General features: G+C 48.0%; 48 protein-coding genes and 3 pseudogenes (1 of these 51 only partly in view). 12 read left to right on the top strand and 39 right to left on the bottom strand.

What is annotated here, in order from left to right; translation table 11 throughout:
- Nucleotides 1-82: 82 nt before the first annotated feature.
- From DP091_RS31955 to DP091_RS19530, 9 genes are all read right to left on the bottom strand, one after another.
- Nucleotides 83-796 (bottom strand): ecdysteroid 22-kinase family protein, encoded by a 714-nt coding sequence (locus tag DP091_RS31955; RefSeq protein ID WP_258394619.1) that lies wholly within the window; start codon nucleotides 794-796, stop codon nucleotides 83-85.
- A gap of 363 nt (nucleotides 797-1,159) precedes the next feature.
- Entirely contained in the window at nucleotides 1,160-1,615 is a 456-nt protein-coding gene (locus DP091_RS19565) for a GNAT family N-acetyltransferase (protein WP_113059965.1), read from the bottom strand.
- 110 nt (nucleotides 1,616-1,725) lie between these two features.
- Nucleotides 1,726-3,573 (bottom strand): ABC transporter substrate-binding protein, encoded by a 1,848-nt coding sequence (locus DP091_RS19560; protein ID WP_181469873.1) that lies wholly within the window; start codon nucleotides 3,571-3,573, stop codon nucleotides 1,726-1,728.
- Nucleotides 3,574-3,970: 397 nt separating this feature from the next.
- A complete protein-coding gene (locus DP091_RS19555) occupies nucleotides 3,971-5,347 on the bottom strand; it encodes a UDP-N-acetylmuramoyl-tripeptide--D-alanyl-D-alanine ligase (protein ID WP_258394618.1) in 1,377 nt (458 codons plus the stop codon).
- A 486-nt stretch (nucleotides 5,348-5,833) separates the two neighbouring features.
- Nucleotides 5,834-6,991, bottom strand: coding sequence for an epoxide hydrolase family protein (locus DP091_RS19550; protein WP_113059863.1), 1,158 nt, complete (start codon nucleotides 6,989-6,991; stop codon nucleotides 5,834-5,836).
- 218 nt (nucleotides 6,992-7,209) lie between these two features.
- Entirely contained in the window at nucleotides 7,210-7,539 is a 330-nt protein-coding gene (locus tag DP091_RS19545; RefSeq protein ID WP_113059862.1) for a luciferase domain-containing protein, read from the bottom strand.
- Nucleotides 7,540-7,602: 63 nt separating this feature from the next.
- A complete protein-coding gene (locus DP091_RS19540; protein ID WP_181469872.1) occupies nucleotides 7,603-8,187 on the bottom strand; it encodes a TetR/AcrR family transcriptional regulator in 585 nt (194 codons plus the stop codon).
- A gap of 231 nt (nucleotides 8,188-8,418) precedes the next feature.
- Nucleotides 8,419-9,204: a copper amine oxidase N-terminal domain-containing protein gene (locus DP091_RS19535; RefSeq protein WP_113059861.1), complete on the bottom strand. Its 786-nt coding sequence runs from the start codon at nucleotides 9,202-9,204 to the stop codon at nucleotides 8,419-8,421.
- A 112-nt stretch (nucleotides 9,205-9,316) separates the two neighbouring features.
- Nucleotides 9,317-10,735 (bottom strand): leucine-rich repeat domain-containing protein, encoded by a 1,419-nt coding sequence (locus DP091_RS19530; protein WP_113059860.1) that lies wholly within the window; start codon nucleotides 10,733-10,735, stop codon nucleotides 9,317-9,319.
- A gap of 997 nt (nucleotides 10,736-11,732) precedes the next feature.
- Here DP091_RS19530 and DP091_RS19520 point away from each other — a divergent pair.
- The 3 genes and pseudogenes from DP091_RS19520 to DP091_RS19515 all read left to right on the top strand — a co-directional run bounded on the left by DP091_RS19520 (nucleotide 11,733) and on the right by DP091_RS19515 (nucleotide 12,684).
- The gene (locus DP091_RS19520) at nucleotides 11,733-11,933 is read left to right on the top strand and encodes a hypothetical protein (RefSeq protein ID WP_113059858.1); all 201 of its coding nucleotides are present in this window, start codon (nucleotides 11,733-11,735) and stop codon (nucleotides 11,931-11,933) included.
- Nucleotides 11,934-12,249: 316 nt separating this feature from the next.
- Nucleotides 12,250-12,333, top strand: a pseudogene (locus tag DP091_RS32475) (WYL domain-containing protein); the annotation flags it as partial.
- Nucleotides 12,334-12,684: a hypothetical protein gene (locus DP091_RS19515; RefSeq protein ID WP_483874483.1), complete on the top strand. Its 351-nt coding sequence runs from the start codon at nucleotides 12,334-12,336 to the stop codon at nucleotides 12,682-12,684.
- A gap of 509 nt (nucleotides 12,685-13,193) precedes the next feature.
- On the opposite strand, the gene DP091_RS19510 is transcribed toward DP091_RS19515, so the two are convergent.
- Nucleotides 13,194-13,751 (bottom strand): dihydrofolate reductase family protein, encoded by a 558-nt coding sequence (locus DP091_RS19510; RefSeq protein ID WP_258394617.1) that lies wholly within the window; start codon nucleotides 13,749-13,751, stop codon nucleotides 13,194-13,196.
- Between the two features lie 224 nt (nucleotides 13,752-13,975).
- On the bottom strand, nucleotides 13,976-14,551 hold the full coding sequence (locus tag DP091_RS19505; protein ID WP_113059855.1) for a dihydrofolate reductase family protein: 576 nt from the start codon (nucleotides 14,549-14,551) through the stop codon (nucleotides 13,976-13,978).
- A 354-nt stretch (nucleotides 14,552-14,905) separates the two neighbouring features.
- Between DP091_RS19505 and DP091_RS19495 the strand changes: the two genes are divergently transcribed.
- Complete coding sequence (locus DP091_RS19495; RefSeq protein ID WP_113059854.1) at nucleotides 14,906-16,000, top strand: hypothetical protein; 1,095 nt, start codon at nucleotides 14,906-14,908, stop codon at nucleotides 15,998-16,000.
- Nucleotides 16,001-17,039: 1,039 nt separating this feature from the next.
- On the opposite strand, the gene DP091_RS19480 is transcribed toward DP091_RS19495, so the two are convergent.
- Entirely contained in the window at nucleotides 17,040-17,516 is a 477-nt protein-coding gene (locus tag DP091_RS19480) for an HIT family protein (RefSeq protein ID WP_113059851.1), read from the bottom strand.
- A 196-nt stretch (nucleotides 17,517-17,712) separates the two neighbouring features.
- A complete protein-coding gene (locus DP091_RS19475) occupies nucleotides 17,713-18,303 on the bottom strand; it encodes a TetR/AcrR family transcriptional regulator (RefSeq protein ID WP_113059850.1) in 591 nt (196 codons plus the stop codon).
- 397 nt (nucleotides 18,304-18,700) lie between these two features.
- Between DP091_RS19475 and DP091_RS19470 the strand changes: the two genes are divergently transcribed.
- Nucleotides 18,701-19,888, top strand: a complete 1,188-nt coding sequence (locus tag DP091_RS19470) for an MFS transporter (RefSeq protein ID WP_113059849.1) — start codon at nucleotides 18,701-18,703, stop codon at nucleotides 19,886-19,888.
- A 232-nt stretch (nucleotides 19,889-20,120) separates the two neighbouring features.
- Here DP091_RS19470 and DP091_RS31420 read toward each other — a convergent pair whose 3' ends face one another.
- The 4 genes from DP091_RS31420 to DP091_RS19455 all read right to left on the bottom strand — a co-directional run bounded on the left by DP091_RS31420 (nucleotide 20,121) and on the right by DP091_RS19455 (nucleotide 22,518).
- On the bottom strand, nucleotides 20,121-20,273 hold the full coding sequence (locus DP091_RS31420) for a hypothetical protein (protein WP_181469871.1): 153 nt from the start codon (nucleotides 20,271-20,273) through the stop codon (nucleotides 20,121-20,123).
- Between the two features lie 96 nt (nucleotides 20,274-20,369).
- A complete protein-coding gene (locus DP091_RS19465) occupies nucleotides 20,370-20,645 on the bottom strand; it encodes a hypothetical protein (RefSeq protein WP_258394616.1) in 276 nt (91 codons plus the stop codon).
- A 412-nt stretch (nucleotides 20,646-21,057) separates the two neighbouring features.
- Nucleotides 21,058-21,300, bottom strand: coding sequence for a hypothetical protein (locus tag DP091_RS19460; protein ID WP_113059848.1), 243 nt, complete (start codon nucleotides 21,298-21,300; stop codon nucleotides 21,058-21,060).
- A gap of 360 nt (nucleotides 21,301-21,660) precedes the next feature.
- Nucleotides 21,661-22,518, bottom strand: coding sequence for a S1C family serine protease (locus tag DP091_RS19455; protein ID WP_113059847.1), 858 nt, complete (start codon nucleotides 22,516-22,518; stop codon nucleotides 21,661-21,663).
- 271 nt (nucleotides 22,519-22,789) lie between these two features.
- Between DP091_RS19455 and DP091_RS19445 the strand changes: the two genes are divergently transcribed.
- Nucleotides 22,790-24,766, top strand: a complete 1,977-nt coding sequence (locus DP091_RS19445; RefSeq protein ID WP_113059845.1) for an ATP-dependent DNA helicase — start codon at nucleotides 22,790-22,792, stop codon at nucleotides 24,764-24,766.
- 293 nt (nucleotides 24,767-25,059) lie between these two features.
- Here DP091_RS19445 and DP091_RS19440 read toward each other — a convergent pair whose 3' ends face one another.
- From DP091_RS19440 to DP091_RS19420, 4 genes are all read right to left on the bottom strand, one after another.
- Nucleotides 25,060-25,728, bottom strand: coding sequence for a DUF998 domain-containing protein (locus DP091_RS19440; RefSeq protein WP_113059844.1), 669 nt, complete (start codon nucleotides 25,726-25,728; stop codon nucleotides 25,060-25,062).
- Nucleotides 25,721-26,152 carry a hypothetical protein gene (locus tag DP091_RS19435; RefSeq protein WP_113059843.1) on the bottom strand — a complete coding sequence of 144 codons (432 nt, stop codon included), beginning with the start codon at nucleotides 26,150-26,152 and terminating at the stop codon, nucleotides 25,721-25,723. Before DP091_RS19435 ends, DP091_RS19440 begins: the two co-directional genes overlap by 8 nt.
- A gap of 17 nt (nucleotides 26,153-26,169) precedes the next feature.
- Nucleotides 26,170-27,300, bottom strand: coding sequence for an alpha/beta fold hydrolase (locus DP091_RS19430; protein WP_113059842.1), 1,131 nt, complete (start codon nucleotides 27,298-27,300; stop codon nucleotides 26,170-26,172).
- Nucleotides 27,301-27,602: 302 nt separating this feature from the next.
- Nucleotides 27,603-28,367 carry an ArsR/SmtB family transcription factor gene (locus tag DP091_RS19420; protein WP_113059841.1) on the bottom strand — a complete coding sequence of 255 codons (765 nt, stop codon included), beginning with the start codon at nucleotides 28,365-28,367 and terminating at the stop codon, nucleotides 27,603-27,605.
- 192 nt (nucleotides 28,368-28,559) lie between these two features.
- On the opposite strand from DP091_RS19420, the gene DP091_RS19415 reads away from it, so the two are divergent.
- The 5 genes and pseudogenes from DP091_RS19415 to DP091_RS19395 form a co-directional block, all read left to right on the top strand.
- On the top strand, nucleotides 28,560-29,111 hold the full coding sequence (locus tag DP091_RS19415) for an NADPH-dependent FMN reductase (protein ID WP_181469870.1): 552 nt from the start codon (nucleotides 28,560-28,562) through the stop codon (nucleotides 29,109-29,111).
- Nucleotides 29,112-29,301: 190 nt separating this feature from the next.
- Entirely contained in the window at nucleotides 29,302-30,474 is a 1,173-nt protein-coding gene (locus DP091_RS19410; protein WP_113059963.1) for an SGNH/GDSL hydrolase family protein, read from the top strand.
- A gap of 47 nt (nucleotides 30,475-30,521) precedes the next feature.
- Nucleotides 30,522-30,869, top strand: coding sequence for an ester cyclase (locus DP091_RS19405; protein ID WP_113059839.1), 348 nt, complete (start codon nucleotides 30,522-30,524; stop codon nucleotides 30,867-30,869).
- 70 nt (nucleotides 30,870-30,939) lie between these two features.
- On the top strand, nucleotides 30,940-31,341 hold the full coding sequence (locus DP091_RS19400; protein WP_113059838.1) for an ester cyclase: 402 nt from the start codon (nucleotides 30,940-30,942) through the stop codon (nucleotides 31,339-31,341).
- 103 nt (nucleotides 31,342-31,444) lie between these two features.
- Nucleotides 31,445-31,570, top strand: a pseudogene (locus DP091_RS19395) (SRPBCC family protein); the annotation flags it as partial.
- A 157-nt stretch (nucleotides 31,571-31,727) separates the two neighbouring features.
- Here the strand turns inward: DP091_RS19395 and DP091_RS19390 are convergent.
- The 6 genes from DP091_RS19390 to xynC form a co-directional block, all read right to left on the bottom strand.
- Nucleotides 31,728-32,615 (bottom strand): sugar phosphate isomerase/epimerase family protein, encoded by an 888-nt coding sequence (locus tag DP091_RS19390; protein ID WP_113059837.1) that lies wholly within the window; start codon nucleotides 32,613-32,615, stop codon nucleotides 31,728-31,730.
- Between the two features lie 242 nt (nucleotides 32,616-32,857).
- Complete coding sequence (locus tag DP091_RS19385) at nucleotides 32,858-34,516, bottom strand: ABC transporter substrate-binding protein (protein ID WP_113059836.1); 1,659 nt, start codon at nucleotides 34,514-34,516, stop codon at nucleotides 32,858-32,860.
- 53 nt (nucleotides 34,517-34,569) lie between these two features.
- Nucleotides 34,570-35,490: a carbohydrate ABC transporter permease gene (locus DP091_RS19380; RefSeq protein WP_113059835.1), complete on the bottom strand. Its 921-nt coding sequence runs from the start codon at nucleotides 35,488-35,490 to the stop codon at nucleotides 34,570-34,572.
- 24 nt (nucleotides 35,491-35,514) lie between these two features.
- Nucleotides 35,515-36,489 carry an ABC transporter permease gene (locus DP091_RS19375; RefSeq protein ID WP_181469869.1) on the bottom strand — a complete coding sequence of 325 codons (975 nt, stop codon included), beginning with the start codon at nucleotides 36,487-36,489 and terminating at the stop codon, nucleotides 35,515-35,517.
- A 276-nt stretch (nucleotides 36,490-36,765) separates the two neighbouring features.
- Nucleotides 36,766-39,081, bottom strand: coding sequence for a helix-turn-helix domain-containing protein (locus DP091_RS19370; protein WP_113059834.1), 2,316 nt, complete (start codon nucleotides 39,079-39,081; stop codon nucleotides 36,766-36,768).
- Between the two features lie 375 nt (nucleotides 39,082-39,456).
- Nucleotides 39,457-40,725 (bottom strand): glucuronoarabinoxylan endo-1,4-beta-xylanase XynC, encoded by a 1,269-nt coding sequence (gene xynC / locus DP091_RS19365; protein ID WP_113059833.1) that lies wholly within the window; start codon nucleotides 40,723-40,725, stop codon nucleotides 39,457-39,459.
- 200 nt (nucleotides 40,726-40,925) lie between these two features.
- Here xynC and DP091_RS19360 point away from each other — a divergent pair, with 200 nt between their 5' ends.
- Nucleotides 40,926-41,708, top strand: coding sequence for an AraC family transcriptional regulator (locus DP091_RS19360; protein WP_113059832.1), 783 nt, complete (start codon nucleotides 40,926-40,928; stop codon nucleotides 41,706-41,708).
- Between the two features lie 88 nt (nucleotides 41,709-41,796).
- On the opposite strand, the gene DP091_RS19355 is transcribed toward DP091_RS19360, so the two are convergent.
- The 12 genes and pseudogenes from DP091_RS19355 to DP091_RS19305 all read right to left on the bottom strand — a co-directional run.
- On the bottom strand, nucleotides 41,797-43,176 hold the full coding sequence (locus DP091_RS19355) for an ABC transporter substrate-binding protein (protein ID WP_113059831.1): 1,380 nt from the start codon (nucleotides 43,174-43,176) through the stop codon (nucleotides 41,797-41,799).
- Between the two features lie 358 nt (nucleotides 43,177-43,534).
- Nucleotides 43,535-45,346: a family 43 glycosylhydrolase gene (locus DP091_RS19350; protein ID WP_113059830.1), complete on the bottom strand. Its 1,812-nt coding sequence runs from the start codon at nucleotides 45,344-45,346 to the stop codon at nucleotides 43,535-43,537.
- Nucleotides 45,347-45,448: 102 nt separating this feature from the next.
- On the bottom strand, nucleotides 45,449-47,314 hold the full coding sequence (locus DP091_RS19345) for a beta-L-arabinofuranosidase domain-containing protein (RefSeq protein ID WP_113059829.1): 1,866 nt from the start codon (nucleotides 47,312-47,314) through the stop codon (nucleotides 45,449-45,451).
- Nucleotides 47,295-47,693, bottom strand: coding sequence for a carbohydrate ABC transporter permease (locus DP091_RS19340; RefSeq protein ID WP_258394633.1), 399 nt, complete (start codon nucleotides 47,691-47,693; stop codon nucleotides 47,295-47,297). Before DP091_RS19340 ends, DP091_RS19345 begins: the two co-directional genes overlap by 20 nt.
- Nucleotides 47,694-47,857: 164 nt before the next feature.
- Nucleotides 47,858-48,060: pseudogene (locus DP091_RS32270) on the bottom strand (glycosyl hydrolase family 95 catalytic domain-containing protein).
- 72 nt (nucleotides 48,061-48,132) lie between these two features.
- The gene (locus tag DP091_RS32390) at nucleotides 48,133-48,297 is read right to left on the bottom strand and encodes a glycosyl hydrolase family 95 catalytic domain-containing protein (RefSeq protein WP_373456935.1); all 165 of its coding nucleotides are present in this window, start codon (nucleotides 48,295-48,297) and stop codon (nucleotides 48,133-48,135) included.
- A 140-nt stretch (nucleotides 48,298-48,437) separates the two neighbouring features.
- Complete coding sequence (locus DP091_RS19330; protein ID WP_113059828.1) at nucleotides 48,438-50,651, bottom strand: ABC transporter ATP-binding protein; 2,214 nt, start codon at nucleotides 50,649-50,651, stop codon at nucleotides 48,438-48,440.
- Nucleotides 50,652-50,674: 23 nt separating this feature from the next.
- Nucleotides 50,675-51,202 carry a DUF1854 domain-containing protein gene (locus DP091_RS19325; protein ID WP_113059827.1) on the bottom strand — a complete coding sequence of 176 codons (528 nt, stop codon included), beginning with the start codon at nucleotides 51,200-51,202 and terminating at the stop codon, nucleotides 50,675-50,677.
- The gene (locus tag DP091_RS19320; RefSeq protein WP_113059961.1) at nucleotides 51,199-53,496 is read right to left on the bottom strand and encodes an ABC transporter ATP-binding protein; all 2,298 of its coding nucleotides are present in this window, start codon (nucleotides 53,494-53,496) and stop codon (nucleotides 51,199-51,201) included. The genes DP091_RS19325 and DP091_RS19320 overlap by 4 nt, the downstream gene beginning before the upstream one ends.
- A gap of 69 nt (nucleotides 53,497-53,565) precedes the next feature.
- Complete coding sequence (locus tag DP091_RS19315; protein ID WP_113059826.1) at nucleotides 53,566-54,336, bottom strand: alpha/beta hydrolase; 771 nt, start codon at nucleotides 54,334-54,336, stop codon at nucleotides 53,566-53,568.
- 90 nt (nucleotides 54,337-54,426) lie between these two features.
- Nucleotides 54,427-56,169: an SGNH/GDSL hydrolase family protein gene (locus tag DP091_RS19310; protein ID WP_113059960.1), complete on the bottom strand. Its 1,743-nt coding sequence runs from the start codon at nucleotides 56,167-56,169 to the stop codon at nucleotides 54,427-54,429.
- Nucleotides 56,170-56,216: 47 nt separating this feature from the next.
- A protein-coding gene (locus DP091_RS19305; RefSeq protein ID WP_113059825.1) for an RICIN domain-containing protein crosses the window boundary here: on the bottom strand, nucleotides 56,217-57,671 show its 3' portion. Its footprint extends 249 nt past the window's final position; the window shows 1,455 of its 1,704 coding nt (coding positions 250-1,704); the start codon falls outside the window, past its right edge — the gene reads right to left on this strand; its stop codon occupies nucleotides 56,217-56,219.

The following is a 57,671-nucleotide window of genomic DNA, read 5'->3' as shown; positions in this document are numbered from 1 at the left end:
CCGATCCCTGAAATACTTGCGAATTGCCAATCAATTAAGGTTAGTTTCCCTTCTTGTTATTGAACAGAATTTAACATGATATTCATCTCATAAAAGTCCTGGTGAGCAAATGTTTTGGGAAGCAGTTCGATTCCATATAGCCAATCATTGATCCATTTTCAAGTTGAGTAAATTGGTCCATTATAGCCGCCACTCTTTGATCAGATAACAAAATGCGTTTAGAGTGAATATCAGGCTGATATTGATATGCATAACACTCATTTAACCATGAACGCATCCATTGCCGATTTACCCAGTGGAATTCCGGTAACGGATTTCCAAGTAGGTAAGCTGCTTGAAACTCCCCAAGTTTTTCTGTTGCGAAACCATAATCATCCCACTCCCATTGCCGCTGGTCTTGCTCTATATCCTCAATCCATAGCCAAACGGATCCATTGTCTTTTTCATCAATAGCAAAACACTTAGGAGTAAATATATTTTGGGGTAAATTATTAAGCAATCCAGAACTGTATGCCAAGATCTCTCGCCGCCAATAATTATAATGAGCTGGGTCCTCACGCAAGGGATCGGGATTAATTTCTTTCAGAATAAATGACCAAGATTGTTGCGCCCCACTATCTATTTCGGTTGTCCCAGATATCCGGTAGACCCCTCCTGTCACAAAATTCTTGTCAACCGCACCGATCGAATTGCAGGACCAGTTCGTAACAATTCCTATTTCAGAGTGAAGATAGTTGTTTGATAAGTTACGAAGCCAATCTGTATCTACCATTTCTGAGATACTTTGTATGGCCATACGTTTCTCCTTTCCTTAACTGTTGAACAAATTATTCAGGCTCCTTTTAATATTCCACCAAACATTGTAACTAACCTGCCCGTTAGCTTAATGAAATAGCGATGGGAAGATCATTAAATATATGTATAACCGGTAATTGTAAACATGTTCTTAACCCCTGACAATTGGCTATTGACTCTATTGACAGAAAGTATTTCTCAAACAGAAACGCCGCATAACAGTGTGATTGCTTCGCTTTCAATAGAACTACGTTCTTGACACAGACATTTAGTGTCATACATTACATTCCCCGCAACCGATCACACGGCTGCCTTCTATGTTTTTTGCATGTCCTTTTTTTACATCAAGCTCTCCAAACTCAGGTTACAGCTCTCGGGTCATAAAGGTACTGTAAGGATCGATCCTATAGTCCGCAAATGGCCCGCACTCCTCAAACCCGAAGACTGTGTACAGCCGTCTTGCCGGCTCGAACGACGCCATCGAGCCTGTCTCCAGGCTCAGCCGCCGGTATCCCCGCCGCCGGGCCTCCTCAATCATGTGGGCCAAGATGGATCGGGCAACGCCTTTACGCAAGTGGGCGGATGCTGTCCGCATCGATTTGATCTCGCCGTGGCCAGAATCGAGCTCCTTGAGTGCCCCGCAGCCAAGCAGCTCTCCCTGCTCCCATGCGCTCCAGAACGTCACGTCAGGCCGGCGGAGCCCGTCCAGATCAAGGGCGTGCACGCTTTCCGGCGGCGACACCTCCGCCATACCTTGAAGATGCTCGCGGATCAAAGCGGCAATTTCCGGCCCTCTTAAATCATCCAGTTTAATTTCCATAGGTTCACCTTCGCTCCGTTGGTAAATGTACATCTCATCTGCTGTGATTATTGTACTGCCATACCGATTTGTGAAAAAGGCAATCTTTCCGGGAAACTTTTCCCCTTTCGTCACATGTCATATTTTCCAGTACCACGTCCGCTATAGCTCTCCCGCCATTCCCCTTCTCCTTTAAACCAGATGTCCTTAAAATCTACCCAACCGGCAGCATTCAGCCTTACGCCCTGCTGCGCCGGATGGGACAGCACCCGGGCTTCATTGTAGGTCAGATAGACGGCCGTGACGCGTTTTATCAGCCATGACTGCAATCGCTGAAACGCTTCATTCCGTGCTTCCGGTTCCGCCTTCTGAAGCAGCTGTCCCACAAGCCGATCTATCTCCGCCTGCGCTCCGGAATCCAGCATGCTGCGAATGAAGCTGTACCGGGACAGCAAATATTCGATCTGCCGAAGCAGCCTCTCGCTCAGCAACGCCTCAAAGAGGATCAGGTCCGCCTCCCTGGTCCGCTCTTCCTTCATTAAGTCTGCCCAGGGCACAATATGTACGTCCAGCCGGATCCCGGCCTGTTCATATTGCTGCTGAAGCCAGTAAGCCGCTTGCTCATGACGCCGGTACGCGTACAGCTTCAGCACCTCTCCGTAGTATCCGGACCGTTTCAATTCCCTAGTTGCCTCTTCCGGATCGTACATTGGATCCGCAGAAGCCGGGTTCGGCTCAAGGTGAAAACCGAGGCAAGGTGAGGCGTACGGATATCCCAGCTCCCGAACCATGCGGCTTCGGTCAACCGCAAGTCCAAGTGCCCTGCGGAAAGAATCAGTATGCAGGATGCCCGGCTTCGCGAGGTTTATGGTCAGCATGCTGCATCCGGTAACGAGACGGCTGCACCGCCATGTCTTCAGTTCTTGACGGCGGGCTTCTCCCGTCTCGACGACCAGTACACCCGGATTGGTTTCCAACGACCACTCTCCACCGGTGTCCGGGATGATCATCACTTCAATACGATCAATCTGGCCCCGGGTCGAATAATAATTTGGGAAAACCTCGAGAACGCACATTCCCGGCGTTAAATTAGTGATCCGGTAAGACCCGGCCCCGACGGGCAGGCTGCCGGGAACGCTGCCGGCCCCGTTCTCCCCGCTATCGCGGGAAAGGATCGCAGCCGCGGTATGAGACATATATACCGCGAACAGAACATTGGGCTGACGCAGCTCCATGCGGACGATATAGCGCGATTCCGCGGAGATCTTAACGATGTCCCTGCACAGCCAGGAATGATTTTTGGATTCCTGCTGAACGCGGAGCAGGCTGTATTTGACGTCATCGGCCGTAAGCTCCGTGCCGTTGTGAAACGTCACGCCTTTCCGCAAATAGAAAGTCCAGCTGCAGGCATCCGTACTGGATTCCCAATCAAGTGCGACGCCAGGAATAACCTTGCCGGTCGCCCTATCCTGCTCGACCAGGGTCGCATGAACCTGGCGGATCATATGGGTGTCGAAAGCATACATCGCGTCCGCCGGGTCCATCGTCACGATCGGCCGGTATATCGGCAGGCGAAGCGTCTCCACAATACGGCCCTCCCCGAGCGTTTCCATGCGGTATCCGAAATAACCGGCAAGCCAGTCCATGAACCGCTGCTTTACTTGGGGTTCACCCGCCTTCTCCTTTACCCAGAGCAGCGCGCCTTGCACGTCTCCTTTCCTCACATATTGCTGTGCTTCCCGGATCAAGAGCTCCCGCTTGTCCGCCAGAAACGTCAGCTCCGACCGATGGCCCCTGCCCTGCCCGGCTGCATACCGGATCAGGCCGGCATACGTCATTTTGCGCAAGATCAGCCTAGCGTTACGGGGCGTGCAGAACAGGGCCTCGGCAAGCCCGTCGATCGTCACCTGGAACGGCTCCCCTTCTTTTTTGCCGGAATAAGCGCTTCGCAGCCGAAGATAATCCTCTGCCAATCTCACCGGACACGGCTCCTTTTGCTTAAAAAATGGTATGAATCCAACATACAAATTTTGATGGCGCATTTCAATCCCAGCGGTTAAGCTTTTCTGTAGAGAACATTAAGGCAGCCTTTGGGCCCGCTTCAGCCTTCAGATTGCCTGTCTGTATATTTTGTGATTGTACGCTAATCAGAATAAACCACCAACAATCAACTTCAATGATGATCGCATATGAAAAGAAGATATACATTTCATTGTATTTTTTTTTACTTCAAATCATAAACAAAAATTTTATACAAACTCACATAATTCTAATCCCACCATGTTTCTTTGGGTGCATTCGAAATAAAAAATGAAGCAGTTGCCGTTGGCAAGACTGCTCCTTTTGTTGAACTAAAGTGTTCCGTTAATTTAGTGATTAGTTTATTAAGAATGGGATAATTGAATCAAGCTGTATCCCTCTTGATGCTTTTAACAAAATCACATCATTTTTCTTAATTGCTTGGTTAAGCGCATTTGCCAACCCCATTTTATCTTTAAATGTTTTTACAGCACCAGTTGGATATCTATTTAATGCTTCTGGTGCAATATGGTAACTGAGATCACCGAATGTATAAATATAGTTTATTTTATCCGGATGAAGGTTTCTGCCAATTACTCGGTGGAACTCTTCTTCATGATCACCAAGTTCAAGCATATCACCAATTACTAAATACTTATCACTATAACCCGTCAGTTCTTGCAAAGTCTTAATTGCTGCATTTACTGAATCGGGACTAGCATTCCATGCATCATTAATTATGGTAAATCCCGATGGTGAAGTAATCTTCTCTAATCTCATACCAGGCAATTTCAAATGAAGAAATCCTTCGTTAATTTCTGCAGGGTTTAAACCCAACCTTAGAGCAATGGCTATTGTAGCAAGTGCATTATTAATATTATGGGCACCGAGAAGTGGAAGGTTGTAGATATCGTTTGCAACAGAGAATTGGGAATTATGGGAGTTGGATAAAGCATTCTCGACGCTCACATCATTAAAATCGCGCTGACCAAAACTGATGGTTTCTAATGAGCTGTTTTTTTTAATTTTAAAGATTTCTTTAGTTAATAATGGCTCGTCACCGTTGAACACTAAACAGCCACCACTCTTTAGACCCGTAACGATTTCCAATTTTGCTGCTGCTATTGCTTCTCTAGAGCCGAGGCTTGTTAGATGGGAAACCCCTATCATTGTAATTACAGCTATGTCAGGGTTGGTAATACCAGAAAGTTGCTCAATTTGTCCTCTTTCACTCATTCCCATCTCAATTATTGCAATTTCAGCATCTTTTTTTATCCCTAATATCGTTAATGGAACACCTACTTGACTGTTTAAATTTCCTTCTGTTTTATAAACTCGAAATTTTGTCTGTAAAACAGAATTTAGCATCTCTTTTGTAGTTGTTTTACCATTACTACCCGTAACACCAATAACTTTGACTGGTAATTCTCGTCGATATTGGGCTGCTAATGTTTGTAAAGCTTCTAAGCAATCATCTACATAAATTAAAGGTAGATGATCTGGTGGGTTAGAGTGATCCTTTTGCCAAAAAGAAGCAATTGCTCCTTTAGCTATTGATTCATTAACATAATTATGCCCATCCAACTCCCTTATAATTGGGATAAATAAATTACCTGGCTTTACGGTTCTGGAGTCAATAGACATTCCTTGAATCAAAAGTCTCTCAAACTCTAAAGATAACCCAACACCTTCAGACATTCGTTCAATAACTTTGAGTTCATGAGTAATCATCATTGCACCACCAAATAATTTGAAATTTTAAATCCGTGCTTTTAACTCTAATGCTACCTAATCTAGATTATGCCATGTGTGAGAAGAGATCAAAAGATCCATCACTAAGGCATTTTCTCAAGAGGGTGGTTCTTAAGAGACATCTATACTATGACGTCCATGTATTTAGCAAGGATTCCCAACACTCTTGATTTTCTTACATATAATCTGCTTCGCTAAGCTGCCGTTAGAGTAAGGAAACTCCATGAAACCTAGTTAGATCCTTATCTAATTGGTAATCGCTCATGTTCTTGTCCTTTACGTCCTCAACTCGGACAACAACCTGTACCGATAAAACAAAAAAAGCCGCTAATAGCGACTTTCAAAGGAAAAATCCTATGATGCATGGATGCCCCCCTTAGTGCCCCCAAAATGAAGATTCTTCTGAAAAAAAGCTAGGGAAAGAAATATCCCTAGCAAGTTAGGCTGTAAGAGCTTTTCCATGCTTTATCAACGAAAACGACTAAAGAAATTTCGTATGTCGTTTGTTAACAAATCAGGTACCTCCATTGCGGCGAAGTGCCCTCCATGTTCAAACTCTGTCCAGTGTACGATATCATATTGTTGCTCAGCAAGACGGCGTACGGGCAAAGCCAAATCGTGTGGAAAAACCGCTACGCCTAAGGGTACTGGGCAGCTCACAGGACGCCCCTTTGATTGGGCACTTTCATAATAAAGACGGGCTGATGATCCAGCCGTGCCTGTGATCCAATAAAGCATTACGTTAGTAAGTAGCCGATCGATTCCTATGGGACACGCCGGATCAACCCATTCCATAAACTTCTCTGTGATCCAAGCCAGTTGACCAACAGGTGCGTCGCTCAATGCATAAGAAAGTGTTTGCGGTCGGGTTGATTGAAGCACCATATAACCAGCAGGAGAAGTTACGTAACGTTTCAAATGTGCAATTCTATCCTGATCTTCCTTCGACAGCTCACTAAGCTGATCATCTGGTTTTGGCATAACAAAAAGGTAGTTTAGATGTACACCACGGACATGTTCTTTGTCTACCGCAGCTAAGATACGGGAGATGGCAGAACCAAAATCTCCTCCCTGTGCCCCATAATGGTCATAATCTAATCGTCGCATCAACTCTGCCCAAGCATGAGCAATCCGTTGTCCATTCCAACCACGATCAGGAGTGGGACCGGAAAAACCGAAACCAGGAATCGATGGAATTACCACATGAAAAGCTTTAGCAGGGTCTTCACCATAAGATCGTGGATCGGTTAATGGGCCAATGATATCAAGAAATTCAACGATAGAACCCGGCCAACCATGGGTAAGAATAAGGGGAAATGCGTCCTTTTCGGGAGATCGAACATGCAGGAAATGTATATTTGTTCCATCAATCCTTGTAGTGAATTGAGGAAATTCATTTAACTGAGCTTCATGTTTACGCCAATCATACGAAGTACGCCAATATTCCACTAACTCCTTCATATATCGGAGCGGAACACCGTCATTCCCTTCAACATCAGGTAGCTCAACAGGCCAACGTGTGCGACTTAGCCGTTCTTTCAGATCGTCAAGTTTTTGTTGGGGTATTGCAATCCGAAACGGTTGGATCGAATGATCAGAGTTTGTACGGTTTTGTTTTGAACTCATATCTGATGAGCCTCCTAATTAGAAGAAATTATTTTATTGTTCACCGGGATAAACCCATACAGCGGCCATGTTACAAAGATAAGAATTAAGTTGTACAAAAGAAAGGAAGATCTTTTAGAGTGCAATATAGGAAGACGATTGGTTCACCACTACCTACCTCCATCTCTTATGAAATGTTGAAATCGCTATTTCTCATAGGAGAATGCCGTTAGTTTTAATCATTTTGTCAACTCACCTTTCAATTTTAGTTGATCATATTTCGCACGTGCGATTTCAATGGCATATGCGATATCTTCCTCGGACTTCAAATAAATGGATACCCAGCCTGAATCGGGATACATATGATGCGGGCTTGCTACACCTTCTTTAATCCACCGATCACGTTCGGATTTTGACAGAAGAATATCAAACATGTGGTTGCCATGAAGATGGCCGATTTCCGTTTCGTTTAAGCGAAATTCCACCCCTCCAAACCGATGAGGGTGCTTTGTAACACCAGCCCAATTTAACAGTTCTTCGGTCAAGTTTGTTATCCCATACCTGTTCATCTCTCGTCCCCTCCTTTTGTTGAATGAATGCAAGTACATACTTACATTTGATGTAAGAAAAAACTAGGGAGCCAGCGCCCTAGCAAAAAGATCGACGCTCCGCTCGATAAACATGTCGAGTGTAACGCCCGAGTTCGACGACTCTACCAAGTTGCTGCTGAACGCCCCCAAATTCATCCACATAAACGACATGGCCGTAATCTCTGGATCAATATGAGTAATCTTTCCTTGGGTATGGAGTGTGGAGAAATAGTTCGTCAGCAGTCTCTTCAGGTGGGCCGGATGCTGTGAAGAATGCTTGTGTACTTCCTCGGGGAGCCGGCTGCCACCCCTTTGAACGATAGCGAGCAACTTCCGATTCCGGTTCATAATCGCATGGTACGTCCGAGCGATCATCAACAGATCCATACGTACGTCCCACGTCAGCCGCTCATTAAATAACTTCGTCATTTCGCCGGCATAATGGTAACGTTCGAACGCGGCGACGAGCAGCGCCTGTTTGCTGCCGAAGTGCCGAAAGAGCGTCACTTCATTGACTCCGGCCGCTGCGGCGATCTCCTTAGTCGTCGTCCCATCATACCCTTGTTCCGCGATCAGGTCGATCGCCGCCAATATTAACTTGTCGCTGGTGGTCGTTGCTTGGTTCATCAATCAATCCAGTCCTTTGCCTTTGCAAGTACTTACTTGCATATATTATTTATCAATCGAATCACGTTGTCAAGCCGTTGATCTGTCTTGCATAGGGCGCGCTCGTTATGAACCGGCTCCCTGCTAGTCTTTATTGTGTTAACGTTTCCGTTAGTGTCACAATGATATTAATTCACTCTAAGTTCCATTCGTCAAGCCTTTCCTTGAGCAATGTCAATGCTCTCGTCCGTATTATGGCTCAATAATTTGTCTGCCTACATTCACATCGTCTACCTTCCATTGGTTATCAACAAATTTATAGAATACATAACGGTCAACGAGCTCAAGATTGATAGGACCGTTTTCAAAGTAAGCCGATTGGTGCATTCTCGCCGCTGTGGTGCTACTGTAGGCAATATCGGCCTTTCTTGTTAGTATAGCGTTATTTTTAATGCCATTACTGTGAATAATCTTGTTTATGAATGAGTCCGTGAAATAAGGTCTGAAATGTGCTCGGATTTGCGAATAGCTTGAGAGATCGGTGGCTTCATTTATCTTCTCATTAAGTACGTTTATTCTCTCTTGACTTATTCTCCAAGGCTTCTGCGGCTCTGCATAGATCAATACCTGTTGCAGACCGATTGTAATGGTTGCTTTTCGTTCTTGTTCGGACCACAGCGCTGTTCCGCCAAAGGCTTCAGCAAAAACACGTGCGGGTACATAAGTTGTTCCATTATCGATTTTTGCTGGCACATCAAGGCTGAAAGCGGCGTTATTTAATAACGCTGTTCGAGAATTCACACGCAGCAATAGCTCTCGTTTGCCACGAATAATCATGATGCTTTTTTTTGCCTGGTTCCAAGTTACTTCTGAATTGAATCTCTCTGAAACAGCACGTAATGGAATCAGCATTCGTCCATTGTCAATTTTTCCATTGTCAATCGTGTTCGAAAAATTATTAGCGAAGCTTATCGCTGGATTACCGATTAGTAAGGTGCACACTAAAGAAAGAGTTAGTGCGATTATTGTTTTTTTCATAGATGATTCCTCCTGCGGTTCGATTATATCCTTGACCTAACTCAATCCTTGTTTTTTAAAATAAAACCCTCCAGCAAATGATGCCGGAGGGATCAGGCAGTACGTAATGAAGCTATTTTTGCTCAAATATGATTACCGTTGTGGGATTCGCCATGTATTCTACGGGAGATCCTAACAGCTCGGAGACTAAACGTACGGGTATAAACGAACTATTCTTCTTCAACAGTAACGGCGCATCATATGAAACGGTTTTTCCATTCACGATTGCTTTCTTATCATTCACTTTCCAACGGATCGTTGTGTTGTCTTTGCTGATCGTTACCTCTTGTTTGCTCTGATTCCACCCTATCTTCGAACCCAATCGCTCGGATACAAATCGAATCGGGACATAAGTGCGGCTCGATGCAATAAACGGGGCTTCGCTTAACTTAAAGGGACTCTCTCCTACGTAAGCAGTTCTACTCCCTATCACTAATCGCTGGGCTTTCAGTTGGTGGGATCCATCTCCACCGAGCTTATTGAGAAGTTGATACGTTTTGGTCGTACTTCTTAAATCCAAATAGTTACCGCTTAAATCCAACGCGTATCTAATTGCTCCCGTGTCATAATGAGGAGGATCAAACGTATGATTTCGAATGGGATCCAAATTCCATACACGGTTATCCGCTAGATGTAAATAATGGAGTTCGCTTAGGGATTTCAAAGGCTCAAGATTGTAAACCAAATTAGAATTTAGATTCAAGGAAGACAGGTTAGACATTTTTTTCAGTGGATCTAGTTTCTTGATCTGATTGTTTTCTGCGGAAAGAGCCCTCATTAGCGTCATCCCTTCAAGCGCACGGAGATCCGAAATTCGATTGCTTCCGATGTTAAGGCTCATTAAACTTTTGGATAGCGGCTTAAGTGGACTCAGGTCCGAGAATCGATTGCTCGCTAGTTCCAAGTTCTTTAGCTTGGTTAATCTGCTCAAGGGCTGAATTTTCGCGATCTGGTTCCCGTTCAGTTGTAACCATGTTAGTTCTGTGGCCGACGATAATGCCGTAATATTCGAGATTTGATTCTCGTTCGCTTCGAATGTATGCAGACGCCCAAGCTGCTTGACCACATCAATCGACGAAATTTGGTTCCGGTTTACGATCAACATTTCCAAATCCGTCATGGCGGACAAATCCTGAATTGAAGCGATCTGATTGTCCGCAATATCAAGTTCGCGAATCTTAGTCAATGGCTTGAGTGGCATAATATCGTCAATTTCATTATTGGACAAGTCAAGATATTTCACATTGGAAGCATATTGCAAGCCTTGAATGCTTTTAATTCCTCGATTTGAAAGATCAACCAAGGTTAATGATTGCATATCTTTCTGTGTAACGGCCGCATTTTCATCCTTTTTTAAAATTTCTTTTATTGCTTGCTCCAACTGCTCGTCCTGAAAACTTACTTCCAGGGAAGCCTGCTCCATAGATGCCACGCCCGGTAAGCTGATCATCATTACCAAAACGAATACTAGCCCGGATAAAACCTTATTCATTTAGTTCCTATCCCCTCTTCTACTGGTGTCAAATGATAATTACGCTTATAACGGATAAAAAGTTGCGCTCCCATTTTTTTCTCTGATTACGACTCTAAATGAATAAGTGATACTTCCATGGACCCAGAGTTGCTGAAGAAAATTAATTAGATTTCTGTCTAATCGGCTATCGGACCAAGTGCTTGTCCTTGATTCGGGACAAGCACTTGGTCCGATAAAACAAAAAAAGCCGCTAATGGCGACTTTCAATGAGACTATGTTCTTGTCCCCCGACATCGACGTGTCCTTATTGTAGTGCAAGTTTGATTGGACGTGTGATTGCGAGGTGGTGAAAAAAGAATACATATTTGTTCTTTACTTACAGTAGATACGTAAACCTCCACAGGGAAGAACTCTCATGGGGAGCATGTTCAGAGAGCTAGTCTCTTTGCAAAGAATTTAAAAGATTTCTCAGAGCAAATTTCGGACAATTCTGATTTCAACCGAATCCTCGCATCATCGACGAGCACATCGTCACTTCTTGCCTGCATCGAGCTCAACCATAATTCCGAAGCTTGGTAGCACATGCTAAAATTATTATAGATTATGATAGTGACAACTTCCGTCATAGTTATTATGATACGGAAGATTAATGAGCCTGTAAACGTTATTCCGCCTATCGCCGTGCCGGTACCTGACAACATTATTGCACTTAATGAATAAGTGACATTTCCTGTCCCTAGCGTTGTATCTACATGCCGCAGCGAAGCAGCTAGAGATTGGCCAGAAAGATGATTTGGAAATCGCCAATGTGCAAAAGCGAAAGCATATGACATGATGTTTTTTTGAGTTTGGAGCCTTTTTATATCCCTTGATGGGTACAGATATAATAGTGGTATTGCTATTGGTTTTTCCCTATCTGTTTATCCTTGTCTATAACTCTTATTACCGTTTCATTTACTATAAAGAGATGTGAAAAATGGAGTTTAACTCATATTAATCGAAAGGAATGGTGACGATGGCAAAAGTATCTTTTAGTGGTTTAAAATATGGTGAAAGTAATGTGGAAATAAAATTATTGGTGGATATACAAAATGATTGGTTTGAGATAAAGCACACTGTATCCGAAATAATGAATAAATCAACAGGTGAATATATCGTAGTAACTCGAAACACCTTGAAATTTGAGGTTGCTTCATCACATGAGGAAACGATGTAACATATAAAAAAGGTAATGTTGAAATCCAGAACGATTTTGCTGGATCTACTTCATCGCAGCCTTTACATAGAATGTTACCAGTAAGCCCATAGCGGTATTGGAATATTCAAACGAACCAATGCTATCAGTCCACGTACCTACCAACAAAGTCATTCGAGGAAAGCAGTTTTTCACGTTTCATCTCTAATAAAAGTATTCACCTGAAGTGTACTCAATCGTAACGGCGGATTTTTTCATGATTGCTATAATGATAAAACTTATCTATTGCGGATTTAGCTTGATCACCGAACGGAAGCGCCCCAAAGTATCGTAGAGAATGGGAAGCAAAAATGGTGGGTATTGGTACTGTCCGGTCTATTGTTTTACCAGGCAAGCATACAGACTATTTCGTGCGGACCGAATGATGACCGTTAGTATAAATGATAACGTTTCATATCTTGAAGATGTAAATAGCAAGACCGTGTTCAACTGGGATGTGGAGGAATTAGAGGGTCAAGAACAAACATTATTTTGTGCTTACTTAACACAAAAAGGAAAGAGAAAATTAGAGGAGAATGGGAGGTTTAAAGATTTCATCGAAAGTCTGGACGATGGAGGTGGAGTTATTCGGATGTACATACCTGCTAACAAATTGGAGTTTTATACGGACATGATATGGGAACTGGGACAAGAAGCAAAAATTACAGAACCTATGGAATCCATAATATATATAAAGTGTAAGTTAGAAGAGATGAAAAAACTTTATCCTTGATGTTGCGTAATGTTCAAGCCATTAGAAATGCCCTGCTAAGCTATCCTGCCCGTTAGCTTAATGAACTAGAGCAGCGGTTCAATGCTTATCTAATCGGTAATCGCATCATCTTCTCGTCCATTACGGCAATCGGTACCATGTTCTAGTCCCTTGTCATTATTTGACGAATGGCACTTTGTGAGCTTTAGGATACTCATCAAAAGTAATTGTCTCATTTTCTTCACGTTATCTTAAAACATGAGTCTTTAATTCATCCATGACCTGTTTCCTGATTTCTTTTGGTATGTTGGACGTGTAATCTATCTTTCTGTTCGGAGAAAATAAAGTGTGAGATTGAGGTTGTTGATTTAACGCCATTATAGAGTTGGAAAGACGGTGAGTATTTAAAAAATAAGTTCTAGACTAACACAGAGTAACCCAAACAGCGGCGAGAATGAAAAAATAAAGTCATAGATCGCCGCTGTTTTATGGAACTATCGCCCCTTCAGGTCGATGGGTCAACTTCAAAACTAAGCTGGAACGTAGGTCAACCTGATCACCTGCTCGCCAATTCGATCGCTTGCCACGAGGTGCAGCGGCGGACGCGGACCGGCGAAGAACGGCTTGCCGTCACCCAGCACGACTGGATGGAGATAGAGTCGATACTCATCAACGAGACCGAGCTCCGTTAGACTGTGCGCCAACTCTGGCCCGGCAACTTCAATTTCCCCTTCATGCTGAGTCTTCAGCCCATGTATGGCCGCCGAGAGGTCGCCCTCGATCAGAGAAGCGTTCGGACCGACGGACTTTAACGTCCTCGACACCACCCACTTCGGTTTGCTTTGCCACGCAGCTGCGTATTCCCGTTCCGGCGCATCCCATTCAAAATGGTCTCCGTCTCCGTCCCCGTCCCAATACCGCATGGTCTCGTACATGCGGCGCCCGTAAAGGCAACCCGTTAGACCGCGCACGTCTTCGATGAAATGACGGAATAACACGGGGTCGGGCTGAAATGACATATGGTCGACGAACCCGTCCAGAGACTGGTTCAACGCAAAAACAATGGCCATGCAACTGACTCTCCTCACTGGTTATTTCGTACATTCATCATCAGGATTACACTTCCATATGCAGCCTCCTCTAGGTCTATATTTTATCATCCAACAGCATGACCGGTTTCTCATGGATTGCTAATGTGCACAACCCGACAGAATACAACGAAAAAAGCAGCCGATTTTGTGGTCGGCTGCCTTCAATGTTTTTGTCTCCAAAAGTAGATTGCGCTAACGGGACACGACATCTAAATGAAAGGTCATCTAACCGTCTGGTAAACGAGGCCTATGGCTCCAGAATCAAATGTCTTGTTTTCGATAAGTTTTAGATTGATCTTCTCCTTGAGACCTTGGAATAACGGCAACCCGCTGCCGATCAGGACGGGAGAAACCGTAATTTTATACTCATCTATTAAATCAAGCTGCATAAGGTAGTGTGCGAATCTAGGACTGCCGAGGATGACCATATCCGCGCCTGGCTGCTGTTTGAGGTTCTTGATCTCTTCCTCGACATCTTCTTTCACCAGTCTGGAATTGTTCCATTCGACTTTCTCCAGCGTCGTGGAAAAAACGATTTTGGCTGTCTTTTCGATCCACTCGGCATGATTCCGTTCATGCTGCGAAGCAGATGGGTTCGAAGGCACAGATGGCCAGTAACTGTGCATCATCTGATAAGTCCCACGGCCCCAAATGACAGTGTCGGCAGTACTCAGAATTTCTTTTGCGTGTTTCTCCAAATCAGCATCGTAGGAAACCCAGCCAATGTCCATTTCACCGTTAGGCCCTTCTACAAAGCCGTCAAGCGATGCGTGCAAAAATAGAACGAGTTTTCTCATCTTTAGTACTCCTTTGTTCATAAGAGATATCTACATTAACTACATTATAGGACATTTCTACATGGGTTGTTTCTTACGGATTGCTAATCACTATGTCATTAATGTTCTATTAATGTTTTTTCAACTTTTTTACGGGTTTCACCGTGGCCAGCGGGGCTTGGATTATCCATCGCTAAGAAATTTATCGAGGCGAACGGCGGGAAAATAATTGTCCAAAGCTCTCTTGGTGAAGGGACTTCCATTTTGATCAGGCTGCAGGCAGAGCACATTTAGGGTGGAGTTTTGTTCCCGTTTACCTCATGTTTACCCAGGCTTCTTATACTTATCGTAACGATGTATAAGGAGGCGTGATCTATGAATCCCGCAAATGAAAAGAACGTATCCTCAGCCTTGCCGGATCAATCGGAAACACCAACGCTGCATTGGTGGAAGCGTTGGCCGGAGTGGGTCCCTTACGCGACGTTCATTTGGACGCTCACTTACGGCGCGTTTGGACTATATTGGTGGGCAGGGGGCCCGGGCTTCCCGCTAGGCTTGGTTAATGATCCAGGGGCGGCTCACTCCCTGTTCCGTCAGGCAGCAGCCGCTAACGGCGGGCTGTTCATCGCTTGCCTGTGTTTACTGGGAGCATTGGTTATACTCATATTAAATCGGAAAACCCGCGGGATCACCCGAGCAATCATGCTGCTATACGCTTGGAGCGCAGCCATGGTCCTTTGTTTTGCGATCCCGGATCCCCGCGCTCTGATGGGGATGGCATATGCCCCAGTATCCTTGATCGGAGCCTTATTCGGACAGTCATTAAACTATCTCGATTTCTTCACATGGCCGGTCGTGAACCAATATATTTGTCTCATCGGCGGTTTGTTATGGGCCGCATCGGCTTTGACCTACCAGCGCCGCACCCGCGATGCTTGCAGGTATTGCGGACGAAGCAACAAGGGGCATACGTTACAGCGGATGAACGTAGTGGCTCGTTTGGGAAGATGGGCAACCTATGCAGCGATTCTAGCCCCACTTTATTATGATATCACTCGTATAGCTTGGCTGTTCGGAATACCTTTTGGAATCACCAATGAAATGCTGTACAGCCTGCAGGCTTCTGGGGCGGATTGGGCCGGAGCTGGACTTGCCTTGGTCTCGATCGGAGGTGCCTTTCTCACACATGGACTTATCAAGCCTTGGGGGGAAAGCTTCCCCCGTTGGTTTCCAATCTTGGGTGGTCAACGTGTCCCTCCTGCTTTAGCCGTCCTTCCTGCCGGATTCGTTGCGATCCTGTTAACGGTTACCGGCATCCAAGTCATTCTTGAGTTTACGATGAGCGGTGATTTTCAGAATTGGGGAGGCACAACGCCGCTTCTGCTTATGCCAATCTGGGGGATTGCTCTGGGGGCAGCAACCATTTGCTACTATTACCGGAGACAAGAGAAATGCCGTCAATGCACATGAGCAAACGGCTGATACGGATGTAAGTAACACGGCTAGAATGAAACTGACCTCATATATAAAGAGTTTTAAACACTTTTTTTGTTTCACTAACCTGCCCGTTAGCTCAATAAAAAAACAGCCGCGCATTCTCGCCGGCTGCCTTATTGAGTTGTTGTTTCCCGTGAAAATGTAGACTTATTTGTATCAAATTCCTACAATGTGGTCACTTTTGTGTCATTTGACAGTCGTCATCCAAAATTCATTTTCAATATGCTCTATCATATAACGAAAATCTTCTTCAGTATCGGTCGAAAAAATAACCGGTACTTGTTTTTTTTTCATTTGTCGAAATGTTTCATTGCTTGTGACACCATCCGTTACGACCGATATAGTACCCCTTCCTCTCCAATAACCCGTCTGCCAATGCAACATTTTCTCCGTCAGAATTTTATTATGCGTCCTTAGCTGGCAAGCCCTTAGAATAATAGCAAGCATCCGATCGAATTGGTCGGCTATCATCTAGCTCTTTTCAATTAACGTTTCCCGTTATCTCAACGGTTCTTCGGTATTAAAAAAACAAACAGGATAATTATCGTCTTCTTCCGCAACTACATCATGGTAGCGATTAAAGACTGATTGTAAATGATCCAGTTTTATTAAATGGTCGATAAGTTGTTCAATTCTTTCCCTGCTTATAACGTCAATTAATATCATGTCGCTATACCAAAAATATGAGCCGTTCATGCACTCACCGGTTTGTATATTCTTTTGCCTTAACGTCTCGATGTTTTGGTAAGTGAAGAAGCTTGCAATCCATTTGGAGCGATCCGGAAAGACTACAATAACATCGGTATTATCATCGTTACAGTCCCATGAGCCTTTAGGCCATATCTCAGCTTCTATCCATATATTGACGATTCGAGCCGTTCATGCATAAGTCTCCTCTAATTAGTTGTTGTGCAATCGTTCCCGTTGCTGAATGAGAGAACCTTATTGTTTCATTTTACTAGGGCCCACGTAATCTCAGGTTCTTCTCCTACTAGGTTATCATTCGCTCCTCCTAGACCTTCATGTATTCCTTTATCCAAGAACGCAACTTATCAGCATATAAAGAGCGTTCATCGGGATCGGACTGAGCACCCGTTGTCTGATAAAGTTGATCATTCACATATCTAGGGTAAACATGGAGATGATAATGCCACACGTCTTGATTGCCAGCAGGCTCATTATGTTGCCGCGTAGAAATCCCATCGCATCCATATGTACTTTTCATGGCAAACGCTGTAAGCTGAGCCGCTCGGTGAATTTCACCAGCGTAATCCGCAGGGAGTTCAAAGATGTTCTCGAAATGTTGATTAGGAACGACAAGAACATGCCCTTTATTGTTTGGCCACCATTTGCTCGCTATAAATGCCGTTACCTTTTCATTCTGATAGATGATATCACTTAGCTTTGTTCCCTGATTAGGTCGATTGATTCCCCAAATACAACAAAATGGACATTCGTATCCTTCGGGTTTATGTGAAAATGATGTCATCTTTCTTATTCAACTCCTTTAATATTTCTCCAACTGCCAATCTTTCAATTTTTCAGACATCGCTTCAAGCTGCTTATCTCCCGGGGTACTACATGGTTGATATCGCAAAAGAGAATCGAACATGATTTGGTTAAGGATTCGACAAATTGTCCGTATTGCATCATCTTGTTTCTTCCGCAGCAAAGAACGACAGGAACTATCCCAGCAGTTCTTTGGCTCCGTTCATCACTAAGGGCATAGTCTGTTTAACGAATGATTCCGCACTCATGAGACGCCCCTCATTGTTCCAAACGTAAGCCGCCCCATACATCCCCCAGCTTAACATGATTGAAGCTGTATTTATTGAGAAATGCGAGTTTGGACTCGATAGCATCTTGTCTTTGTCTATATAGGAAAGAAGTATCGTTTGAATTTTTTCCTTTATTTGAAGTTCGAATACAGCTCCAAGCGATGTATACCTTCTTTTGCACATCGTGCTTAGATCTTTGTGAAAATCGCATATACCCAGAAAAATACTCTGAATGGTTTCTTCATTTAATACTTCGTGACCGCTTATTCTACTATTTATGATTTTCATAAAGGATTCCATTAGTCTGGCCTCTAGAATTTCGAATTTATCTACAAAGTGCGCATAAAAAGTCGCTCTGTTAACTGTAGCCCGCTCTGTAATATCCTTAACGGTTATCGATTCAAAGTTTTTTTCTTGAATTAATGAATCAAAAGCGTCTTGAAGCAGTCGCCGTGTACGTATCACTCGAGGATCCGCTTCATTCTTCTTAATTGTCATGGCTAAGATCTCCCCTAATAAAACGACATTATAGGAATGGTGTTGCCTATACAACGGTTTATGGTTATTGATCATTGCGCACCATTCGGTTGGTATTATAGCATATAAATACAACAAGTGTTGTTCAAACAACTAACGTTGTATTGCAAAATGCAGAATGCCACTTTTCTAAAAGGAGGAGAGAACCCATGTCGGTTTAACGGCGAGCTAAGGGCTTTTACAAGTTATACGCATCAGATTCTAACAAGGTGTTGTAAAGCTATGTTAGAGCCAGTCAACAACTGGGAGCTTCTTTAATTTGATGAATACAAATATCTAATATATGAGAAATTGATCATATATGCATGAATTTTGGGATATAAAAATAGTTATTTAAAACACATCAGGAGAGTGAATTATGAAGAACACATGGAAAGTTTACGTTCTAGCCTTGGTCAGCTTTTTAGTTGGAACATCCAATTACATCATTTCCGGGATATTGGACCGGATCGCAGAGACGTTGGGAACAAGTGTTGCGGCAGCAGGGCAGCTCATTACGGTATATTCCCTGGCCTATGCGGTCGGCACGCCTATTTTGATGGCGCTGACGGCCAAAATGGATCGGCGTAAGCTCCTCCTTTATTCGCTGGGTCTCTTTATTACCGCTAATCTGCTGACATTTATATTGTCCGGCTTCGGTCTCTTCATTGCCGCGAGAATCATTGCGGCGTTAGGCGCCGGGGTGGTCACCGTTAACGCGCTCAGCATCGCCTCCAAAATCGCTTCGCCAGGCAAGCAGGCTAGCGCTATCGCCAACGTCACCATGGGCATTACCGCATCGCTCATCATCGGCGTCCCCCTCGGCAGAATGGTAGCCTCCGCTTTTGGCTGGAAAGCGGTATTTCTGGCGATCGCAATTGTCGGCGTCTTCGCCATGCTTGTCATTGCTGCGGTTTTTCCACGTATACAGGGCGACAAGCCTGTCCCTTTGATCAAACAATTCGCTTTGTTAAAAAAACCTCCGATTTTGGTTGCTTTAGCGATTACTTTTTTCTGGTTGGGAGGTTATTCCCTCGCCTATACCTACATCTCCCCTTTTTTGCTAGAGGTGACTCATTTAAATGAATCATTGATTAGCGCAGCTCTGTTCGTGTTTGGCATTGCCAGTTTGATTGGCTCGAAAGTCGGCGGCTACAGCGCAGATAAACGGGGCATCCAATACACGCTCGTTTCAGGGATGGTGCTTCACGTCATTTCGTTGATTTTGCTATCCTTGGTCGGACAGTCGGTCATTGCCGTATTCGCCATTTTGATCCTCTGGTCTTTTGCCGCCTGGTCATCCGCTCCGGCGCAGCAATTTAATTTGGTTTCGCTTGTTCCTGAATCCTCGGGCGTCATGCTGAGCTTGAACAGTTCCATGATGCAGCTTGCCATGGCTGTCGGCGCAGGAATCGGCGGGCTGATCGTTAACCGTGTTTCTTTGGCATCCATTACCTGGTTTGGGGTACTCGGCGTAATCATTGCCATTATTGCCGTGTTTGTATTGTCCAGCATGGCATCACGGCATTCAGCGGTGCAGTCCTCCACAAACCCATCATGCGAATAACCTGCCCATCACATTAGACACTCATCTCATCGGCAAGCGGTACAAGTTCTTGTCCTCGACTCGGGACAAGAACTTGTACCGCTAATACAAAAAAAAGCCGCTAATTACTTTCGAACCGGAAATTACTTCTTTAACAGTAATCCACCAAGTTCGTAAATGATTCCATATGTAGAGTATTCGTAAATTATAGAACTCCCCTGCCCTTTAGTTTAACACTGGGCATACTTTATTGTTATTTTCCTCCAACATGAAACACACCAATCACGGTTGTTCCTTCAACATCATAAAGAGGGATATCACGACCATCTGGTGATCTATTGTGCTGTATCGCGATGGCATCCTGTGGTGACTTTGGTTGTTCACCGTCTAAATCTTTTTTCAGCACATATCCTGCAGTGCCATCTACGCCTATTGCGCTAATTAATTCAGGTTCCGGATAAAAACGTATACGATGAAATTATCTCTATTTTTTTTCATAAAATTAACCCCTTACTATTACCTGGTTTGTTTCTTTGGTCACTTTCTCTTCAATATCTAGATTAGCGACTTCATCTCTTGGAAATTGTTTTGGAAAAGGAGCATAATAAAAATCTCCATATTCAGTTACTACCCTTTGCGCCGGTTCCGTTAGTGCTTTTCTGTTGTATTCAATTTGCGAATCTGATAATGCTTTCTTTGGTGGAGTGGTGTCATTAATAGTCGAGTCTACAACTTGCTTATTAACTATAGGTTCTCTGACTATAAATAATGCGCTCATTAATACAAGACAACATTGCTGCAATGATTGTAGCTCTTCTTAAATACTTCTTATTCATGATCACTCCCCCCTTCTAAGATGTTTCAGGTATGCATTGGAATTATAATCGTAAACGGTATACCAAGAAGTACAGCAATGAATAATTTCAAAGCCATGGCTTATTGAGGATTATAGCCGTGCTCAAAGTTATGGTTTTTATAAATTTAGACATCTTCACTTCTTCATATGATTTATGATCCACTTTCTCGTTTCCTTCAACTTAGTAAACACCAATAAAGGAAACAAAGTTACATAAAAAAATCCTGTCGGATACGAAATTGTACCGATAAAATAAAAAAATGCTATAACAGCGACTGGACTGACCTAATGTTTCATCTTGTAAATCGTTATCCTTTTTGTTATCGTAGCAAGATCATTCTCTTTCCTTTAAACTACTGTTTTTCTGCCTTGCTACCTGCATCCCTCCGATGATAAGCATGATAATACCAATGACTGCCAGAATAAATTGCACTAAGAATGGACTCAATGAAAACACAGTTTCACCTTGCCAGAGCAATCCGAACAACGTTTCATCCAGTCCCACAATCGCCAATATTGGCTTAAGAAACAAACTCAGCGCTAATAATACGATCCCGCATCTAATTTTGCTATTCATTGATTCACAACCTCTTTTCCAATTAAGATATATAAAGATTAGGTCACAATAAAACGATCTTCCATTGCCTAAGGGAGAAGTTAAGAAAAGAAACATCAAGTTATTGTTATAAGATGTTTAGTTCTCCTTGAGATGAGGCCGGAACTTCTTAATATGATAAGATCTTGTCACCTCAATGCTATTTATTTACAATATGCTACGTTAATGATTAGAGGTGGTTTCAGGTTGTGATAATTGGTTATTTCGATTAATTTTTAAGCTTCGCAATTAATTTCATACTCGGGGTTATTCGAGCGTTAAAACGATCCTGCCCGTTAGATGAACAAAAGCAGCCGATCCATATGGATCGGCTGCCTACTACTATTGAAACATAATCTTTTCATATTTCTCCAAATAATCGATTGGAATAGCAAGACCTATGGGGATAGAGCGGCCTCCCTGTGATGTAGTTGTTGTGGCATACACAACTGCAATCACATTTCCCTTATTGTTAATAACAGGGCTGCCGCTGTTTCCGTTATGAATTGGAGCCTGTATCATGAGCATGGGGAGCTGTGGACTCTCTAATGGGGTAAATCCTAGCAATGTGCCTTCAGTGGCGATTCGAGAGAATGCTAGCGGATTTCCGATGACATGAATAGGGTCGCCTTCTTGATAGGCTATCTCTGTTTCCAATTGGAGTGTAGGTAGGTTGTTCGCATTGTCTCTAATTTTTAGTATGGAGATATCGATCTCGCTGTCACTTACGATAACATCTGCCAAATATGTTTTTCCATTAAAGAATTGGATGATGCAAGCCTTGTCATTATCCATAACATGTTGATTCGTTATAATGAGTCCGTTTGGAGCGATATTAAACCCTGTACCTTTCCGACCATCAATACTAACGTTGACAACGGCTTGCTTATATTGCTGGATCTGTTCATCTTGTGATAACTGTGAATCCTTTTTCAAAAACCGTAGTGTCGGTAGATTATAAATCTGTGGTATAAAAGCAATTAGATTACCGAGTAGAAGAATGGCCAACATAATAATAATTGTTTTTTTGATCCATGTTCTTTTGGGTGGTGGATTCAACTCATCTTCTTCATTGTCATCTTCCAGGTTCCAAAATTCTTCTTCCCATTCAAGTGGGATATCAGTATCATTTACCGGATCGGCGGATGTTTTGGGATCATTCGGCTCATCGTTACGGATGGAAAATACCTCCCTGCTCAAGAGAAATAGAATAAAAACACGGATTTAAGATAATTATACCAAACCTTGGCAGACCGCGATCGGAAACGATTGGATAAAACGTATAATACAAGTAAAACAAGCTACAATCTCATTGAAATGCAGCTTTGTTTTTTTAATTATTATCGTTTTGGACATAGTGTTCACTTCCTGTCTCTTTGAAACGATGAGAAAAACAGGTTGCCAAACCTTTTCTTTCATGAGATAATTGTAGTTTTCCTAATAAGAATTTGACAGTGTCGGAGGCGTAAGCGTGGAGCGATATCCTTTCTCCTATGATCCGTCAGAACCGTTCGTCAAGCAGGTCGGCGATTGGGTTGCGGATGTTTTTTATGATGTGTTACCTGAACATGGATTTGATGTTCGGGATGAACAAATATTTATGGCCTACCAATTGGAAAGAGCCTATGCCAGTAAGAAAACTATTTTTGCTGAAGCTGGGGTAGGTACTGGAAAAACACTCGTGTATCTGCTTTATGCAGTTAACTATGCAAGATATACACGCAAGCCTGCAGTGATTGCCTGTGCAGATGAGTCGCTCATTGAGCAACTTGTAAAACAGGAAGGAGACATAGCTAAGCTTGCCCGTTATTTGGACTTACAAATTGATGCGCGACTCGGTAAATCCCCTGATCAGTATCTATGTCTTAAAAAAATAGACGGCGTTCGTCTTCAGGATGAAGATGCGGCGGTTATTGAAGACGTGTATGAAAATCTTCCTGATTTTGTTCATTCCCCAGGAACCATGCAATCTTTTTACCCTTACGGCGATCGTAAGGAATACCCTCATCTGAATGATGAACAGTGGAATAAGATCAACTGGGATTCGTTTCAGGATTGTTTTGTATGCGATCAAAGACATCGCTGCGGCATGACCTTATCTCGGGACCATTATCGAAAATCTACAGACCTTATTATCTGTTCCCATGATTACTACATGGAACATGTGTGGACCTATGAGGGAAGAAAAAGAGAAGGTCAGCTTCCACTGCTCCCGGAACATAGTTCAGTCGTCTTTGACGAAGGACATTTACTCGAATCGGCAGCACAACATGCCCTCAGTTATAAGCTGAAACATAGTGCATTTGAAGAGATTATTACACGTCTGCTAGATGGAGAGATCAGGGAAACGCTAGCCGAACGAATTGAAGATTCCATTGATCAGAGTCAGCTTGTGTTTTCTCTGGTAGCGGAGCAAAGTACAGCGATACCCGGTTCTGATCGAAAACAAATCCGAATGGATGAGGAGCTTCTTCAAGAACTGAATCGCTGGAAAGGTACGATCGAAGCTATTGATGAAGAGCTGGTCTTTGAGAGTGGCTTGCATACGCTTGATGAATATAAGCTGCGTATCGTTGAGGAGCATCTGGAGATGATCCAAACTGCGCTTCATCTGTTCCGTGATCCAGATACGTTCATTTGCTGGGCGGAAGAAAATGAGGATGGGGCTGCAACACTTGCCATTATGCCGCAAACGGTCAAGGAAGTGCTGGAGGAACGGGTATTCGGACTTCAGATGCCGATTGTATTCTCATCAGCAACCTTGTCGGTAGATGGATCTTTTGATTACGTAGCAGGAAGTCTCGGAATTAGCGAATTTTTATCTTTTTCCGTGAACTCTCCTTACGATTACGAGAAGCAGATGAAGCTCTTAGCACCGCGTGAACTTTTGCAAGATGGAGAGATTAGGAGTGAGGTTGCTGCTGCCAAGAAGCCGGGCCTGGCGGCCAAGCTAATTAAACGTACCGAAGGACGAGCTCTATTGTTATTTAGAACTATGAATGAGCTTCGCGGGTTTAAGCAAGTCGCTTCGCACCATCCAGATTTCGCATCCTATACCATGCTGTATGAAGGTGACCGTGAGATTAGCAGCCTCATAGCTGAGTTCCAAAATACAGAGGAAAGCGTGCTCTGTGCGGCAAGCCTATGGGAGGGGTTGGATGTACCGGGACCTTCATTATCCAATGTTATAATTTGGTCACTGCCTTATCCACCGGAGGATCCTGTATTTATGGCTAAACGGGAAGCCGCTGATTCAGCATATGAAGAAGTAGACCTGCCATATATGCTGCTTCGCTTACGACAAGGATTAGGTAGACTCATTCGCTCGTCGACGGATCAGGGGATTGCAGCCATCTTGGATGCGGAAATTTTGCTCAATCAGCATGTCAGAGATAGAGTTGAAGCCGTATTGCCGCCTGGAGCTATACTTGAAGTAGAATCGTTGTAATTAGTCCTTCGAAATCGTATTAAAGTAAGCTCGGAAAAAGACCTGTTCTGTAACGTTATTCAAGTCATAAAGCAGACCTGAAGCGTATCAGAACAGGTGTTTTTATACTGTATTATGTGTGGGAATGTTACTCATAGACACTATTTTGAGATGTAATCAATATAATTGGAACGTAAAAATTCAAGTAATTTTCTGGATTGTCTGGAGTTCTCGAACAACCACTCCAATCATGGCATCTCTGTTTTTCCCCTGCAATAACAATACATGTATTTTTTCTTCTGCGTTTACCTCGATTACATATATTTAGAAGCTCCGAGCTTGGCTCCATGAATCCCTACAATAATCAGCCACGTAATCTCCGCCAAGATTAAGAACCGTCCGAACATACCAGCTAAAACCTCCGGTCCGAAATGCCCGTCTTGCGGAATTTGAAACACAAATACCAGCATCGCGACGATTGCAATACTCGCACTTGTGAGCAGCACTCTCTTCACAGGACGCCAAACATCAAGTCGACATAATGAAAGACTAATCAGTAATGCGGCTACCGGCGTGTAGTCCAGCATCGCTCCAAATGAGTGCATGCTGCCGCTAAACGTTGCATCATCCGGACTAACGGAGATGGGATCGGTCACGAAAATGCCTGCGATTATTACGCCTATTGCACTGATTCCAAGAATTACAAGTCCGATGTAACCCGTAACCGTACGTATATGCGGGAATATCGTAATTGCTACGCTGATTTGAGCAAATGCCAGCAATCCAAAAGCCAGGTGCATCATCCAACCAAAGTCGCCAAGTGCATATTCGCTGATAAAACGCCATGTCGGATCAAATTCGGGCTGCAGCAGATGCAGGCTGCATAGGAGAAGCACGAACAATGCACCTGAGAAAATTGACGCTAGCGCGAATCTGGAAGCCGTCACCGTTAAAGGTTTTGCTATAACCAACTGCTTAACCAATGCCCATCCCTCCTGCTGGCGAGACTCTCGTCATCATCGTTTCATAACCTCCCCCGCCGGGGTAATGCCATGCCCCCGAATGGGTATCTCCGTCAGAGCGGAATGCCCCTTTATAATAGGAAGGCGATCCTTTGTCTCCAGCCCAAATGACGAGTGAGTCCCCTTCCAATTCATACACATAATCGAAGGTATTGCCTAACGTATCATAATAACGGGACCGAATATCCGGACTCTTGCTTTCGCCGAAGGGTTTTAAATGCCCAATCATCTCGATCCCTTTCACTTCTTGTCCGTTCTGGGAAAGATGGACGTGTTGTATCAAAAAGTGCCCGCCTTCCATCCACTCGTAGATTACCGTTCCTTCTGCTCCGCCGCTGATTTGCCAAGTACCGACTAGTCGGTCCAACGTTTGAATATTCGTCATGCCCCCACTCTCCTTACTTATTCGGAATCCGCTATGGCTTTTGCTACAACATCAGGAGCCATGATAACAGCGGAATGATCTTGACTGGCAAGCGAATGTGCAGCAGCCTTTGGAAGAATTTCGACAAGTGCGCGTGCCGCGTCATGGAAAAGCGGTTCGCTGTTTTCCCCTGTCATAACCAAAGTAGGAATCGTAACGTTCCATCTGCCGGTTGGCAGCGGGTTCCCGGATTGCGTCGTTCCCATAATGATGCCATCATAAGCAAGAGTATGCGCCAGGGACTCCATCCTGTTCCAAGAAGGATCGGCTTTCATATAGTCGATATATTCCCCGGGAATGCCTAGAGCCTCGGATGCGAAATATTCGACTGCTTCAGACCTTTTCTCGGCTTTGATTAGTCCATTCAAATGTTCGACGTAATCACTAGGTACCGGCTTACGGCTGTCGTTAATTATGAATGGCGGTTCATATAAGAAGAGCTTTGCGACTGAATCTCCTAACAAGTTCGCGGCCTCAAGCGCCAACACGGCCCCGGATGAGCTTCCGAACAAGTAAGCTTGCCCTCCGGCGACTGTAATTAAAGCCTCAATGTCTTCCACTTCACGTGCGATCTCGTAAGGTGAGGTATCCGTACTGCGGCCTCGACCGCGACGATCGTAATTGTATACGGTGAAGTTGACCGACAAGTGCTCGGCTAACGGAGAAGCATCCTGATAATCAGCCGCTGCCGATGATATGAGGATGATTGCAGGGCCAGTCCCTTGTTTGGTATAAGCGATTTGTGTCCCATCTTTTGAAATAACGGTTTCCATTGTGTTTTTGCCTCCCATTAACGTTTCTAAGTATTCTTCCAGTCGATCATAAGCATCGGTGAATCCTTCAATCATGCCTATCGCTTCAGCGCGGTCCAATTGTTCATTGGTAGCGAATCGCGTCACGATGCTAATCCGCGTCCCCCCTCTTTTCTCCTCGAACAACACGGTTGTGTACATTTCGCTATCCGAAACGATATTCCAATCGCTGTCGGAAAAAGTGTCTAAGTACACTAGTTTGCCCGATGCCTCTACTACGTCATATGTGGCTCTGCCTCTAGATAAAACTGTTGATACCTGCCATAAGTCCTCCTTCTTATTCTTGTAGTCCAGCATTTACTCCTCGAGATTGTCGAGACGCTCTTCCAATAGAATTCTGAAAGAATCAAACCATTCATCCGGCTCCTGGAACGGTCCGGCATCGAGGCTTTAACTGAATTGTTGCTGATCTCATGAACTTAATATACACAATGACGTATATACATGAAAACATATATAAAAAATTAACTCAAATCAAAACCCGTAAACACGAAGAGACAGCCCCGCATAAATTTAAAGCTTTACGAGGATGCCTCTTTTGTATTGGCATCAATGGATGAGTACTTTCCTATGCCCTTATATTTTGCGAGTACCTTCTTTTATTCGCCAGCGAGCGCTTCCCCGGTTTCAAGCAACGTCTTCATACCTGAAAGAACAATCGGCAACCCATTTTCAAGAATCTTTGCAGTGCTCATTGCGTTTTCGAATTCATCATGGACCACCGTTACTAGGGTCACGCCATGAAGCTCGGCATGCGAACCGATCTCCCACGTAATGCGCGACGGGGTGTCCATCTCCGTACCCGGAAACGAAACAAACCGCCAGCTCATCATAAGTTTTTTTGGGGGATCCATCTCGAGAATGATCCCTTCTGCTTTCTTCTCTTCCCCGTTCCATAGTTCGAATGGAGATTCGATTTCCCAGGTGGTGCGGATGGCGCAGTTGAACCAAAACTTCGACGTTTTGGCCGGGTCCGTGAGAGCTTGCCACACTTGTTCTGGCATTGCTTTAATCGCTATCTGGTTTATATTCCGGGGTTTCATATCCATATTTGTATCACGCTCCAATTCGTTTTGAAGAGATGTTAATCCGATCACCCATGGTTCGGCGTATTTACTCACCCATCGCTCATAAATATGACGAATGGGCACCGCATTCAAATAATGAAGCTTTTCACGGCCTATTTTTCTCGATGTAATGAGTCCGGCTTCCTCCAATATATTCAGATGCTTCATGACGCCGAATCTGGACATGTCGAGGGGCTCGCAGAGATCACTCAGAGTCCGCCCATCAGAAGCGTGAAGCAAATCTAAAAGCTTACGGCGGCTGGGATCCGCAAGCGCTTTGAATATGTCATTCTCCATCAAAACACCGCCTTCCTGTCGATTTGAAAAATATTTAATTGTACCGCTTGACACGTTACCTTATGGTAACGTATTATAAAAACATAACAGGTGACTTAATGGTCACATGATATCACAAACGGATCTGTTTGTCAGCCGGTGACTTGCATATCCATTCTGACAACCATTTGAAAATGAAAGGTGATGTTGAAGATGAAAGTAACCTTGATTGCAGGCAGTAACCGCACAAACGCAAGCAGTACGAACCTACTTCGGTATATTGACAGCCTTTTAGAAGCCCAGAACATATCAGTCCAATTCGTTGATTTATCGAAGCTGCAGCTGCCGCTTTTTTCACCCGACAACTGGGATTTCCATCCTAACGTTAAGCATGTATTGGAAGCAATCGCAGAGGCAGACGGTTTGATCCTTGCAACGCCGGAATACCATGGCTCCGTATCAGGAGCGCTTAAAAACGCCCTAGACTATATAACCGGAAACCAGGTTGCGGGCAAGGCAGTGCTTTCCGTAAGTTCCGTCGGCGGTCCGCTCGGAGTTAGCTCGCTGTCGCATTTGCAGACTATTGTACGCAATTTGCACGGAATTAACTGTTCGCAGTGGATTTCGATCGGATATGGATCGAACACGTTTGGTCCCGAAGGCGCTCCGATAGATGAGGGTATGAAAGACCGGGTACGAGATGCGGTGAGCAGCTTCGTGGATCTGACCCTTAAGCTAACACCGATAGCAGCGGCAGCAAACTAACAGCACAATCCCTTTTTTAAGAGATCAGAAAGTATAAACTTCCGTAGTTTAACACCCACCCTTATCTCGCAAGAAAAGCTACAGCTTAACGCGGTGTATCTTCTTTGAAGTACGTCGATAGACGTTTTTCTTATCATCATTAGGTTACCAAATGGTAACATGATACCAAAGGAGATGTTTCTTCTTGATAATGAATGAACATAAGTATTCTGACGGCCATTGGATGGGATCTTGGTTTGCAAGTCAAACGTACTTTGATGGGAACTTTGCCGAAGAGCGATTCGAAGATCAGACCATCCGAATGATTATACATCCGCATGCCTTCGGTTCAAAGATCCGCCTGAAGTTTTCCAATCTTTACGGTTCCGAGCCTGCGGTCTTCGGCACAGTAACAGCAGCATTAGCCGCAAAAGATGGGGAAACCGTTCCCGGTACTAGTCGGCAAGTTGCCTTGAATGGTCAATTCTCCATCGTCATTCCTGCAGGGGAAGAAGTTTATTCGGACCCTGTCGATCTCCAAGTAAATGAACATGTTGACGTAGCTGTCAGCGTTTATGTTCCTGAGTCGACACGAACCTCGACATGGCATTTTTCGCCTCCTAGATCGACTTATGTCGCCGAGGGGAATCATGCCGACGATAATAGCGCGGATTTTTTCCGAAAGAAAATTCATTCTTACTACTGGCTATCCGGTATGGAGGTTTTAACACAAGGTGAGCCTTTATGTGTCTTTGTCGCACTTGGTGATTCCATTACAGAGGGGAGTACATCTACTCCAGATGCTAACCATCGTTGGCCGGATATTTTCTTTGAACGACTTCGTCGAGAACATCCCTCCTATCCGATCTCCGTTCTCAATGCGGGAATCGTTGGCAATCAAATATTGAAAAAGGGGCCAGCGGTTGGTTTGCCAATAGGTGGAGAAAGCGTGCTTTCTCGCCTGGATCGTGACCTGTTTTCACATTCTGGAGTTACCGATGTGATCTTTCTCGAAGGAATCAATGATATTGGACTCGGAAATGCGACCGCAAATCAGATTATTGACGGAATGAGGGAATTGGCAGCCCAAGTACATGAGAACGGACTGCGCATTTTTGCTGCTACCCTCCCACCGTTTGGCGGCGCTCCGTACTACTCCAATGAGAAGGAGCTCATCCGGCAGGAAGTGAACCGCTGGATCCTGACCAACGAAGTATTTGACGGTATTATCGACTTTAACACTGCGCTGGCTGATTCGGAGCATCCCGAACAGCTGCTTCCCGTCTATGATTTCGGCGATCATCTTCATCCTAGCGATGCCGGATTCAAAGCATTAGCCGAGTGTATTCCATTGTCCCTGTTTATAAAATCCGATTTGGTTTGACCCAGTACAACTGGTTTCAATAAACATTAAAAAAGGAGATGTTTTATATGAAAACGATGGAACAAAAAAATGCAGAAGTGGTAACCGCGTTTATCGAGGACATTGCAAATCAGGGCATGTTGGAAAAGACCGATCAATTCTTTGCCCCGCAAATCGTGGAGGCTTTTACGGATCGGCGGTTTACCGTGGAAGAAATCCTGGCCCAAGGCGAGAAGGTCATCGCTAGAATTTTCATGACGGCTGTGCATGCTGGCCATTTTGCCGGAAATGCACCTACGGGAAAAAACGTGAAGGTAACACAGTTCCGCGAATTCCGGGTCATCGACGGAGACATCGCAGATCACCGCGGCTGGTTCGATACGGCTACGCTTTTGCCTCAAATCCAGACTCAATAACCGCTGTTAAAGCACGACATTTCGCCGTTAACTAATTCCTAATAACCCATTTATAAGGAGATGTTTGAGAATGAAAACGATGGAACAAAAAAATGTGGAAACAGTAAACCAATTTATCGAGGCATTTTGGAATCAGAGTGAATTGGACTCCGTAGATCGATTTCTGTCCAACGATTATCAAGAGCTTTCTTACCAATCCAAGGAAGGTCTGAAAAAATTCGCAGCAACGATCTTGGAGGCATTTCCTGATAAACAATACACCGTGGAAGAGATCATCGGTCAAGGGGATAAGGTGCTCGTGAGAATGACGGTGAAAGGCACACATCAAGGCATGTTCTTTGGAACCGCGCCCACGGGCAATACGATTGATGTCACGCTGTACCGTCAATATCGTGTGGAGGACGGCAAGATCGCCGAGCATCGAGGCTGGATCGACATGGTGACCATGTGGAGCCAAATTCGAGGCAGCTAACTTCCCATAAATACACTTCACGTACTACCGATCCACCACTTGGGTCGGTAGTACGTTTGTAAGGAACTTATCGAATCGGCAATAGGTCCATGTTGCAAAAGCAGATTTCCGGCCGGGCGGTGTCTTTCATTACAGCCAGAAACCTTCTGACGGCGACATCATGTGGGTTAAATTTGTATACAGTGAAATTGTTGCGTCGGAAAAAATCGTTTACACCAGTTTCAATTGAATATAGCCGACACTAAAAAACACCAACCACAGGTGATTTTTTGTTTATAACTATCCTGCCCGTTAGTTTAATGATAGGACGTCTACCGCCGGCGAAGAAATCATATCGAGAATGTTACAATGTTTTTGTCACCCGACAAAAATTAAAGTAGTAGAAATCATACCGGATTCGGTATGTAATCTCCACCTCGACATCGCTTCAAATAATGAAGCGCATGAACCTGTCCCGTCATCTCAAGCTCCCCGTTATATACGGGATCATGCCAGCCTTCAATATCGATCGTTCCCTCATAGTTGCCCTGCCGCAAAATCGTGATGATGTTGGTCCAGTCGATGTCGCCGAATCCGGGCGTACGGTGCCATACATAAGGCTTCGGCCCGTGAATGCCATATTCCCTCACGATGTCCCAAGCAATCGTCGCATCCTTGCCATGGACGTGGAATACTTTATCCACCCATTTTCGCAGCTGCGGAATCGGATCGATCAAAGAGACCATCTGGTGGCAAGGCTCCCACTGCAGACCGATATGGTCCGACGGGATGGCGTTGAACATCATCTCCCATGCCGTCGGATTATGGGCAATGTTCCAATCCCCCGTCTCCCATGTCCCGCCCATATCGCAGTTCTCGAACGCAATGCGGACGCCTTGATCTGCCGCTCTTTTGGACAGCTCGCCGAACACCTTCGCATATTGCGGAATCGAGGCGTCGATGGATTCGCCCGTCAATCGTCCGGTAAAACCGGAAATGATATCGGTGCCGAACAGATGGGCATGATCGATCAGACGCTCCCAGCTCGCCAAAGTATCAGCATTACCGCCTTCTCCGGTCAGCGGATTGCCGAAGATCCCAAGCGTTGACACGATAAAACCGTGTTCAGCTTGCAGCTCACGAACTCGCTTGGCCGTCTCCACAAGATCGGTAGCACCGGTCGTCTGCCAGAAGGTAAGGCTGAACGATTCAAAGCCGTGAGGCGCAATCTGAGGAATTACGCGTGCAGCATCCCCGCCGCCAACCAGCGTTCCGATGCGCAATAAATTCGCCATGTAATTTACACTCCCAATTTAATGTTAGTATGCGTATGCAAGTTCAGTATAACTAGATTTCCCTCCTTTTTCTCGTCCTATCTTGTGCTTCACTAGTTCAATATTGCGGGAGTTTCTAGACTTGACTCCTCCAGCACCACCAAAGCCTTGATCTTCTTCGATTCCGGCAGGTGCCAGCTGTCGCCCTCCGCTACCTGCGCGCTGGACTCCTGCCCCAGAATCCGAGCTTACCGCGCCGCAGCCTACTTCGATATCGTCGATGAATCGTAGGCAGCCTGCATGATTTCTAGATAACGCTGTATGTTCAAACCGTCCAGTCCTTTCACGTAATCCTCCCAATCTTTATCCAGACTCTTGGCGCCGGTAATGAACAGCAGAGCGTTCTGGTCGACATAGTCTTTGATGTTGGTCTGCATCATGCTGGCTTCATCGGCGACCAACGGATCGACCCATAGCGCCCAGTGAGGGAATATTTCTTTCGGCTCCTTGCCTTCCATCAGTAACGTTGCCTCGTACAGGCGGCGTTCGTAACCATCGTTCGCGTAAATATCCGTGCCCTGAACCTCGGCATCGCGGTATGCCCGGTGATGGTTATATTGGGTGAGTGCTCCCCAGCTGTCATTGCGGGGCTGCTCCCCGGATTCGAGCGGGATCGATTTATAGAGAGGCTCCACTTTATCGTTGAGTGCGATTTCCCCATCCTGCGGCTTGCGCCAGCTCTTTCCCTCTTCACCGAGATAAGAGAGCATTGCCCCTTCTTGCGTATAGAAATAATCCAGCATTTTAATGGCGGCGATCTGCGTCTCTTTGCTCGCTTTATTCGTCAGAACGAAGGATGCGCCCGGATCGATCGGATAGTTGAACGTTGCATAATTGGCGTGCGGTCCTTGCAGAGGCGCAAGCGGGTTGTAGTCCTTGCTGTAGGGTGCATCTTCTCCTGTGGTTAAGAATAGCGCGGGATGCATGCCTGCTCCGGCACCCAAAAGCTGTGCGTCGGCGTTATCCCCGATTTTTTTGTACGCACCCGCATTTTGCGTAAACGCCCCCGGGTCAATGAGTCCGCCGTCATACAGCGATTTGATGTAGGCCAGCGCTTCCCGCCATTCCGCTTTGTTCGCCGCGGTGTCGATCTTGCTCTCCTTCATGATGAGATACGTTCTGTCGTCGTTGTAAATAAAGCCGTTCATGAGATACGGAATCACGTGAACGCCGAAATTTTCGACGGATCCGCTGAGCGGCACTTCGTCCGCCTTGCCGTTTCCGTTCGGATCCTGCGTCTTGAAGGCTTCAAGGACCGCTTTGAATTCTTCCGGCGTCGTCGGTTTGGCAAGTCCGAGCTGATCAAGCCACTTTGTATTGATCCACATTTTATTCGGGTATGAGCAGTGGAAGCATTCGTTTAAGCCGGTCAATCCGTAAATCTTGCCGTCAGGAGCCGTGTTCATGGCTTTATAATATTCGTTGTTCTCCAGTACTTCCTTAATGTGGGGAGCATGCTCTTCGATCAGGTCGTTAAGCGGAACGATCACCCCCTGCTGCCCGAACTTCAGCAAGTCCGTCTGCGAGAAACGGTCCACCCAAGGAATAAGCATATACAAATCCGGATAGTCGCCGGACGCAAGCGAAATTTGGCGTTTTTCGGCCGCACCATCGAACGGAACGGTTGTCCAGTTGAACTTGATGCCGAATTGCTCTTCCATTTTTTTCGTAAACTTATTGGTTTTCAAATCCACATCCGAGCTTTGATGGGCAAATACGTTGATCGTAACCTTCTCACCGGAATCCTGTAAGCCGCCTTCTGTCCCTTCGCTTCCTTCGTTGTCGTTTCCGCCGGAGCATCCGGCAAGCACCAAACCAAGCATCAGTATGAGTACAAGCAGACGGGTTCCTGTTTTTCTCAAATCTATCTCCTCCTCACGAATTGGTCAAGCAACACAATGAGAGCAGCCCGGGATCAGCCCTTCACGGAGCCAATCAGCATGCCCTGCACAAAATAACGCTGTACGAACGGATAGATCACCAGCACCGGGAGGCTTGCCACCACAATGAGCGAGTATTTCATCAGCTCGGCCATTTGCTGCTGCTTCACCATCTCCCCGGCGTCCATGTTGCCCGTTCCGCTGCCCAAGATGAGAATGCTGCGGAGAATGAGCTGAAGCGGATAGAGCGATTGCGATTTCAAGTAAATCAGGGCATCGAAATAAGCGTTCCACTGCCCCACCGCGTACATAAGCGAGAGCACGGCGATGATCGGTTTGGCTAGCGGAAGAACGACGCTGAAAATGTAGCGGATGTCGCTGCAGCCGTCGATATCCGCCGCCTCTGAAAGCTCATCCGGGATCGAGGTCTGAAAGAAGGTTCTAGCGATAATGACCTGCCACACCCACACGGCATTCGGAATGAGCAGCGCCCAGCGCGTATCGATCATGCCCATCGATTTGACGACCAGATAGGTCGGGATCAATCCGCCGGAGAACAGCATGGTGAAAGTAATGAATACCATAAGCGGCGTGCGGCCGAAAAACGACTTCTTCGACAGCGGGTATGCAACCATGATCGTCAGGGATACGCTGATGAACGTGCCTGCAACGGTATAAAACAGCGAATTGGCATAGCCTGTCAGCACCTGGCCGTTTCGGAACACCGCCTCGTACCCTGCAAAGGATACGTCGACCGGCCACAGCCACACCTTGCCTGCAGAGACGGCGCTCGGACTGCTCAGTGATGAGCTTACGATGTAAATAAGCGGATACAGGACGGCAATTAGAACCAAGGTCAGCAAGATATAGGTGGCGGTCAGAAAGATGCGGTCTCCCAGCGACTCCTTGATCCTCACGCTCCGGCCGCTTCCGGAACTGGACCGCAATGCGTTCATGTCACTCACTCCCTTTTTTCATATCTACCAAAGGCTTGTATTGGAAGCCCGCTTGGCAATGGCGTTGACGACAAGGAGCAGCACCAGATTGATCAAAGAATTGAACAATCCGACCGCCGTGGCGAAGCTGTAGTTCGCGTTCAGCAATCCGATTTTGTACACATACGTGGAAATGATCTCGGACGTGGACAGGTTCAGCGGATTCTGCAGCAAGTACATTTTTTCGAAGCCGAGCGCCATGATGTTGCCTACGCTGAGAATCAGAATGATGACCGCTGCCGGCAAGATCCCAGGAAGATCGACATTGATGATCTTGTGGAACCGATTGGCGCCGTCCACCTTGGCCGCTTCATATAAGGACGGGTCCACGCCCGCCAGGGCAGCAAGATAAATGACGGCGGAATAGCCCATGGTTTGCCATACGTCGGACAGCACGTAGATCGTGCGGAACATGCCAGGCTCTCCAAGATAATTGACCGCTTCAAAACCAAGCGCGCCAGTAATCGTATTCACGATCCCAAGACGCGGGGACAAGAACAGCATGATGATGGACACCATGACCACCGTGGAGATGAAATATGGCGCATAGGTGACCATCTGCACGGTTTTTTTGAACCTTGCACTCTTCACCTCGTTCAAGGCCAGCGCTAGCAGAATCGGGATCGGAAACCCGACGATCAATTGATAGAACGAAATGTACAGCGTATTTTTGATCAGCGTCGCGAACGCCGGGTTGCGAAAAAACATCTCGAAATACTGTGTGCCGACCCATGGACTCCCCCAAATCCCTTTCACCACGTTATAATTCTTGAATGCTAGCACGGCGTTTGCCATCGGCAAGTACTTGAAGATGATGAAGTACAAGACCGGCGGAATGACCAGCAGATACAGCTGCCAATGTCTTCTGAAGCTTCGATAGGCGGCTCTTCCGATTTCCGAGCGCTTGCCGCTCGGGGCTCTGACCGTTTTGGACTTGGAAAATAGAGTACTCAGTTCCATCCCTCCTTCGATGAGTAACTGCCAATGAAGCCAGAACTTATTTGGCAGCGCTTTCTTGTGCGTAATCATAAAATTGCAAGCTCGGCTTCGTAAAGGCACACTTTCTCCCTTACCGTACAATTTCGGAAACAGATGCTCTCCAGGCCTTGATTTCGCTCGGTTTTTCATTAGGCGGGTTCGATTAAAAAACATCCGCCAAGACGTTCGATCCATTCGTTTAAGCAGGCGGCTGACCTTCCTCTTTTCCACAAAAAGATTGGCGAACCCGCCGTCTCCTTAATCGGCCATTTGCCGAAATGTGCTCGGCGACACGCCGCGAACCCGCTTGAAGGCCCTCCGGAACGAATGCGCGCTATTATACCCCACCTGCGCGGCGATCTCGTCAATCGTCAAAAGGTTCTGCTGCAGCAGCTCGGCCGCCTTGCCGATCCTCACCAGTTCAACGTAGTCCGAAGGATTCGTTCCCGTGTGCTCCTTGAACATTTGGGAGATATATTTCTCGGGCTTCCCAATATGCTCCGCGATACGATAAAGCGTCAGCTCGGCGTCGGAATAACGCTCGTGGATGTAGCGGATAATCTCACCCACCGTTTCGGCGTGCATGTCGCATTTTTTCTTCCGGACATCCATGCAGATCTCATGAATGAGCTGCCCGAATCGCTCCCTGAGCTGATCGACCCCGTCCGTCGTCGCAACTGCAGCGATCTGCTCTTTGATATGGTCGGTGAGCGGCTCGTTGTGGAATATTCTTTGTTCGGCCAGCTTCAGAAAGGTTCCCTTGAGCTCCATTACGAACTGCTGCGTCATATCGTACGACAGCTCCCTCTCTTCAAAGTTCCGGCTGAACAGCTGGTCAAGAAGGCGGCTTGTTTCCTCAAGTTCACCCGCCTTAAGCGTATTGAGCAAGCGTTGTTCGGATTCAATCGGATAATAGTACAGCTCCGTAGCCTTCATCGCATCCTCAAACCGGGTGATGCCGACTGCCCCGGTGTGAACGGCATATTCCAGCGCTTGCTGCGCTTCGTTGAAAGTGTCGGCCACGCCGTTCCACGCTTCGAACGCCGAACCCAGCCCGATCGTGATCGACAATCGATGATGCCGATATACGGTATCGATCAGTTCAAGCAAACCGGCATCCAGGCGGCGAGTAAAGACGTCCAGCGCCTCTTCGGCAATCGGATGCACGAAAGCGATCTGGTCCGAACCCCAGTCCGTAACCAGCACATCGGGTTCCAGCCGGCTCAAAGCCTGCCGGACGATCAACCGGGCAACGCTGAGTTCCTGGATGATTTCTTCGCTGTCGGCACTGCCATATCCGGCGACTTTCAGAATGCCTGCGCGTCCTTGCTCGCCGCGGAGCTGGACTCCCGTCTGACTGGAGACCGCTTCGAGTTCGCGCAGCGTATAGAAGTCGCCAGTCAGCAGCCGTTTGATAAACGCATCCCTAAGCAGCGGGAGCTGATCGTTCAGTGAGGACTCCAGCAATTTGTTGTTAGCGATCAAAGCCGCGATATTGCCAGCCAGGAAATCGTACTCGTTGCCGATCTTCTCCCGGGAAATGTGGTTTTGTTCGCGAAACACGGACAGGAGCGACTGGACCTTTGCACTGTGCCGGTAAGCGAGGACAAGTCCAATCAGCAAGCCAATGAACAGCGCAGTCAGCGTAAACGTCGTCGTGACCCGCTGAATTCTATCGGCCTTCGTCATCAGCGCCTGCTCCGGTATTCCGGCCATATAGGTCCAGCCGTTCAGATCGGACCGGATGGAGATCAACAGCCGTCCGTCTCCCGTGGGGATGACCTCGCCGTTCTCATCGGAAGAAGCTTCGGTGAAGCGCTTGGCCTCCTCTTCTCCGATGCCCTTGGACAAGATCAAGCTGCCTTCCCGATCAGCAACCAACGCCCAGCCCCCGTATTGGTCCACGATATTTTGCAGCAGGCTGCCCATATGATCTTCATCGATCAGTACGCCGATCATCGCCTGCGGGTTGTTAAAGCTGTTAAGCGGGATCGATTGCAGAAACGTGACGGCCGGCGTCTCGACAAACACCGTGTCGCGGATTTCCCGCCTATATTTCTTAAGCGGCATCATCTCGTTTAGATGCGGCTTCTTCAATACGGCCTCCTCCCACTCCTCGAACGTCAACCCTTCAAGCCGATTCGCCTCGTAATAATGCTCGGGCCGGTAATAGACGGTATTCGGCGTAATAATGGTGTTGTAATTACGTATGTAGATGAAGAAATCGGAGAGGTAATCATTCGTGCTGCTGTACATGGACAGGCTGCGCTGCATGCGTCCCAAGCCGTAAACGTTGTTGCTGTCGAGCGGCTTGGGATCAGCGATCAGACGATATAGATCCTGATTGATCGCAAGCTGCTTCGTGAAGGTTTCCACCTCCACCAGATGACGCTCGATGATCTCTTTTCCCAGATTCAAGGAACTCAGACTGTTTTCGATTGAGCTTGCTTTCGCCACTTCAATCGAAGTCCTGTACGATGCATAGCCCGCAATTTGGGGGATCAAGAGCACAATCAAGTAGGAAATCAGAAATCTGCGGAACACCGGGGAGAACTTGGACCATAAACGCTGCATACGTACCCTCCTCAATAGAAAGCGTTCTCAAAGTAAGGCAATACGATGATACACTTGACTGTTCGCAAGAAAAAGGTACAATTCCTTCCTCGGGGTACAATTTGCTTACGATATGGCTACCGGCTAGGAGAAGAATGGCCGCAAAACTCCTTTACAAGGCAATAGGATAAACCCGGAGTAATCGCCTAGGGCATAGGAGGAACCCAGAACTTGCTTTGCTCCCTTTCATGCATCCAACCGTTTACGGCTGAAATTTCGGATCAATTCCAGCCCAAAACAAAGAGCTGCCCTTCCAAGTCGCCTGTATGGCCTGGAGACAGCTCTTTGTTAAAATGATTTACCTTTGTGATAACTACCAGTACCGTTGACGGTGAGTTACCGCCCGAGTTCGCCTACAAAGGTCGTAACGCTCTGCGCGGGAAGATGGGCCCAGTAGTTGCTCCCCGTTACATTGAGTGTCGTTCCGGGTTGAAGATTGCTGCTGCTGCTCGTGATCCACCTTGATACCTGCGAAACCGATCCGTTTTGCAGTACAAAGTTCTGATTGACCCCGGCGCTGCTCCGGTTAATCGCAACGATAACGATTTTGTTGTCACCTTTATAAGCTGATACGTAAACGTTGGAATCAGGATTTTTCGTGGCATCCACCCTGACATAGCCGGGGCGGACAAATTTGGAGTAATGAGCCATATTGTAGCCGCGTTTGCTGATCGTGCCGTCCTCCTTCATCGGACCGTAAGATCTGCGGATATACCACCATACGTAAGCTTGAAAATCTCCCTCTACCATCGCGTTGTGGATATGGTAAGACACATCCAGAGCTTCTGGCCAGCGATCCGCCGAGTTGTTGTCGCTGTTCGGATAGTATACTTCCGTCATCCAGAGATCCTTTCCCGCTCCTTTTTGTTTGAATAGCGGATAAGCGAAATTGCTAATCTGCGTGCCATACAGATGGGCTCCGAGAATATCCATATTTACAAGCGCCTGAGGATCATTCAAAATCGGATCCGACATATTTTTCAGATACTGGAACGACTCCGGCGCGATGACTCTCGTGTTGATCGATCCGGCATTTTCTTTCATAAACCGGAGCATTTCCTGCGGTGTCCACCACGTCCAGTCATGTGCATAATCGGGCTCGTTTTGGACGGATATCGCATACAGATCGACGCCATTGTTTCTCATGTACGTCACGAAATCGTTAAGATGCTGGGCATACGCGGCATATTTGTCGTAACGAAGCCGCTTTGCCGACGTATCTCCGTTGTGGTTGAAGGTCTCGACCATATCGGCCGGCGGATTCCATGGGGAAGCAAATACGATGGCTCCAAGGGCAATGGCCCGTTTGGCCGTCTCCAGCTCGCGGTACCATTGATTTCGGTCTTCATGCACGTAGATTCTTAAGATCGAAAAGCCTAACTGGTTCATTCCGTTTCCGAAAGCAGTATCCCTCTGCGCCGCCGTCAAATCGCCGATCCATGCCGGGTGGTTAATGCCTCCGAAACCGCGAATCACTTGCTTCTCCGAGGAGACATTGATGACAGCATCACTGGCTGCGGCAATATTGCCAGGTGCAACCAGAATGGACAAAGCGATGGCAAGAGACAAATATACGAATAAGTATTTCTTAAACCATAAATTCATAAGAAATTGCTCCTCTCGATTTTTTTAGCCCCTTGATCAAGGATAGGCCGAAGCTTTTTGAAGTCTATCGTCCGGTTCCCTTTCTCAGGTGATGATCTCGCATGATCAAGCGGCGATACATTGGGAATAGACCATCCAACCACAGGTTGTAAATGTTCATGAGGACGCTACAATTTGTTTAAAAAGGAGGCGATATCCGCATGGAGCTCGAGTATCACCCTCATCTCGTACCGAATATTTTTCTGTTCGTGGACCGCAGATGTTATCCGGATTGGAGAATTCAGAAGGCCCGCATCGGATTTCACGATTTGACGTTCGTCGTTGATGGCCGGGCAAACTACTACATTGACGGCAAAAAATTTGCAGTTGAGGCGGGCGACCTGGTGTACGTTCCGGGGGGAAGCGTACGGGAAGCCCATACGTGCAAGGAATCTCCCATGCATGCGTATCCTTTCAATTTTTTCTGGGCCGAGCCGCACAATCATATCCGGCTTCCGTTTGGCGTCGTAACGAAGAAATTGATCACCAAGGAGATACTTGCCTACATCCGGGAGTTCAACCACGTGTGGATGAATAAACAACCGTTTTATAGGATCCATGCCCGTGCATTGTTCGAACTCATTCTCCACCGGCTGCTTCACGGCATGCATCGCCAAACGATCATGCATATGGACCCGCGGATCAAGAAGCTGACCGCCATCATCGAAGAACACTATGCGGAAGACTTGTCGTTTAACGACTTCGCCGAGCAGTTCAACCTCCATCCCGTTTATTTAGGGAAACTATTCAAAAAGAATACCGGTTCGACCTACAAGGAATACCTGCAGCGGATACGCGTGAATAACGCTGAGATCATGCTGATGGCCGGCGGCGTTACCGTGACGGAAGCCGCCGAATCCTGCGGCTTTCAAGATCTTTCTTATTTCAGCAAAGTGTTCAAGGAAGCGAAAGGCTATCCACCGTCTGCCGTTAAGAAGCATTGACTTGGAATCGCTTCCATCTGTAACGCCGTACCTGACTCATCCCTTTAAAGTGACGGGAGGACTGGCTGTGATTCCATCGAGACCACGTTTACTTTTTCCAAACCGCATCAATCGCTGCCTGGAACGGCCCTTTATATTTCTCGACGACCGTCGATACCGGGATGCCTTCCATGATTTCCCCTATAAATTCGTAATATGGCATCGATGGGTATCCGCTCTCGGTATCGATCACTTTAATGCTCTCACCGGCCATCTTGGCATTCTGAATATCGTCCTCGTTGCTGAATAACGTCTCCAGCGTAGATTGTTTCGGATAGTCGTAGATCGAGTCGATATCGTTGATTTTCTCGTAAATATAAACCAGACGTTCGGGATGCTCCACGGCGCTTGGAATCGTCAGGTAATTCGGGATCGTATTATGCGAATGATAACTTGATGCGCTTGGCCCTTTCGGAAATGGGAGAAATCCGATATCGTAATCCGGCATGTCCTGCTTGAAGTTTTCCATTTCATAATCGCTGCCTGCAACCATTAATGTGTTCCCTTGACGGAAAAATTGGCCCGGCTCGGTCCAGTCTCCCCCTTCCGTTGGTCTCCCAACCGACTCGGTTGCGAGGCGCGACAAGAAGTTCAGCACTTCCAAGGTTTTGGGATCCTCAAGACCTTGCTTATCGAGAATGACCAGATTCGCTTCGTTCGAGGCCATGGCGGGAACCAGCAAGGAAGCGGATGCAAGACCCCAAATATCCAATTTGCCGTCGTTATTGGAATCTTTGTTCGCTTCTTTCGCGACCTGAATGAACGTATCCCAGTTCCAGTTGTCCTCGTTGACGTATTCCTGCAATGGCTTCATGCCCAATTGATTCATTAACGTGCGGTTATAGAAAATGCCGGATGACGCGCCGTTGATGCCCGTCCTGAACCCGTAGCCCCTTCCTTCGTATTGGGAGTACTCGTTCGTGTACTGCTGGATGAATACCTTCTCATTCTTCGTGTATTCATCCACCGGCGCGAACAGACCTTGATTAACCAGCGTCGGAATCATCCATGGCCTCGCTACCCGGATAATGTCGCCGATCGGTTCGCCCGCCACCAGCGAGGCTGTCACCTTATCCTGGTACTCGCCGAAATCCACGATCACGTATTCCATTTTAAAATTATGTTTTTTCATCAGCTCTTCCAAGTTACGCTTCCGTTTAATGTTGTCAGGATTGTCCTCCTGAATCGATTCATCATACCAGGACACCCATTTGATGGTTCGGCCGCCCATATCAAATTCCATTTCCGGCGTGCCGGTTAATTCTTCCTCGCTGCTTGATTCGTTTGTCGCTTCCGCAGGCGCGTTGACGGCCTCTTCCGCTTGGCCGGGTTCGACTGTCTTCGCGTCGCCTCCCGAGCCGCTGCTGCATGCCGTCATGATCACCAGAATCAGGCTGCAGAACAGCAGACTGATCTTACGCATCCACATGCGTTATTTCCCCCCTTAATTTTTGGCTGCATGAATATGCAGCGCTTTTATTTTGATGCTCACCAAGATCATATAACTGCTTGCGAAAACGAACCATAGAGAAACTAAACACGATTTGTAATTACTAAAAGTGTTGATGCCCTGGTCAACGCAAAGGGCCGGAAAGTGGAAAGCGCGTGAGCGTCGGCTAGACGGTGTGCCCAATCTGAATCCATCATGGATGGCCAAAGGATTAACCTCGGGTTAAGGTCGTCAAAATTGCAAAAGAAGCGCTGCGTACCCGCACACGGGAACACGGCGCTTCTTTTGTTTTTCATGTTTTTGTCAATTCGCACAAACCCAGAAAGTTGTTGTTATGTCAGCCTTCCGCCAATGCTTCCACCAGCACATCCAGGTATACGGACGCAAGCGCTGGATTCAGGTCTTTCTCTTCCGTCAAGCCCAGCATCGGTTCACCGTCAACGTCGAAATGCACGCGACGGAGACCCGAGCAGCGGGGCTCTCCGATGCCTGGACGAGCGTGATATACGCTCCAGATCGTCCCGTCCTCGTCCTTCACATAAGAATTGTGTCCTGGCCCGTATTCGCCCGACACGCTTCTGGAGGTTAGCAGCGGGTAATTTCGCTTCGTCCATTGGTTCGGGTCAAGCAAATCAGCATCAGAATTGACGCTGAGCATGCCGACGCAATACGTGGCATCGACCAGAGCACCGGATATCGTCACGAAGATCTTCCGGTCTGTCATGAGTGCAAAGGGCCCTTCCTCCACGAACGTTTGATTGTTCGCCCAGCCGTAATCGGGCTTGGACAGCAGGACAGGCTCCGATATCAGTCTCCACGGTTCCCTCGGATCCGCCTCGGCGATATAGATCCACGAGCCCAGGTCATGCGGTACCAATTCCCTTTGCGCCCAGAGCGCATATAAACGGCCTTTCCGCTCTAATACGGTCATGTCCAGCGTTATGCCGGCTTGAAACAGCGGGCTTCCGTCATGCCTGACGACCCGGATCGGCGTCTCCCAATCCGCAGCCATACTCGGATTGCCGCCCTTCTTTAACCGCATAACATGCGATTGAATGTCTTGGAATTCGCCGCTGCTGCCGGCAAGAAAAATATACAGCTCGCCTCCGATGCCATGAAGTTCAGGCGCCCACAAAAATCGCTTCAGATGATCATGCATGCCTGTATCCAAAATTATGGTTTCTTCTGCCGAGACCAGACCGATGATGGAATCCGACTCCCGGATCGAAATCGTATGGTTGCCGTCGGCATCATTGGTCGCGACAAAATAATACCTTCCGTCCCACTGCGCAATGCAAGGGTCGGCACGGTTCGTCGCCATCGGAAACGTATAGCGATCCTGCCGAATGCTTCCAGAAATGCGATAAGTTCCGGGACGGCTCCAATCGATTTCGGACGCATCCCACTCAATCGGCTTGATTGCGGTTGTGCCGTCACTGTATATCGCCGTCACTTTAACGGCTAGTAACTGTTCTTTGGACGAAAGGGCCACACGCTCCGGCAGTTCATTACGCACATGAACCGGTACCGTAAGCTTATGAATCAGCCTCTGAGCCACGCCTCGCGATACACGTATCGCATTGCGGGCCACTGCTCCTTCAATGGCGACGCGTCTCGGGCTTAGCGTGAAAGCTTCGCACGGCTTCGGCCTGGCAGCGTCGTCCAGGCATGTCACGTCCGTCATTTCCCTTTGATAATACCTTCCGTCTTCTTCAAGCCAACGAAGGATATACCTTCGGGAAGCATGTTCATATTCGCACATGATATCTTGTACATGAAGCCCGTTCGTTAGGTTCAACAGACCGAGCTCCCGATACTGCAGCAAGTCCGGGGAAGTGAACAAAAGCACCGAGCCCTTGCTCTGCTGATCGGGAGAACCGTCCGCTTCCGTCCGAATGGCCAGTACGCCAAAGCTTCCGTCAGCCATGTGGAACAGGTACGGATTCTTCAAACTCTTGGCGGACAGCGTGCCGTTTGAGAGCTCGGCGGCTTTAGCGAACAACACCCCCGAGTTATGATTAAGCTCCCGATAAATCATCCCGTCATCGGCGTAAGCGAGATGCATGCTGTATGCAAGCTTCGGGGAATAGATTTCCGGTTCAAGCGGTTCTCTCGTATAGCAGAGAACGCTGTGAATTTCTTTTTCCATACGCTGTTTCTTCCCTCCTTACGGATAAGGCTTTTTCAAGATTTCTATTTCAGCAACTGTGAACATGGACACACAGAATGTTTTATTTTTCTCTCTTCACTATCATTCTGTACGCGTTACTTTGAAGTAAATTTGATAAGGTTCGTACCCGATATCCCGAATTCGTTTGAACGTGATGGCAGGTTCCTGGTTGACTGTCTTGAAGAAATACCGCCAACTCCCCCATTCACGTTCATTTTCGTTCTCGATAGCGGACGCAATATCCTCATCCCTCATATAGAGCTGCTGTTCTGATTCGCACAAGCCTGCCAGCACTTCTGGGCCGTATCGGAAGGCACCTGTTCGTTCGTCGTCCGGTAGCGGAACAAACCGAATGCCGATTGGCAGCATAATCGAGACGGCATCTCCTTCCTTCCATGCTCTGTGAATGTCATAGAAATTCTCGCTGTCCAGAGTCGTCCCCTGCAGAACGTCATTGACGTACACGGATGCTCCCGCCATGATCCACTCAGGTATGCGGAAGCGGAGCGTGAACGTTGTCGGTGCGGCAGGAGATACAATGAAATCGTATTTGCGAAAAGTAGGTATATTTTCATTTGTCGACGCTGTATCATTAATAGCTTGGTACCCGGCCGTGTTAGACGAGGATAGGAGGCTGCCGCTCATTTTGTCCTGCGTCTGTACGATCCGTATGAGGGTTCCAGCGATACTTGTGTCCAACTCGGAATCGAAGTATTGACTGATATAGACGATATCCCCGTCCTGATAATAAATTCCCTTGTTCCAGGCCGCATTCGCCTGAACCATCGTGCCGTGGCAGCAGAAGAAGCTGTCGGTTTCCGTGCTCCACTCCTTGCACAGACCGGCCTTCATGGGGAGGAAATAGGTAAGCAGGCCGGTTCTGGGATAGTTGTGCTGACTACCAGTCAAACCATATTCCTGATAATAGGCTTGCGCCATAATGCCATTGTACAGATTGTACTCGATATATTGCGCGTAGGTAGGGTCGCCAGATTGACGAAATAAGAAATCTGCTAGTCGGATCATGTTATAGACAGTACAATGCTCCTGATTTTTGTCACCTAGGCGGGCCTTCATCTTCATCTTCGGCATCCAGACCTCTCCAGCGGTTTGACCGCCTGTCGCAAGGCTTCCCCTTTCCGTTACAGCGCAATTCCAATACGCTTGGACGATGGACAGCCACTTGTCGTCTCCGGTAACCTCATAAGCTCTCGCACAGCCGAGCACTTCCGGTATCGTAGTGTTAGCATGCATATTCGTAAGCGGATCCTTGCCCTCCAGCAAGGGTTGAAACAACCGACTGCGATAATACCGGTTTAACAGCACACGATATTTGTCCGCTCCGGTTATGTGCAACAGATCGGCCCAAACCTCAAGCATTCCGCCTGTCTCCACATCGAGAATATCGTCGAATTGCTCTCTTGTGAATGTGCCGCTCCATTCGACAAACCAGTCCGCGAACCGATCCACGATATCCAGAGCCTGCCGATTACCGGCATATTGCCAGGCATCGACCAACCCCATTAATATTTTGTGCAAATTGTATTGGGGCGCCCAGATGCTTTTGCCGCTTGCAATCCAGTGCAGATATTTTTCGGGAATCGGACCGACCCACTGACCGCCGTTATCGCGTTGGCATTCATGCAACTCATGCACAATAGCATCCAGTTTGGCCTTTAATTCGATGTCGCCGCTTTCTTCATAATGCAAAGCCGCACCAGACAACCAATGACCAAGAAAATGGCCGCGCAATTGGCAGACCGGCGTTTCCCAACCGCCGTGCGCACCTTCGGGAATCGTTCTTCCATGAAATCTTCCGGCCTCCAAATGATAATTAAACAACAGATGACCGCTGTCCAGCTTCATCAGATAGCTTCTGTTCGCTCGTTCCCTGCGAATCAGTTCTTGCTCTTTCAAAATGACCTGTTTACCTCTCAATGCTTTCATTGAGTTCCTCCTTTCGATATGTCGGCAGAACGAGCTTTTTATCTTTCAGCCCGGATACCGCAATGCCTTTAATAAAGTACTTTTGTCCTAATATAAACAGCATAATAGGCGGAAAGAGAACCATCGTGGCCGCCGCCATCAACAACTCCCATTGAGCTGTGTAATAGCCAATAAATTGCTGCAGGCCAAGTGCCAGCGTGAACTTAGATTCCTTGTTGATGTAAACAAGCGGGCCCAAAAAATCGTTCCACACACCCAGAAACTGAAACAGCGCAACCACAATGACGGCCGATTTGGATAAAGGAAAAATAACATGCGTGAAAATGTAAAAATAACCTTCTCCGTCAACAAGAGCTGCTTCGTCAAGTGATTTGGGGATCGTTCTATGAACTGCCTTATTAATAAAATGTTAAACGCTCCGCCACCGAACCAGGCTGACAAAATCAAGGACAAATAACTGTTGGATTCGACCACCATTTGCCAACCGGGAAAAGTCGGGATAATCGTGACAGCAGCCCCCTAACTTCCCCATCGCTCCAGCTGTTACGCAAAGCGGACAGCAGATGGATCAAACCAGCGTGGAGTGAGCATCGCTCTTACGTCTTCGTAAGCTTTGTCGGCATCCAACGGTTGTACCCAGAAGTTGATGAACCACGCTCGGCTCCAGCCGGTATGTCCGACGCCGTTAGCCAGCCTGCGATCCATGTCGTTCGAGCCGCTGCAATCAGCTCTGGCGTGGAATTCACGTTAATACCTTCGCCCGGATAAAACGCAAACAAATGGGAAATATGCGATGACCCGGCACCACTTTCTCATAATCATCCAACCACTCCCGGCTGGCTGGAGGTAATAAGTAAATATCGGGCGAATTGAAAATAGGTTCGATCAGCCCGTTGTCCTCTCAGCCCTCCCTTAAACCGTTTCAGCCTGTCTCCGGTCGACAGCGTGTTTTTTTCCAGGCTATCCTGCAGACTTAGGGGCACCCGGATGAACAGTTCAGTGTTTCTTTACTATGTCGGGCAGCAGCTCAGAATAGGAAACTTGGCTCAATTTCGCCAACGTTCATAAAGATCCATCTTTGTGTTTTCCATATCGTCTATTTCACAGTAAGCATCTGGCGGCGTCATACCACCGCGGAAGGGTCGCTCTTGCGGGACATGCCGCGCTGGGCAGAGATCAGATTGTAGTAGATCCCCTGCTTTTTCATCAATTCTCGATGCGTGCCGATTTCGGCGATCCGCCCCTTATCTAGGACGATAAGCCGGTCGGCATTTCGCAGCGTGGATAGACGATGCGCGATAGCGATCGTCGTGCGATTCCTCGTCACCCGTTTGAGTGCCTCCTGGATGGCCGCTTCCGTCTCGATATCAAGCGAAGCCGTCGCCTCGTCCAGAATGAGGATTCGCGGATCGTTCAGCACGGCCCTCGCGATGGCGATCCGCTGACGCTCGCCTCCCGACAGGTTGTTCCCGTTTTCATCCAGCCTCGTGTCGTAACCGTCAGGCAAGCTGATGATAAAATCGTGCGCGTTGGCGATTTTGGCCGCCTCGATAATCTCTTCCGGCTTCGCGCCAGGCTTCGAGTATTGAATATTCTCGGCGATCGTCCCGCTGAACAGGAACGTCTCCTGCAGCACGACGCCGATTTGCGAGCGCAAGTCCTCCTGCCGGATCCCCCGGATATCGATGCCGTCAATCCGAATCTCCCCTTCGTTCACATCATAGAAACGGGAAATCAAATTGATCGTCGTCGATTTGCCCGATCCGGAATGGCCGACGAGTCCGATCATCTCCCCCGGCTTCACGGTGAGGTTGATCTCCTTCAGAACAGGCTCATACGACCGATAGCCAAAAAAAACGTCGCGGAACTCGATCAAGCCCCGAATCCGGTGGCCCACCGCGTTGTTTGCATCCATGACTTCCGGCTGCTCGTCGATTACCGAGAATACGCGATGCATCGAAATGACGGCATTCGCGATCCAGCGCGGCATGAACATCAGCCAGGAAATCGGCCCGAAAATCATGGCGGCATAAGCGCTGAACTGAATCAGCTCGCCTACGTTCATCTTCCGGCCGATTATCATGTAGCAGCCGATCAGGAGGACGAGATATTGGCCGATCTGAATCAAATAATTCGAGATCGGCGATAAAATGCTGTACAACTTCTCGCTCTTCATCGCAGCTGCAGCGAATTCGCCGTTATACGTCCGGAATCTGCGAATCTCCCGCTCTTCCTGGCCGAAGGCCTTCACGACCCGGATGCCGCTGAGGACATCGTGAAGAAACGAGTTTGCCTTGTCGGAGATGCGCCACTGCTTGTGAAACAGCTTGTTTAGGACAAACCTCCAAATATAGTAGTGCAAATAACCAACGAATGGAGCCGGAAGCAGCACGATCAGCGCCAGCCGCCAATCGGCGGAAAAAAGCAGCGTCGCTGAAGCGATCAGGATGAGCAGTTGGTGGATGGCCGTCGTGCACATTTCCTGAATCAAGTGGCGGATGCGGTCCGTATCGGCCGTCACTCTGTTCATCAGGTCTCCCGCTCGCTGGGACGTCAAAAATCCGAGCGACATGCTCTGAATCCGATCGAACACCGTTTTGCGCAAGTCGGCCGCAATGCCCGTACTGACGCTGGCCATGATCCGGTTTCTCGCAATGCCGAGCAGCTCCCCGAAAGCCAGGGTGAACAGCATCCCAAGGAGTGCAAGCCAAAACACCCTTAGGCTGGCCTCATGTCCGGAAGGGGGGAGCAGCGCCGCGTTGACCAGCAGCTTCTGGAAGTATGGCCCGGCCATCGCCAGCGCCGAGGCAGCGATAAGGACGCCTAGTCCAAGCATCAAGCTTCGCCAGTGCCTTTTGGATATAAAAAGCAGTCGTTTGAATGCAGCTGCCTTGCTCATGCATCTGGGACACACCCGCGTACCCGGGACGAGCGCGCTTCCGCATGCCGCGCAAACCGGATCCCCTTCGTCACGATAAATCCGGACGGGACGATTGGCGGCCATATCGTTCAGGATTTGGGCGATATAGCCGTACCTGGACGCATGCTGCATCGTCAACCTGACGATGATTCGTTTCGTCCCGTTCTGCGTAGCTTCAAGCACCGCATTGCCAACGAACGGCACCAGACAATAATCGCAGGCGTCCGCGATGTTCCCGTGATCCCGCACTTGGCCGTCCTGCACATGCGCCCACCTGCCGCTGCCGATCGCCAGGTATCCCTCCACCCGCCGCCCATCCAGCGACAGGTCGGCAGGGACGCAATAGTCGATCTCCTCTCCGATGACTTGCCGTGCTGCCGCGAAATTCTGCTCCGAAAACGTGAAGTTTAAATTCATCGATATTCCTCCGTTGCCGCCGTCTACAATCTCGTTTCGATCATTCGGTATTCCTTGTCGCTAAGCTGATCCACGTGCGGGATGACGAACCGGTTACCGTCGACGTCGATGATCAGCAGGCGGTTCTCCGCTGCAAACTTGACGCTGCCGCTGCCGTTTCGCACCGTGAACCGGCACCGTCCGGCAGTCGTTTCAACTTCCCAATAGGAATAGCCGAACTCCTCGCTTACGGCAATCACCTTGGTAATTTCCGGGGTAAAATAACGGATCTTCAACTGCCTTTCAATGATAGAAGCCGTGCTTTGCGGAAAAGCGTCAAGATAGCGGATCATACCGATCTCCTTGTTGTCCGCCGTTCGAATCGACAGGAAGGAGCGCTGGTTCGTATGCGGGAAGGAGCAATGAACGTAAACCGGCGAATGCACCTCGCCTTTGGTCCAGACGGACAGCAGATGGCCCGTCGTCTCCGCAAATTCCGAATTGCTCGGTGTCAAATAACGGATGCCCGCGGCATCCGCCAGCTCCATTCCCTGGTGCTCTTCCATCCTCATGCGATGATTTCCCCTTTCATTTTAAGCGCTTCATCATGTTTGCGAACGAGCTCCCGGTAGACGCCCTCCATCGCCATCAACTGGTCATGCGTGCCCGCTTCAACGACGGCGCCCTTGTCCATCACGACCAGATAATCGGCTTGCCTTAGCGTGGACAGCCGGTGGGCGATCGCGATCGTGGTCCGTCCTTTGACGAGCGAATCAAGCGCCTTCTGGATTTGCAGCTCCGTCTCCGTATCGAGTGAAGCGGTTGCCTCGTCGAGAATGAGCACCTTCGGGTTGTGCAGCACGGCCCGCGCGATCGACAGCCGCTGCTTCTCCCCGCCGGACAAGCTGTAGCCGCCGGAGCCGATCTCCGTATCGTAGCCGTCCGGCAGCTTTTGAATGAAATCGTGCGCGTTCGCGATTTTGGCCGCATGCAGAATGTCCTCCATCCGGCAATCGGGATCGGCGTACGCGATATTTTCTGCGATGCTGCCAGTAAAAATATAGATATCCTGAGAGACGATGCCGATATGACGACGCAGTGAAGCAATTGAAAGCTCCTTGACATTGACGCCGTCGATCCGGATCTCTCCCTCGGTTACGTCGTACAATCGTGACACGAGATTGACCAGCGTCGACTTCCCCGCTCCTGAATGGCCGACGACGCCGATCATTTGCCCAGGTCTCGCGCGCAGGGAAACCTGCTTCAAAATCGGTTTGTTCGGCTCATAGCCGAACGAAACGTTGTCGATCTCGATGTCGCCTTTCATTGTCACTAATGAAACGGCTCCGGGACGCTCTGCTACGCTAGGTACGGCGTCCTGGATCTCGAAGATACGCTGCGCAGCCGCCATGCAATTGGACCACCAGCCGATAATATTATTCATGAACTGAATCGGCCCGTACAGCATCATCATATAGTTGACGAACGTAAGCACGGAGCCAAAAGACATCCGGCCTTGCATCACGTACCAGCCGCCGAACGCCCAGATCAATATTCCGCCCGCCTGCGTTAGAAAATTGAGAATCGGAAACACGGTTCCGCTCCATTTATTAAAGCGCTGCTCGGCCCCGGAGAATGCATCGTTTGCTTGCTGAAAGCGGCTGATCTCCATCTGTTCTTTACCGAATGCCTTGACGACCCGCGAGCCGCGAACCGAATCGCTGATGATCGAATTCAGAGCGCTTACCTTGCGGTGTCTCCGCCATGACAAACGCCACAGCTTCGGGAACGCAGTCCGGACAAGCCAGAAGACCAGCGGCATCGGCAGCAGGCAGATCAGCGTAAGCCGCCAATCCATCCACAGGAGCACGGCAATGATGCCGATGATGTTCATCGCATTCACGATGAAGTAAGAAAGCCCGTCAACGAAAAAATATTGCAATTCCTGTGCGTCGTTGTTCACGCGGGTCATAAGATGGCCGGTCTGCCTGCGCATAAAAAAATCGAGCGACAACCGCTGCAACGAGGTAAATACCGCCGCTTTCAAATCGAAGGCAACCTTTGCCGCCAGCTTTGCGATGATGGTGCCGAACAAGATGCCGAACAACAGCGACAGCGTTCGGAATGCGAGGATGATCACGATGACCAGACCGATCCGCCCCGCAAAAGCGCCATTGCCGGCAAGCGCCTGGTCAAACAGCACGGTGCCCTGGAAATAAGGAATGACGAGACCGGTCGCCGAGTTCAGCAGCATAAACAACACGATAAAAAAGTTGGACAGCCTATACTTGCCCGCAAATGACAGCAAACGTGCGAATACGGCATGCCTCTTCATGCATTTCGGACAGAATGGCCTGCCTTCTTCGGGGTACATCAATCCGCATGTCGGGCATGAGGCCCCGTCCGATTTTCCGTCAATTTCGAAGGCTTCAAACGGCTCGTTGTTCTTCCATTTATCGAAGGCTTGCGCAAACCGGACGGCCTGATTCATATGGCCGCTTGTGAATGCACCGATCACTCGCTCCTCCTTCTCCTTGGCAACGACCATGCCGGAAGCGACCAGATTAACGATGGTCACGGCTTCGAGCCGTTCGAGGGGAATGCGTTCCCAAGCCCAATCGCCGGAACCCGCTTGCTCCGGCTTGCCGGCAGCTTTGCGCCGGCCGGCTGCATAACCCGAAAACGTCTTCTCCTCCGTAACGCCGCTGCCGCGAAAGATGTGGAGGTGTTTTCGGGACAAGACGAGATAGCTTTCTGAAAAACCGCCGTCCGGCAGCCGGTCACACTCCATCCCGTGCAGGAGATCAGCAGCTTTTATACCGTTTTGGTCCAAAATGGACACAATGTCCTTCGGCAATAACATCATGATTTTATCCTTTCGTTTGTGACTGAAAGTAAAAAGCCCGGCCAACATGGCGCAAGGCTTCCTTCTACATCAGTTATCTTTAAAAAGGAGCTGGGAAAAATGATACAAGTCGTTCTTCCATACGGGCCAATCGTGTCCTCCGCTTTCCTCATACCAAACGTGAGGAACCCGATGCTCCGACAAATACGCGTGCGTCCGGTCGCTTATCTGCTTCAGATTGTCTTCGTCGCCGCATGACAGCCACAGCAATTTGATCCGTGCCGACGTTTCTTCCGGATTCGGGACGAGCTGCTCCGGAGATTTCGTATTCGGAGCCGGGGAAAAAGCGCCAACCCATGCGAAGCGGTCAAGATGCTTCAAGCCGATATTCAGGGATTGCCCCCCGCCCATGGACAGCCCCGCAATCGCACGGTTTTCCCGGCCTGTCGAAACCGAATATCGTGACTCGATAAAGGGAATCAGATCACTTAGCAGATCGATTTCGAACGTCTCGAACGCTTTGATTTTGTCCGGAGCAAACAGGTCCCCTTCAGCCCGATCATTCGGCATCGCACGGCCATTCGGAAACACGACGACCATGGGCGCGAGTTTCCCGTCTGCATATAAATTATCTAGGATCGTCTGCGGATCGCCATGACGGTGCCATTCCGTTTCATCACCTCCGATGCCATGCAGCAAATAAAGAACGTTGTACACGTTGTCTTCCGCGTACCCCGGAGGCGTGTAGATCATTGCCTTTCGATCATTGCCTACCGTTTCGGATGCATATTCCACCGTTTCGATTTTCCCCCTGGCGATCTCCCGCGGAACGTCGTATCCAGCCGGTGCCGTCTCCTTCATATTCCTCTCCCCTTCATCTTATTGATTGAGCGCCGCTTGATGTCCAATCAAGCTTACCCTCGGAACGTGAAGCGATTTAATGCAATCATCTTATGGGACGTAACCGAAGCCCAGAATCGTAAATCGCTTATCCTCGTGGCCTTCCGCCATCTGGATCTCTACCTCATGTTCTCCTGACTTCGACTCGTTGTACAAAATCACGGCGCTGCAGTGCGTCCAATTGACGTCATGCGGATCGGCGGTCTTCTTCAGCTTCCCGTCTACCCATATCTTCGCGGTCCCGAATGCCCGGCTTCCCGAATCTTTATAAACAAGGATAAGACGCTTGCTCCGGATGGTCATCTTAAAGCTGTGCTCGCCGGAATCGGCCGTGTGCATCCAGTTGTGCGGAAATTGCGGCGTCCCGTATGCATGATCGTCCAGCTCCGCCACTTGCAGATCCGTGTCGGTGCCCGAAAAACCGCCGGGATCAATGCGGGCGATGCGATCGCCATTCCTGCGATCGAGCAGCTGCGTTCCGAAGAAGTCATTTCCGATCAGCGGAGGCTGTTCATCCGTCAGGTCCTCCTCGTGGAGGGAGGAACGATCGGTTACTTCGAATAACCAGTCCAAACAATCGGCCATCACCCGATGGCCCGCATTGGTTGGATGATAAATGTCGTAGAAAAACTGTCTTTTCGTTATCACGTTCCCTTGCTCCTTGGTCCATCGGAACTGCTCCGTGACCGCATCCTTCACGCTGACCATCGGAAGATTGTAATGCCAGCCGACCGGGGCCAGACGGTCTTGCAGATTCCAGTCGTTCACGAATACGCTGAACAGCAAAATCACCGCGGGTTTGTGATCGGCGCAAAGAGCCTTAAGCACCAGGCTCTCGTAACAATTTCCTTTCGTTTCGTCGCCGGCGTCGTTGACGGCAAACTCGATAATCACAATATCCGGCCGTACCTCCCCTTCTCGAAGCACGTCCCGCTCATAGCGGACGATGCCGAGCTCCGACGGCGTGCCGCCTACGCCAGCTTTGACAAGACGAATCGGGCTGTCGCCGGCTGGTGCAAACCTTCGCTTGAACAGGTCATAGGATTGGTATGCGTAGCATTGGGAATGGAGCGGAACAGCGCCGGCCCCTTGGGTAATGGAACCGCCGATATAGGCGATGGTTACGGGCTCGCCCCGCTTCGCTTTTTCGATTGCCGCCTTTAATCGTTTATTATGACCCGGGCTTATGAGCGATTTCTTAATCATGTCTTGATATGCTTGTGATTCCACATCGACCGGGGGGTCGACTGCAGCCTCGGGGACTTGGTAACCGTCACGAAGATAGAATACGATGCTGACCGTTGCCAACACGCCCTCTCGTTCAAACTCGAAGACGAATTTGCCTGGAACATCGTCATCCGGATATCGATCTTCGTCGTTATCCAGAACCAAGAGCGTTTCCGTGCCGTTCGCTGGACAGGTTATACTCTGCCGGGATCCCGTTTCGTATGGATTCGCATTTCCCCAATTCCAAAATGTGAACAGAACGCTCGATACGTCCCGTTCATGCGCATGAACGGATATTCCGATACTGTCCACCAGCCGGCGAAGACCCCTGCTGCTCTTTAGCAGCTCAAGAATGGCTTCATCCGTCACACCCCCGGTAAATAGGGCTTTATCGACGAGCTGACTCCCGTCCAGGTATATCTCTTGCGTGTACTTCCCATCGGGACGAGTCGTCGCTTCGATGATCGTCTCATACAGGATGTACAGTCCGCGGCGTTTGACTGCAGGATCCTGCGGTGCCACTGGACCTTCCGTTTCATTTCCCGCTGGCGTGAAATGGCCTGCCATCATTCTTCATCCTCCTCACCTTGCCGCTCTCCACCTGTACGGCGGCGTCAATTTACGTTGAACAACTGCCATTGCTGATGCAAATCCCCTCGATAAGGATTCTGCTGGAGCTTCGCTCCGTCTGCGGACGAACCATCCGCCACTTCGACGGCTTTATTGCTGTTCGCGTTAAGGATGCTCCAGTATCCGTTGCTTAGCTTGATCAGACGGAATCGCTGTGCTTGATTCCCATAATCCTGCATGAGCTGTATTGCTTCCCCGTTGTTTGTGGAACCGTTTCTAACATCCATCACCTTGCCGTCGCTCGAACTGACGCTGCGAAGCCGGTATACATTGTTGTATGCTCCCATATCGTCCACAACCCATCGCTGGGCCGTGGCGTTATTGTCCGGCCATTGCTGCAGCTGCAGCGAATTGCTGTTTTGTCCGCCCGGGACGTCGATCACCTTCCCTGAGGCACGGTTCACGATTTTATAGGTTTCTCCCGATAAAATACCGTTCCATATGCCGTTCCATGGATGAAGCTGCGCACGTTCGTAATACCATTCGAAGATGAAGCGGGCCATGCCGTCCCGTGCCGGATCGCCGTCGAAGAGCAGCCCTGCCGTCGGATCGGCAAACGTGCTTCTTGCCCCCGGCTGCAGAAGAAAACCGTTCATGTGGACCGCGATGCTGACGTTCCCGGCTGCCGTAAATATGGCCTTGGTGTTTTTGCCGAAGCCTTCATTCGAGCCGTTGAACAGCTCCCAGTACTCCGAGTCTCCCGGCAGCCGTTTGAACCAGGTCGTTTCCGTAATATTGATCGGATAGTTGTCCGCGCAGGGCTTAATGTTGGTATCCCATTGCTGCTGGAGTATCGAGCCGTTATCCTTTGCTCCGTAGCCCGGGTACCAATGCACGGCATATCCGATGTTGTTCAGCGGATCGGTTAGCGGACGCGTGGCGCATAACTGATAATATTGATCCCATCCAAGGCCGGCGGCCCATATCACGTTATCTGCCCCTTGACTGCGGATCGTGGAAATGATGGAATTTTGAAAATTGCGCAGCGAGTCCCAAAACGCCGGAAATTCGGGATCGGACGGGTGTCCTCCCCAGCGACCGTTCGCATAAGACAGCACCGGTTCATTGATAATCTCGAACATGACGTTGTCCGCGCTTTTGATCGCAGGCTGTGCCGCAAGAAATCCCCAGATTTGATTAAATTTCTCGAGATTGGCTTGCGTCGTTGCCTGATTATCCTGGAGCGTGAAGTCGAGGCCTAGCGTAACGTAGATTCCCTTGGTCTTGGCATACTGGATATAAGGCACGACGACGTTCTGCGTAAAGGACTGGAGACCGGCAAAATTATACGTTCCGGCCGCCACGTCCCCCATGTCTTCACGATCGATAAAGAGCCTGACCTGGTTCATATACCAGCCGTGACTGTTGCCGTACTTCGGAGAGGTATCGGAAAATGTGTCGGTAATATCCTTTAAATACGCCAAAATGGCAGCATGACG

Origin of the sequence: Paenibacillus sp. MDMC362 (assembly GCF_003269305.1) — a bacterium.
GTDB lineage: Bacteria > Bacillota > Bacilli > Paenibacillales > Paenibacillaceae > Paenibacillus_AQ.
This window is presented reverse-complemented; position numbering and strand designations above follow the sequence as displayed.

What these genes read in the sequence shown, in the direction of transcription:
- DP091_RS31955 (WP_258394619.1), bottom strand. Translation starts at nt 796, where the DNA reads ATGGCCATACAAAGTATCTCAGAAATGGTAGATACAGATTGGCTTCGT.
- DP091_RS19565 (WP_113059965.1), bottom strand. Translation starts at nt 1,615, where the DNA reads ATGGAAATTAAACTGGATGATTTAAGAGGGCCGGAAATTGCCGCTTTG.
- DP091_RS19555 (WP_258394618.1), bottom strand. Translation starts at nt 5,347, where the DNA reads ATGATGATTACTCATGAACTCAAAGTTATTGAACGAATGTCTGAAGGT.
- DP091_RS19550 (WP_113059863.1), bottom strand. Translation starts at nt 6,991, where the DNA reads ATGAGTTCAAAACAAAACCGTACAAACTCTGATCATTCGATCCAACCG.
- DP091_RS19545 (WP_113059862.1), bottom strand. Translation starts at nt 7,539, where the DNA reads ATGAACAGGTATGGGATAACAAACTTGACCGAAGAACTGTTAAATTGG.
- DP091_RS19540 (WP_181469872.1), bottom strand. Translation starts at nt 8,187, where the DNA reads ATGAACCAAGCAACGACCACCAGCGACAAGTTAATATTGGCGGCGATC.
- DP091_RS19535 (WP_113059861.1), bottom strand. Translation starts at nt 9,204, where the DNA reads ATGAAAAAAACAATAATCGCACTAACTCTTTCTTTAGTGTGCACCTTA.
- DP091_RS19530 (WP_113059860.1), bottom strand. Translation starts at nt 10,735, where the DNA reads ATGAATAAGGTTTTATCCGGGCTAGTATTCGTTTTGGTAATGATGATC.
- DP091_RS19520 (WP_113059858.1), top strand. Translation starts at nt 11,733, where the DNA reads ATGGCAAAAGTATCTTTTAGTGGTTTAAAATATGGTGAAAGTAATGTG.
- DP091_RS19515 (WP_483874483.1), top strand. Translation starts at nt 12,334, where the DNA reads ATGATGACCGTTAGTATAAATGATAACGTTTCATATCTTGAAGATGTA.
- DP091_RS19505 (WP_113059855.1), bottom strand. Translation starts at nt 14,551, where the DNA reads ATGAGAAAACTCGTTCTATTTTTGCACGCATCGCTTGACGGCTTTGTA.
- DP091_RS19495 (WP_113059854.1), top strand. Translation starts at nt 14,906, where the DNA reads ATGAATCCCGCAAATGAAAAGAACGTATCCTCAGCCTTGCCGGATCAA.
- DP091_RS19480 (WP_113059851.1), bottom strand. Translation starts at nt 17,516, where the DNA reads ATGACATCATTTTCACATAAACCCGAAGGATACGAATGTCCATTTTGT.
- DP091_RS19475 (WP_113059850.1), bottom strand. Translation starts at nt 18,303, where the DNA reads ATGACAATTAAGAAGAATGAAGCGGATCCTCGAGTGATACGTACACGG.
- DP091_RS19470 (WP_113059849.1), top strand. Translation starts at nt 18,701, where the DNA reads ATGAAGAACACATGGAAAGTTTACGTTCTAGCCTTGGTCAGCTTTTTA.
- DP091_RS19465 (WP_258394616.1), bottom strand. Translation starts at nt 20,645, where the DNA reads ATGAGCGCATTATTTATAGTCAGAGAACCTATAGTTAATAAGCAAGTT.
- DP091_RS19460 (WP_113059848.1), bottom strand. Translation starts at nt 21,300, where the DNA reads ATGAATAGCAAAATTAGATGCGGGATCGTATTATTAGCGCTGAGTTTG.
- DP091_RS19435 (WP_113059843.1), bottom strand. Translation starts at nt 26,152, where the DNA reads ATGACGAATATTCAAACGTTGGACCGACTAGTCGGTACTTGGCAAATC.
- DP091_RS19430 (WP_113059842.1), bottom strand. Translation starts at nt 27,300, where the DNA reads ATGCTGGACTACAAGAATAAGAAGGAGGACTTATGGCAGGTATCAACA.
- DP091_RS19420 (WP_113059841.1), bottom strand. Translation starts at nt 28,367, where the DNA reads ATGGAGAATGACATATTCAAAGCGCTTGCGGATCCCAGCCGCCGTAAG.
- DP091_RS19415 (WP_181469870.1), top strand. Translation starts at nt 28,560, where the DNA reads ATGAAAGTAACCTTGATTGCAGGCAGTAACCGCACAAACGCAAGCAGT.
- DP091_RS19410 (WP_113059963.1), top strand. Translation starts at nt 29,302, where the DNA reads ATGAATGAACATAAGTATTCTGACGGCCATTGGATGGGATCTTGGTTT.
- DP091_RS19405 (WP_113059839.1), top strand. Translation starts at nt 30,522, where the DNA reads ATGAAAACGATGGAACAAAAAAATGCAGAAGTGGTAACCGCGTTTATC.
- DP091_RS19400 (WP_113059838.1), top strand. Translation starts at nt 30,940, where the DNA reads ATGAAAACGATGGAACAAAAAAATGTGGAAACAGTAAACCAATTTATC.
- DP091_RS19390 (WP_113059837.1), bottom strand. Translation starts at nt 32,615, where the DNA reads ATGGCGAATTTATTGCGCATCGGAACGCTGGTTGGCGGCGGGGATGCT.
- DP091_RS19380 (WP_113059835.1), bottom strand. Translation starts at nt 35,490, where the DNA reads ATGAACGCATTGCGGTCCAGTTCCGGAAGCGGCCGGAGCGTGAGGATC.
- DP091_RS19375 (WP_181469869.1), bottom strand. Translation starts at nt 36,489, where the DNA reads ATGGAACTGAGTACTCTATTTTCCAAGTCCAAAACGGTCAGAGCCCCG.
- DP091_RS19370 (WP_113059834.1), bottom strand. Translation starts at nt 39,081, where the DNA reads ATGCAGCGTTTATGGTCCAAGTTCTCCCCGGTGTTCCGCAGATTTCTG.
- xynC (WP_113059833.1), bottom strand. Translation starts at nt 40,725, where the DNA reads ATGAATTTATGGTTTAAGAAATACTTATTCGTATATTTGTCTCTTGCC.
- DP091_RS19360 (WP_113059832.1), top strand. Translation starts at nt 40,926, where the DNA reads ATGGAGCTCGAGTATCACCCTCATCTCGTACCGAATATTTTTCTGTTC.
- DP091_RS19355 (WP_113059831.1), bottom strand. Translation starts at nt 43,176, where the DNA reads ATGTGGATGCGTAAGATCAGTCTGCTGTTCTGCAGCCTGATTCTGGTG.
- DP091_RS19350 (WP_113059830.1), bottom strand. Translation starts at nt 45,346, where the DNA reads ATGGAAAAAGAAATTCACAGCGTTCTCTGCTATACGAGAGAACCGCTT.
- DP091_RS19345 (WP_113059829.1), bottom strand. Translation starts at nt 47,314, where the DNA reads ATGAAAGCATTGAGAGGTAAACAGGTCATTTTGAAAGAGCAAGAACTG.
- DP091_RS19330 (WP_113059828.1), bottom strand. Translation starts at nt 50,651, where the DNA reads ATGAATTTAAACTTCACGTTTTCGGAGCAGAATTTCGCGGCAGCACGG.
- DP091_RS19325 (WP_113059827.1), bottom strand. Translation starts at nt 51,202, where the DNA reads ATGAGGATGGAAGAGCACCAGGGAATGGAGCTGGCGGATGCCGCGGGC.
- DP091_RS19320 (WP_113059961.1), bottom strand. Translation starts at nt 53,496, where the DNA reads ATGATGTTATTGCCGAAGGACATTGTGTCCATTTTGGACCAAAACGGT.
- DP091_RS19315 (WP_113059826.1), bottom strand. Translation starts at nt 54,336, where the DNA reads ATGAAGGAGACGGCACCGGCTGGATACGACGTTCCGCGGGAGATCGCC.
- DP091_RS19310 (WP_113059960.1), bottom strand. Translation starts at nt 56,169, where the DNA reads ATGGCAGGCCATTTCACGCCAGCGGGAAATGAAACGGAAGGTCCAGTG.